This window comes from Corynebacterium aquilae DSM 44791, assembly GCF_001941445.1.
Lineage (GTDB): Bacteria > Actinomycetota > Actinomycetes > Mycobacteriales > Mycobacteriaceae > Corynebacterium > Corynebacterium aquilae.
In genome coordinates, this window is record NZ_CP009245.1 from 749,731 (window position 1) to 807,401 (window position 57,671).

Below are 57,671 nucleotides of genomic sequence, written 5' to 3' on the forward strand. Positions count from 1 at the left end.
ATATAAGGAGAGTCTTTTTCATGGATGTGCATGAGGCCATTGCCCGCCGCCGCGCGATTCGGGAATACACCGATGAACCCATCCGCGAGGATGTTGTCGACCGGGTGGTTCGCGCCGCATTAGAGGCCCCGAGCGCGTTCAACCTGCAGCTGCGCGACGTGGTGGTCATTCGCGACCCTGAGACCAAGCGCATGTTGAGCGAAAGCTCCCGCCAGGCACAATTTGAGGCTGCCGATACCGTCCTCGTATTCGTCGCCCGCGCCGAGGCGCTGCCCGAAGATGCCGCAGACATCCTGCCCGCCGACTACCTGGCGCGCGTAAAGAAGGTCAAGGAATCAATGCCACCGGCAGCGCTGCGAGAAGCGGCGATGAAAGACACGATGCTGGCCGCAGGTTTCGCCCTGGTAGCGGCCTCCGCCGAAGGCCTGGCCACGAGCCCCACCACCGGCTGGAACGAGGAGGCAGTGAAGGAACTCATCGGCCTGGGTGGCCGCGAAGATCGCGGAATCGGCCTCGTTGTTGCCATGGGACATCCGGCAGTCGAGGCGCCGCACCCCGGCCGTCAGGACTCTCGCCGCGTCGATGAGCGCTACGCATAGAACCCTTTTAGCCCCAGCCGGCTGTGGGGTGGGGTGAGTTGATACCTCCTTTCTATCTCCGTCTACCTCTGTCTACCTCCTTCGTGTCCTCTCAGGGGGCGCGAAGGAGGTTGTTGTTTGCGTCGGGGAAGTGGGGCCGGTGGGGGCTGCAGTGGCGCTACCTTGCGCGTGCGGGGGTGATTTGTGGGGGAGGGGTAAAAAATGTGCACGCAAAGGTGAAGAAATTTGCATGATTTGCACTGGGGAGATGGACAGTGGGTATCCCTTAATGAAAATCAGCACCCTGCAAATCTGCAGTTGAAAAGGCAAAACTTTTTGAAAAAGTGGTGGCGAACACATCACTGTTCGTGGTTGCGTTGATGGCACACGCAGCAGTGCCACCCGGCTAGACAACCACGGTGCCTGAAGCCACCACGGTTGCCGCCGGGGCACTGCCTAAGCGCCGATGAAGACGATCCGTCTTTGTCGTAGGCACACTTTTCAAGGAGTGATTCCCATGTCCGAGAAGTTCACCGCAGCGGTGGCCGAGGAATTCGGCCCCACCCTCAACGTCACCGACATCGACCTGCCGCAGCCCGGCCGCAATCAAGCGCTGGTCAAACTGCACACCTCCGGGGTCTGCCACACCGACCTGCACGCCGTGGAAGGCGACTGGCCGGTCAAGCCCGGACTGCCCTTCGTGCCCGGCCACGAGGGCGTGGGCGAGGTGGTAGCCCTCGGCGAGGGGGACCACGCCGACATTGAAGTCGGCTCAATGGTCGGCAATGTGTGGCTGTGGTCTGCCTGCGGCACCTGCGAATACTGCCGCACCGGTCGCGAAACCTATTGCCCCAATGCGGAATATGGCGGCTACACCGTCGATGGCTCCTTCGGCCAGTACATGCTGGTCGACACCCGCTACTGCGCCCGCATCCCGGACGGTGCTGACCTGCTTGAAGTCGCCCCCATCCTGTGCGCCGGCGTCACCGTCTACAAGGGGCTGAAGGAAACAGAGACTCGCCCCGGCCAGTTCGTGGTGATCTCCGGTGTCGGCGGACTAGGTCACATTGCCGTCCAGTACGCCGTCGCCATGGGCATGCGCGTCATCGCGGTCGATATCGCCGAGGACAAGCTGGCGCTGGCCAAGAAACACGGTGCCGAATACACGGTCAACGCCCGCGAGGTCGACCCCGGTCAGGCCGTGGTGGAATACACCGGCGGCGGCTCCCACGGCGTGCTGGTCACCGCCGTACACGAGGCAGCCTTCGGCCAGGCCATCCACATGGCCCGCAAGGGCGGAACCATCGTGTTTAACGGCCTGCCCCCGGGAGACTTCCCCGCACCGATCTTCGACATCGTCTTCAAGGGTCTGACCATCCGCGGCTCCCTGGTCGGAACCCGGCAGGATCTGGCGGAAGCCCTCGACTTCTACGCCCGCGGCCACATTCACCCCACGGTGACCGAATGCGCCCTCGAAGACGTCAACGAGGTCTTCGAGAAACTTCGCCAAGGCACCGTCGACGGACGCATGGCCATCCGCTACTAATAGCGAGCACGCTAAAGATACCGGCAGCGGCCCCACACAAAGACAACAGTGTCTTGTGTGGGGCCGCGCGCCTGCGGGCTGAGTAACCGCTTTCTTTGATCAGTGTTGCGGATTGTGGTGAAAGTTCTTGCGCTGTTGCCCGCATGCTGTGTGAAGGCTTTTGCCACACCGCCAACCGGGCTTTCACATAGGGTGAAATCCATGAAGAAGCATTCCTCCATTGCCCCACGCACCATCGTCTTAACCGGCGCCTCCAGCGGGATCGGCGCCGAGGCGGCGCGCCTGCTCAGCCAGCGAGGTCACCGCATCCTGGTGGTGGGGCGCGACCCGGAAAAGACCGCCGATGTGGCCGGCCGCCTCGGCGTGGAGGGGCTGACCGCGGACTACAACGATTTGAGCAGCGTCGTGGAACTCGCGGCCAACATTAAACAGCGCGTCGGCCACATTGATGTGCTGGCCAACAACGCCGGCGGCATCTTCGAAAAAGGATCCCTCAGCGCCCAAGGGCTGCCCAAGGCCTATCAGGTCAACTACCTGGCCGGGTGGCTGCTGACCGAACACCTCGTGCCCGAGCTGGCAGCAGGAGTGGGGCTCGTCGTCAACACCGCATCCATGGCCGCGCGGCTGTTTTCCGATGTGGACCCCGCAGACATCACCGGCCGTGACCTCGGCTCGCAAACCGCCTATGGCAACGCCAAGCTGCTCAACATCCTGCACGCCGCAGAACTCACCCGCCGACACAGCGACCGGGGCATTTTCGGAGTCAGTTTCCATCCGGGCGTGATCGCCAGCCACTTCGCGCACAACGAACCCAACCCTTTCCGCGCGCTGTACTCCAACCCGGTGACCAAGCTGGCGATGACCAAACCGCGGGTGGGGGCGCAACGGCTGGCCTTCCACGCGGAAGCCACCATCGGCGTGGATGTCACGCCCGGCCAATACAGCTTCCATACCCGCCGCATCACCCCGCCCGATCAGGCGCTTGATCGGAAGCTGTGGGATCTCGTGCGGCGCCAATCCGCGCAAGACGCCGCGGATTTCCTCCCCTCGGGGCAGTAGCGCCAATGGCGGTGCAGTCGTGTTAGGCATCGAATAATGACCGCAAAAAGCGAACTAGAACGCTGTATAGGACTCAATGAGACAAATGCCACACAGGCTTTTCTGGGATATTAGTCACTTAAAGCCTGGTGAACTTAGGTTTTGCTAAAACCCCGTCCGGAAGATAGCCGGCGCAATATCGTGGGAAAATGCCCGATCGGACATATTTTGGCACCGTAAATGTGTCCGAAATGGGGTATTGGGGAGTGGTTTTTAGCCCGAATCGCGTCTGCAAACGGGAACAGATCGGCCTAAGTTTAAAACCATGAGCCCACGAAAAATTGGCGTCACTGAAGTCGCCCTCCGCGACGCACACCAGTCCCTCATGGCCACCCGTATGGCCATGGAAGATATGGTCGCTGCCTGTGAAGACATCGACCAGGCCGGCTACTGGAGTGTTGAGTGTTGGGGCGGTGCCACCTTCGACGCGTGCATCCGATTCCTGAACGAAGACCCCTGGGAGCGCCTGCGCACCTTCCGCAAACTGCTGCCCAACTCCAAACTGCAGATGCTGCTGCGCGGCCAGAACCTCCTCGGCTACCGCCACTACGAGGACATGGTCGTCGACAAATTCGTCGAAAAGTCCGCCGAAAACGGCATGGATGTTTTCCGCGTCTTCGACGCGCTGAACGACCCCCGCAACCTTGAGCACGCCATGGCCGCCGTCAAAAACGTCGGCAAGCACGCACAGGGCACCATCTGCTACACCGTGTCCCCGCTGCACACCGTCGAAGGCTACATCGAGCAGGCTGGACGCCTGCTCGACATGGGTGCCGACTCCATCGCCCTGAAGGACATGGCGGCACTGCTGAAGCCGCAGCCCGCCTACGACATCATTCGCGGCATCAAGGAGACCTACGGCGAGGACACCCAAATCAACGTCCACTGCCACTCCACCACCGGTGTGACCCTGGTGACCCTGATGAAGGCCATCGAGGCCGGCGCCGACGTCGTCGACTCCGCCATTTCCTCCATGTCGCTCGGCCCGGGCCACAACCCCACCGAGTCCCTGGTCGAAATGCTCGAGGGCACCGGCTACACCACCGACCTCGACATGGATCGCCTGATCAACATCCGCGACCACTTCAAGCAGGTCCGCCCCAAGTACGCCGAGTTCGAGTCCGCCACCCTGGTCGACACCAACATCTTCCTGTCCCAGATCCCCGGCGGCATGCTCTCCAACATGGAGTCCCAGCTCAAGGCCCAGGGCGCAGGCGACCGCATCGACGAAGTGATGCAGGAAGTCCCGCGGGTGCGCAAGGACGCCGGCTACCCGCCGCTGGTCACCCCGTCCTCCCAGATCGTCGGCACCCAGGCCGTGTTCAACGTCCTCATGGGCCGCTACAAGGTCATGACCGCCGAATTCGCCGACCTCATGCTCGGCTACTACGGCGAATGCATCGGCGAGCGCGACCCGGAGCTGATCAAGCAGGCCGAGGAACAGACCAAGAAGACCCCCATCACCTGCCGCCCCGCCGACCTGCTCGAGCCCGAGTGGGATCACCTGCGCGAGGAAGCCTCCAAGCTGGAAGGCTTCGACGGCACCGACGAGGACGTGCTCACCAACGCCCTGTTCCCGGGTGTTGCCCCCAACTTCTTCACCACCCGCCCCGAAGGCCCGAAGAACGTCGGCAAGACCCCCGAGCAGCTCAAGCGCGAACAGGATGCCGCCTCCGGCGCAGCGAACGCTGTCCGCGAGCCCATCCAGTACAAGGTCACCGTCGGCGGACGCTCCCAGACCGTCAAGGTCGAACCGGCCTAAACCGCCGCCACCCACCACCCACACACCCCGCCCACTGTTGACGGCGGGGAAGTGGGGTGAGTGCGCGAACACCAGTCACAACGCACCCACAAACACTTTTCACGTTTAAGGAAAAACCATGTCCGAACCCACCATGGAAGAACGCTTGGAGCAGCTTCACAAGCGCATCCACGAGGTCGAACTCGGCGGCGGCCAGGCAAAGCTCGACAAGCAGCACGACAAGGGCAAGATGACCGCCCGCGAGCGCATCGACGCCCTCATCGACGAGGGCACCTTCCAGGAAACTGGAATGTTTGCCACCCACCGCACCACCCACTTCGGGATGGATAAGGCTGTTGCCCCCGCCGACGGTGTCGTCACCGGCACCGGCGCCGTCTTCGGTCGCCCTGTCCACGTTGCCTCCCAAGACTTCACCGTCATGGGCGGCTCCGCCGGTGAAACCCAGTCCAACAAGGTCGCCGCCATGATGCAGGCGTCCGCCACCACCGGCACCCCCTTCATCTTCATCAACGACTCCGGCGGAGCCCGCGTCCAGGAAGGCATCGACTCCCTGTCCGGCTACGGCAAGGTGTTCTACAACAACGTCCTGCTGTCCGGCCTGGTGCCCCAGATCTCCATCATCTCCGGCCCCTGCGCCGGTGGCGCCGCATACTCCCCGGCACTGACCGACTTCATCATCCAAACCCGCAAGGCCCAGATGTTCATCACCGGCCCGGGCGTGATCAAGTCCGTCACCGGTGAAGACGTCACCGCCGAGCAGCTCGGCGGCGCCGACGCCCACATGAGCAAGGCCGGCAACATCCACTTCGTCGCCGACGATGACGACCAGGCCATCCTCATCGCGCAAAAGCTTTTGAGCTTCCTGCCGCAGAACAACACCGAAGAGCCCCCGATCGTCAACAACGACGACATCGTGGAAGCCGACGAGGAACTGCGCAACATCGTCCCCGTCGACGGCAAGAAGGGCTACGACGTTCGCGAAATCATCGCCCGCCTCGTCGACTCCGGCGACTTCCTCGAAGTCAAGGCAGGGTTCGCCCCCAACCTGGTCACCGGCTTCGCCCGCATCGTCGGCCGTACCGTTGGCGTCATCGCCAACCAGCCCAACGTCATGAGCGGTGTCCTCGACATCAACGCCTCCGACAAGGGCTCCGAGTTCATCCGCTTCTGCAACGCCTTCAACATTCCGCTGCTCACCCTGGTGGATGTCCCCGGCTTCATGCCCGGCGTGGCCCAAGAGCACGGCGGCATCATCCGCCACGGCGCGAAGATGCTTTATGCCTACTCGGCAGCCTCCGTCCCGAAGATCACCGTGGTGCTGCGTAAGTCCTACGGCGGCGCCTACCTGGCCATGTGCTCCAAGGACCTCGGCGCCGACACGGTGTTCGCATGGCCGACCGCCGAAATCGCCGTCATGGGTGCCGAAGGCGCCGTCAACGTCGTGTTCCGCAAGGAAATCGAAGCCGCCGAGGACAAGGAAGCTAAGCGTGCCGAGCTGATCCAGCTCTACAAGGACACCTTCTCCACCCCGTTCATGGCAGCTTCCCGTGGCCTGGTCGATGCCATCATCGACCCGGCTGATACCCGCCGCGAAATCGCCCTGGCCCTCGAGGTCCTGGCCAACAAGCGAGTATCCCGTCCCGCCAAGAAGCACGGCCTCGGCCCGGTCTAAGCAACCGCTTCTTTTCACCCGCTGAAAAAATTTTCACCACCTAAGTGAGGAGACGCGAAAGTTGTCTATCACCAACGAGCAGCTGCTCGCCGAACTCAAATCCCTGCACTCAAGGCTTGATCAGGTCGAAGCCGAACTGGCCGACCTGAAAGCCCGCTCCGAGCAGGAAATCCCCGAGGACGTGCTGCTGGCCATCTCCGCCGCAGTATCCGCCTACCTGGGCAACAAGGGTAAGGTGCGCGCTGTTCACTTCAGCCGCCACCGCACCTGGGCCGCCCAGGGTCGCCAGGCCGTCCAAACCTCCAGCCGCAGGCTCTAGGTCGATCCGAGACCTTCTAACGTACAAGCAAGGAAACACGTCTGATGAAACTCAAGGTGACCGTCAACGGCATCGCATATAGCGTCGATGTCGAGGTCGAAGAGGAGACCCGTCAGCTCGGGTCGATCGTCTTCGGCAGCGCCACGTCCAACACCCCGGCCGCACCGACCACCGCAAGCGTGGCTGGTGTCTCCGCCAACGCCATCGCCGCCCCGCTGGCCGGCTCCGTCTCCAAGGTGCTCGTCGCCGAAGGCGAAGAAATCGAAGCCGGCCAAGTGCTGCTCGTGCTCGAGGCCATGAAGATGGAAACCGAAATCACCGCGCCGTCCGCCGGTGTGGTCGGAACCATCCACGTCTCCGAGGGCGACGCCGTGCAAGGCGGCCAAGGCCTCATCGAAATCAACTAAGCACCGCCCAACACAAAGGGGCGCGAAGAAAAAATCTCCGCGCCCCGGGCTGGATGCGCCCCACGACACCTAATGTGTCGCAGCCTCACCACCTGGTGGGCTGCCGGCCTTGGGTGGCGTGGGGCTTTGTGCTGGGTGGGGTCTAGCGGCGACGCAGGTACCACAGCAGCGCACACATTAGGGCTAACAGCCCCAGCCAGGTAATGGCGGGCCCGAAGTGCTGGCGCGCGACGGGTGCGGCCAAAGCCACGAAAGCACAGCCGACGAGCACGGGCACCACCATCACATCGCTTAGTCGGTGCTTGGTGGGGCGGTGGCTGGGCTTGGAGGGCTCCGGCACGGGTCACTCCTTTGCGTGTGCTTGATGCCCGAAGATGCCGTGGCTAAGTAGGCGGTGGGGCGGGGGCAGTGTGGCCATGCTAGCTGCAAAATGGTGTCGAAAGCGGTTCTTGGGCATGTTGGAAGCGAATTCACAGTCGCCCGCCAGCAAGCGGGCGGGCCGGCGCGGTAGCCCATCTGATAGTACCCCCGTCAGCTACCCCCGTTTGGCTTTGTCGGGATGGAAAACCCCAGTTCGCTAGTGATTACTGTTACTCATGGGGCGTTTCTGGCAGTGGTTCACAGCTAAAGCTGGCAACATGACTTCCACGAGTCGCCACGGCTTTCACCCCCGGGTGAACCATCTCGCGCGCATCCCCATTTTTTGCCCCGCTAGCACGTGTTTTGTGCGTGTGGGGTGCCTGTTGGGCAAGCGGGGGATACGTCGGGTGGAATAACCAGCACGTGGCGGCCGGTTTTTGCCCATCGAAGCCTTGGAATAAGGCTTAAAGCTCAGGTTTAGCGAAGCTTAAGAAAAGTATGCGTCTTCGAACACTTATCCCCGCCGTTATTGGCGCAGGCGTGGCACTGGCGTGCGGCCCCAGTGCAAACGCCGATGAACTACCCCCGCCACCTTCTGTCGAGCAGGTGCTGTCCCAGGCTCAGGCGGCAGCCGATGGCGTGCGCGCGCAGATTGATGCCGCGCTGAGCGCAGCTGGTGTGGCGCTGCCTACGCCCCCTGCCGCCCCGCCGGCGGCACCTGCTGCCGAGCAGCCGGCCGCGCCGGCACCCGCCGAGCCGACTCAGCCGGAGCCTGCCGCCGCTGAGGTCAGCCCGGAGCAGGTGGCGACTACCACTGATGGCCAGCCGGCGATCTTTGTGGAATCCCCCATTTTTGTCGATGAGCAGGGGCGCCCCATGCTGGATGTGTGGCGTAAACCTAATGGCCCGAACTACACCTGGACGACCGCGATCAAGGATCAGATCCTGGCCGGCCGCCCGGGTGAGGTGTTGCACCGGGTGGAGGGCAGTTTCTTCGATGCGCCGGCTACCCCGCGCGAGTCGATCGAGGCCCAGATTCACGGCAAGTCTTTGTATGGTCCGGGCACCCCGATTTATGTGGGTAAGCAGAATTTCTGCACCCTGGCTGTGGCCGGCTATGACGCGGCCGGCAACAAGGTGGGGTTGACTGCCGGTCACTGTGGCAACGTTGGTGACGAGGTGTATTCCGCCGATTCTTGGGAAAACGGGGTGACCGGCACGGTGGCCGCTAAGGATCCAGGTGGCGATGTCGCGGTCATCAAGTTGGATGAGGATGCTACCGCTGTGACTCGCTCCTATAACGGTGTGACCGTTAATGGGGTGGGTGCGACACCGGCGCAGCCGTTGGCGAACCTGTGCAAGATGGGTGTGGCTACGGGTTTGACCTGTGGCCCGTCGCTGGTGACCACGGATCAGGTCAACATTAGCCAGGTGTGTGCCATGCAGGGTGATTCCGGTGGCCCGTTGGTGGTTGGTGACCGGTTGGTGGGCATGGTCTCTGGTGGTTTGTCGGCGCTGGCTCCGTGCCGCACCCCGCTGCAGGGCCCGCTGTTTGTGCCGGCTATCAGCACCAATGCTGAGCATGTTTTCGCCCAGCTGGATGCGCGCGGTGGCGTGGGCGCGGGTTTCCGTTTGCCTGAGCCGGGCGAGCCGGTGTTTCACCGCGGTGTGACTGGCAAGGTCTAGCGTTCGAAAAAACATTCGCACCCATCCCCGGTGCCCCTCCCTTCGTGGTGGGGGGCGCCGGGGATGGGTGCTTTTTTTACAAGGGGTTTAGGGTTGGAGTGCTTCGCGGACGGCGTCGTGGAGGGTGCCGTTGGTGGCGAGGGCGTCGCCGCCGTGGGGGCCGCGTTCGCCGGCGAGGCTGGTGAAGGTGCCGCCGGCTTCTTCGACGAGAAGGGCTAGTGGGGCGAGGTCCCACAGGGAGACTTCGGGTTCGGCGGCGATGTCGACGGCGCCTTCGGCAACGAGGCAGTAGGAGAAGAAGTCGCCGAAGCCACGTAAGCGCCAGGCGGATTCGGTCAGCGCGATGAAGCGGTCTTGGAGGAGCCGGTCGGCCCAGCCTTCGAGGGAGGAAAAGGAGATGGAGGCGTTGGCGATGTCGGCGACTTGGGAGACGTGCAGTTGTTTGGGCTGGCCGCCGAAGAGGATGCGGTAGGCGCCTTCGTTTTTGGAGGCGTACCAGCGGCGGCCGAGAGCGGGGGCGTCGATGACGCCGACGATGGGTTCGCCGTTGTCGAGCAGCGCGATGAGGGTGGCCCAGACGGGGACGTTGCGGACGAAGTTTTTGGTGCCGTCGATGGGGTCGATGATCCATTGGCGGCCGGCGAAGCTGGCGGTGCCGCCGAATTCTTCGCCGAGGATTTCGTCGTGGGGGGCTTTTTCTGCCAGGATGGCGCGGATTTTTTCTTCGACGGCGAGGTCGGCGTCGCTGACGGGGGTGAGGTCGGGTTTGGAGTCGACGCGGAGGTTGCTGGCCTCGAAGCGGTCCATGGTGATGGCGGAGGCGGCGTCGGCGAGGCTGAGTGCGAGCGCGAGGTCTTCGTTGGTGGGGGTCATGGCTAGTCCTGGTTGGGGTTTAGGGCAGGGCGGGGAGGTGGGGCAGGTCGGGGGCGCTGAGTCGGCGTTCCATGTCGTCGACGGCGCTTTGGGAGCCGGCCAGGCACCAGCTGATGCCGCCGGCGGTGATGGTGCGGGTGGTGCCGCCGGCACCTTCGACGAGTGCGCGGCCGGGGATCCAGTCCCAGGATTTCACGGAGTGCTGGGCCCAGGCGCCGATGACACCGTCGGCGAGGCTGGCCAGGTCGACGCTGGCGCTGCCGAGCAGGCGGACGGTGGCGGCACCTGCGACCAGGTTGAGCCAGCCGGCGACGAAGGGCTTGCCGTTGGCAATCAGTGCCGGGTGCATGTAGGTGCCCAGGCAGACTTTCGATAGCGGTTGGTCGACGATGGGGGAGACTGGTTCGTCGTCGCGGGTGGTGGGTAGGTTGGGCCCGCCGATCCAGGTGTATCCCATGGCGGGGCGGTGTACCGCGCCCAGGATGATGGCGCTGGGGTTATCCGGGTGTCCTTCGACTAGGCCGAGGGCGCAGCAGAAGTAGTCGGATCCGGAGGCGAAGTTGTAGGTGCCGTCGACGGGGTCGATGATCCAGGTGCGCCCGGAGGTGCTTTCCTGGTGGGCGCCTTCTTCACCCATCACGCCGTCGTCGGGCCGCAGGGCGGCGAGGGCGCCGGAGATGAATTTTTCGGCGGCGATATCGGCGGTGGTGACCAGGTCGGTGGGGTTGGATTTCGTATCGATGTCGACGCCGTTGATGCGCAGTCGCCAGGCCAGGCGGGCGGCGTTGAAGACGAGGGCTTTCGCCAGGCGCACGTCGTCGTCGGCGTCGTGGGAGATGACGAAGGTTTTAATCAGTGCCGGCAGGAGTTGTTCGAGTTGGGCGATGGAGGAGGCCTGCTCGTTTGCGGATTCGTCCTGCGTTTTTGCTTCTGTTGTGGGGGTCTGTGAGCCGTGTGTCGAAGACATGACTCTTATTGTGCCTTAAAAGGGCGGTAGGCTAGTTGCTTGTGCAACCCGAAGTGACAGCTGATCTGGAATCCCTCAACACCACTCTAACGACGATTGAGAAGGTGTTGAACCTCGACGAGCTCGACGAACGTGTTCGTGAGCTGGAGGCGAAAGCCTCCGACCCCGCGCTGTGGGACGATCCCGATTATGCCCAGCAGGTGACCTCCAAGCTGTCGCATACCCAGGCGGAGTTGAAAAAGCTGCGCGGTTTGCGGCAGCGGCTGGAGGATCTGCCGGTGATGTATGAGCTGGCGGAGGAGGATCCCGACACGGCGGCGGAGACGATTGCGCTGGCCGATGAGGATCGGGCGAGCCTGCGCGAGGACATCGAGTCGCTGGAGGTCAAGACGATGCTGTCGGGCGAGTATGACGCCCGCGAGGCGGTGTTGACGATTCGTTCCGGTGCCGGCGGCGTGGAGGCGGCCGACTGGGCGGAGATGCTGATGCGCATGTATGTGCGCTGGGCGGAGAAAAACAACTACAGCGTCGATATTTATGACATTTCCTATGCGGAGGAAGCCGGCATTAAGTCGGCGACGTTCGTGGTGCATGGGGAGTTCATGTACGGCACCCTGTCGGTGGAGCAGGGCGCGCACCGCCTGGTGCGCATCAGCCCCTTCGATAATCAGGCCCGCCGCCAGACCTCTTTCGCGGAGGTGGAGGTGTTGCCCGTGGTGGAGCAAACTGACCACATCGATATCCCCGATTCCGAGGTCCGTGTCGATGTGTACCGTTCCTCGGGCCCGGGCGGCCAGTCGGTCAACACCACCGACTCCGCGGTGCGCCTGACCCACATTCCCACCGGCATCGTGGTGACCTGTCAGAACGAAAAGTCGCAGATTCAGAACAAGGCTTCGGCGATGCGGGTGCTGCAGGCCAAGCTGCTGGAGCGCAAACGCCAGGAGGAGCGCGCGGAGCTCGACGCGTTGGGTGCCGGCGGTAATGCGTCCTGGGGTAATCAGATGCGCAACTATGTGCTGCACCCGTATCAGATGGTCAAGGACCTGCGCACCGGCTATGAGGTCAATGATCCGGATCGGGTGCTGGGTGGCGATATCGACGCCTTTTTGGAGGCGGGTATTCGTTGGCGGATGTCTGAGGCCAACGGGGCCTCATAGGCCTGAACGCTGCGGCGGCCAAGCCTCTCAAGCGCACGCCGCAGGATTGCAGGGTTGCAAGTGTCGCAGTGTTGCAGGGTTACAGCGCCGCAGTGCTGCAGTGCTGCAGGGTCGCCGTGCCGCGGTGGGTTGGGTGCCCGCCGCGGTTTTTTATTCTCTGTGTGCCGGTCGGCCGGGGGAGGGGACAGGCTGCGGGGGTGGCGCAAAATGGTGAAGAAGTGGTCTATAGGTGCAAATGTGAACTAAAGTGGCGCGTGTGATCACCTTCGACCAGGTAACCAAGCTGTACAAGACCTCGACGCGGCCCGCGCTCGACAACATCAGCGTCACCATCGACAAAGGAGAATTCGTCTTCCTCATCGGGCCCTCCGGCTCCGGAAAATCGACGTTTCTCGAACTGATGCTGCGCGAACAAAACGTCACCAGCGGCGACATCCACGTCGGTGACTTCCACGTCAACAAACTCCGCGGCCGCAACATCAACAAACTGCGCCAACACGTCGGCTACGTCTTCCAAGACTTCCGCCTACTGCACAACAAAAACGTCTACGACAACGTGGCCTTCGCCCTCGAAGTCATCGGGAAAAACAAAAACACCATCAAAAAACTGGTGCCCGACACCCTAGAGATGGTCGGACTGGCCGCCAAAGCCGACCGCATGCCCGCCGAACTATCCGGCGGTGAACAGCAACGCGTCGCCATTGCACGCGCCACCGTCAACAAGCCGCTGGTGCTGCTCGCCGACGAACCCACCGGCAACCTCGACCCGGACACCTCCACCGAAATCATGGTGCTGCTCAACCGCATCAACCGGCTCGGCACCACCGTCGTCATGAGCACCCACAACGCCACCGCCGTCGACGCCATGCGCCGCCGAGTCATCGAACTCGACCTCGGCCGCATGGTCCGCGACGAAGCCCACGGCGTCTACGGCATCGGGCGCTAAACCCCACCCACAACAGCACACCGATACCTCCCACAGACGACGCACCCGCGACGTGCACACGAAAGGGGTTTGACACCCACCATGCGACTCGGATTCGTTTTTCGCGAGGCCTTCGCCGGCCTCTACCGCAACCTCACCATGACCATCGCCCTGGTCATCACCACCGCCATCTCCCTGGCGCTATTGGCCACCGGATTCCTGGTCACCGGCATGACCGAACGCACCAAAGAGATCTACCTCGACCGCGTCGAAGTCATGGTCCAATTCGACGACGCCACCAGCGCCAAAGACAAAGACTGCTCCACCCCCCAATGCCGCGAAGTCCGCGACATCCTCGAAGAATCCGACGGCGTCGAATCCGTCACCTTCCGCTCCCGCGAACAGTCCTACCAGCGCTTCAAAGAAGTCTTCGAAAACACCGACCCCGTCCTCGTCGCCCAAACCAGCCCCGACGCGCTGCCCGCAGCACTCCACGTCCGCCTCGTCGACCCCCTCGACCCCAAACCCCTAGACAAAGTCCGCGACCTGCCCCAAGTCAGCGACGTCATCGACCAAGTCGATGACCTGCGCGCCGCCACCGACAACCTCGACGCCGTCCGCAACGCCACCTTCCTCGTCGCCGCCATCCAATCCATCGCCGCCGTCTTCCTGATCGCCAACATGGTCCAAATCGCCGCCTTCAGCAGACGAGAAGAAATGCAAGTCATGCGCATGGTCGGCGCCTCCCGCTGGTTCACCCAAGCCCCCTTCATCCTCGAAGCCGTCGCCGCCACCATCATCGGCGCCACCATCGCCGTCGCAGGACTCCTCCTGGGCAAACAATTCGTCCTCGACCAAGCGCTCCGCGGACTCTACGACGCCCGACTCATCGCCCCCATCACCACCAACGACATCTGGGTCGTCGCCCCCATCATCGCCGGCGTCGGCATCATCTTCGCCGCACTCACAGCCCAAATCACCCTCCGGCTCTACGTCCGCAAATAACCCTAAACACCCACCAAAAAACAACGCACTCCGCGCAGCCCCCAAAAGCCGCGCGGAGTGCGTTGTTTATACCCCCCAAACCCTTTTTTAAACCCCCAAGATCTCCCGCAACTGCCGCGCCAACTTCCGGCCCTGCGAAGAACCCTTCTGCGCCGCAAACTCCCACACCACCCCCAACTCAGCCACACTCGCATCCACCGCAGCACGCGCCCCCGCATCCTGACGCGCCGCCACCACCGACGGCGCCAACTCCACCAACGCCCGCAACAACGGCGTCGCCTGCGACACCCGCAGAGCATCCGACACATAAAACCCCGTCAACCGCACCAACACCGGCCACGAAAACGCCAACATCTCCGCATCAAAACACACATCCACCAACAACGACGTCAACTTATTGATCCCACACACCCGATCACCAGCCTGATACGGATCCCGCGCCAACATCATCGGATCAAACACCACCGGATCCACCAGGCCCCGCCGCCACGCCTCAACCAACACCCGCACCGGATGCTCCGGATTCGCCTGCACCGTCTTCGACAACAACCACCCCACCATCCACGGCGTCCACACCAAACCGCCACCCAAACCCCACAACACATCCCGAAACGGCACAGTCTGCAACCCCATCGCCCCCGGCAGATGATGATCCTTCGCCACCAACCGCGCCAAAGACAACTCCGCCCGCCCCGCAAAACGGCCCCGCACCGGCGGCCGCTTAGCCACCAACTCAAGCTTTAGCGCCCGCAACTCCTCCACAGCAGCCCACACCCGATCCGCACACCACGCCAAAGGACCCCGACACAACTGCTCCAACCGCGCCAACTGAGCATCAGACACATCCGGGCCATCCACCAACCACACATCCCAACACTCAATCGCCTCCAGCACATCCCACCACACCATAGGGCCCTGCCAACGCTCCACCCGCGCCAAAAACTCATCCACCCCCATCACATAATCCGCACACTCAACCACCCCCAACAAACAACCCACCCCCGCCTCCAACAACTCCACCGCACCCTGCTGATCCTCACCATCCCACCAGCCCCCCAAACAGGTGGTATCAGCCCAAAACAACACACACCCCACCACCGCAGCCACCTGCTCCGCCGGCTGCACCGCCTTTTCCATCGCATACTCCAACATTGAACCCGGCCGCGCCACCCCAGCAGCCTGCAACTCCTCAAAAACCACCGCCACACCGGCCGGCCCATGAAACAGCATCAGCGACAACAACCGCACCGGATCCACCCGCTGATCCACATCCCACCACGCCTGCCCCGACAAATCCTTCGCCGCCCGCGCAAACAACCGGGCACACCGCCGCAACTCATCCAACGGCGCCTCCAAATCCACCGGCAACAACCTCACCGGCTCCCCACACAACTCAGGCACCCGCCACACCGCCAACGGCGCAACCTCATCAGCCTCCACCGGCTCAACAACCCCCCACAACGACGCCAACTCCGCCCGCTGCTGCACAAACGCCCGCTGCGCATCCAACTGGCCCAAAAACTCCACCACCGACCGCGCCAACTCCACATCCCCCGGCACCGGCCGCTGACAAAGCAGCCGATACACCAACAACGACTGCTTCTTCGTCGCCACCGTCGAACACGCCACCACCGACTCCAACAAACGCGCATCCGCCACCGACGCATCCTCCCCCTCATGCACCCCCAGCAAACCAGCAGCAATAATCTCCTGCACCACACCCCGATCACCACGCTGCGCCACCTGCGCAAACACCGGGAAATCCTCCGCAATACGCTGCGGCGTCAAACCAGCGGCCACCCACGTCACCAACCAGTCCTTGCGCTCAAGCCCCGTGCGCACATTCAACAACCCCTGGAACAACACCTCCCGCAACCACGCACGCTGCTCGGCAGAGGAAAACAACTGCTCCAAACTCGGCAACACCTCCACCAACACCGCCGAGCGCTCCGGCAACGACGCCACATACTCCACAAACCGCGGCAACCACCGCACATGCAAAGGCGGCATCCACGCCCGCCCCTCCACACGTGCCCGCTCCAACACCTCCACCGGCGCCACCGCCCACTGCTCAAAAAACTCCGCCCCCACAGCGCTCAACCCACCATCTTCACGCATCCACCACAAACCACCCTCACCATCCGAATCCCCCGCACGCGTCCGATCAACCCACACCACCTCACCCGAATCAACATCCACCCGCGGCCCCACCAACACATCAAAAAACCTCCCCAAAAACCACTCCGGAAACACCGGATCCAACCCACTAGCCTCCGCAAACAACAACGGCGCCGGATCCGCCCCATCCATCATCAAAAATGCATCAACATACTCGCGCCCCGCCGCCACAATATGCCGATGAAAACGCACCACCACATCCGGCGGAAGCGCCGCAGAAACCCGCACCACCGCCGCGGCACCACAATCCGCCACCATCATCAACGCCCACGCATTACACGCAGTCTCCAACGGCAACTCCACCGACTCAAACCCCCGCTCCCCCCACAACGGACGCAGCTCTTCCGGAGTCGACCGCCCAAACCCAAAAAACGCCTCATACAACTCATCCCGCACCCCATCAGGCAACTCCATCGGAACCTCCCCCACAGCAAAACCATGCCCCACCACAGCATCCACAAACGCAGGACGAAACGACACACAAACACTCTTCTGCGAATCCATACCAGGAAAATAGCAAGAAAAACCCCAGCGAAAAGCATTTTCACGACTAAAATTCCAAACCCATGGACAACCGCGCATTCACCCAAACCACCACCCTCACCAACACCAACCTCCACCTCGCCCTCGCACCCGCACTCACCCCACACGGCACCGAAAACACCCCCACCTTCTTCGACGGAACCCTCCACCAACCCCGCCCCTTCATCGAATCCCTCCGCCTCCTCGGCGAACTACCCAAACGCACCTACACCCCACACCAACGCACCCAACTCGCCGACCCCATCCTCTCCGCCCACGGCGACTGCCTCGCCATGGAAGCATTCTCCGCCTGCAACAGCGTCTACGCCCGCATCGTCTACACCGCCGACGCCTTCGACAACGGCACCATCACCCACGGCACCACCAACGTCGACATCACCCCACTACTCGACAGCACCCTGCGCACCATCACCCCCAACGACACCGTCGGAATCCGCATCGGCACCACAGGCCTAGACCTCACCACCAAAACCACCCACCACACAGAACGCCCCGTCAAACTCCCCGAACGCTGGATCCGCGGACTCGCCAACGCCTCCGCACTCAGCCGCACCCTCACCCACCGCTGCACCCTCGACGCCGGCGCCACCCGCCGCCTCCTCACCACCGCCCTCAACGGCAACGGCTACCTCCACTACTCCCGCAAACAACCCCGCCTCTCACCACACCCACTACCCGGCTCCACCCACATCCACACCCTCGCCCGCATCGAACTACTACGCAAACTCGCCCCCTACGCCACCGGACTCAACATCTACGGCCCCACCGACCCCAACCCCCACAGCCCCACCGCCGTCACCCTCACCATGAACAACGCCACCGCCACCTTCGTCCTCACCCCACACCCCGCCCGCGGATTCTCCGGCGAAGGCGCCCTACTCACCGAAATCAACCAACAACACCTCCTCGACACCGCCCCCACCACCTACCACTTCTCCTCCCACATCACCCCCAACCCACCCGCCACCACCACCGAACTCGAAACCCTCGGCATCATCGGCTGGGACCTCAACACCCACCACTTCTTCCACCGCCAACTACCCCCCAACCACTACCGCAACCACCGCCTCGAACAATCCCACACCCTCACCGTCGACTGGATAGACACCCCACCCACAGGACCCCACGTCGCACGCATCAAAAACTACCGCGTCGAAATCAACCCCGACTACTGCACCTGCGAATGGTTCCGCCGCTACGAAACCACCCGCGGCCCCTGCAAACACCTCCTCGCCGCCCACCGCGACCACGCCCAACGCCACACCCCCTAAACACCAAAACCCCGGCGCACCAGCAGGTGGCGCGCCGGGGTTAGGCGGGGGAGAAGACCTCGTTAACGCTTACGGTAGAGACCGCTGCGCTGGTACACCGGGTCGGAGGTCACCAAAACACCCAGGTTGCGGAAGATGCCCTCGTCGACCGAACCCAAAATGGTGGTGGTGTGCACGTTGCAGCCGCGCAGATTCTTCAGCTGATCCATCGCCTTGCGGGCGTTGGCGTCGCCGGCTGCCGACATCGACAAAGCAATCAGCACCTCATCGGTGTGCAGGCGCGGATTTTTCGACCCCAGGTGCTCCAGCTTGAGTTCCGTAATCGGCTGAATCGACTCCTTGCTCAACAAATCCACCGACTTGTCGATGCCCGCAAGGTGCTTCAATGCGTTCAGCAACATCGCGGCCGAGCAGCCCAATAGGGGAGAAGTCTTACCGGTGACAATGGTGCCGTCAGCCAGCTCGATCGCAGAACCCGGATGCTCCGTTGCGGCAGCCACATCGCGTGCGGGCTGCACCACCGTGCGATCGGAGGCGCTGATCCCGGCCTTTGCCATTACCATCGCAACCCGCTCACTCAACGTCGAGTCGAGCTCCAAGGTGCGCTCCTCAACCAAGGCTTTGAAGTAGCGGCGAATGATCTCCTGCTTAGCGGCCTCACGGCACACCGCATCATCCTCGATGCAGTGGCCAGCCATATTCACGCCCATGTCAGTGGGGGACTGGTAGGGGGAAGACCCGGAGATTTCCTCCAACAGCACCTTCAGCAGCGGGAAGGTCTCAACGTCACGGTTGTAGCTGGTGACCTTCTCGTCGTAGGCGGCCAGGTGGAAAGGATCGATCAGGTTGATGTCATCCAGATCCACCGTCGCAGCCTCGTAGGCCAGGTTCACCGGGTGCTCGAGCGGCAGATTCCAAATCGGGAAGGTCTCAAACTTGGCGTAACCGACCGGGATGCCCCGCTTGTGATCGTGGTACACCTGCGATAAGCAGGTAGCCATCTTGCCGGAACCCGGGCCGGGCGCAGTCACCACAATCAAATCCCGAGACGTCTCAACATAGTCGTTGATACCGAAGCCCTCATCGCTGACAATCCGGCGAGTATCCGAAGGATAACCATCGATAATGCGGTGCTTGGCGACCTTCAACCCCAGACGCTCTAGGCGCTCTTTGAAAGCGATCGCAATGGTGTTGGAATCCTCCAACTGGGTCATCACGATGTGCTCCACCAAGAAGCCCCGCTCACGGAAAACATCCACCAGGCGCAGAACATCCTCCTCGTAGGGGATGCCCAAATCGGCGCGCACCTTGTGGCGCTCCAAATCCTTGGCGTTGATGCAGATGATGATTTCCAGCTGATCCTTCAGCTTGTCCAGCATCGCGATCTTGTTGTCCGGGGTGAATCCCGGCAGCACCCGGGAGGCGTGCATATCGTCGAAGAGCTTGCCGCCCATCTCCAAGTAGAGCTTGCCACCAAGCTCCTCGCGGCGCGCCAGAATATGACGCGACTGCATGTCGATGTACTTTTCGCGGTTAAAACCGATGTTGCGTGAAGCCATGGTGCACCATTCTAGTGCAGCGCACTCCCACAAACCGACCGCGCGAACTTTAGCCGCACACCCTGCGGGCGAAACTTAGCCCCCAAGCCAAAAGGTGCGGTAACATCACCCACGCTATGGCAACGAAGAAAAAGGGCGGCAAAAAAGGCGCCCAAAACCCCACGATCGCGACGAATCGCAAAGCGCGACACGACTACAACATCTTGGACACCTACGAGTGCGGCATCGTCCTGGTAGGTACCGAGATCAAGTCGCTGCGCGAAGGCAAAGCCTCGCTCGTGGACTCTTACGCCACCATTGATGACGGCGAAGTCTGGCTTCGAAACCTGCACATCCCCGAATACTCCTACGGTTCGTGGACCAACCACAGCCCCAAACGCACCCGGAAGCTTCTTCTTCACCGCCGGGAAATTGATTCCCTGCAGGGCAAGGTGCGCGATGGAAACAAAACCCTGGTTCCGCTCAAGCTGTACCTCAAGGACGGCCGGCTGAAAGTGGAACTCGGTCTTGCTGCCGGTAAGCAGGATTACGACAAGCGTCAAGATTTGAAGCGCCGCGCTGAAGAACGCGACATCACTCGCGAACTCGGCCGCCGTATCAAAGGCATCAAGGGCTAGAGCAGACACCGCGATTCGTCTCCACCTCTTTCAAGGCCTGTCACTGCTGGTACCAGGACGGGAGATTCATACCTCCGCAACGAAGCACGTTGCGGAGGTATTGCGCTTTTTATGCCAGGTCACTAACATGAGTCGAACACTGCAAGACACTCCCGCACGGGTGCCCGACTTGCAGCATGCTATGGGGCTGATTTTGGTTTCGACTCCGTACATGAAGCCAGGGGAAGCGTGCCGGTGCAGGCTAGAGACCACCGTTAAGCGTCGTAGCAACCAATTAAGCGCCGAGAACTCTCAGCGCGACTACGCCCTCGCTGCCTAATACAGCGACCGCGTGTCTGTCGAACCCATACCCGTCCCTGGTGTGGAGTTCGGCATCGACTTCAAGGGACTTGCTGCCAGCTCGCGTTAGCGGGGGCTGGCGGGACTTCTTACCGCTAACTGGGCTCATCATCCGAACGTGTTCGTCCGAGTCGGAGGGCCGAGTAGAGATCGTTGCGCGAACTGCGCACGGAGAAGCCCTGGCAACGTGACGTAGGACCCGGGTTCAATTCCCGGCAGCTCCACGAACTAGATGCTGGCTTGGATTCAATCCAAGCCAGCATCTTTTTTAATTTTCTAGGCGCCTTTTAGCTGATAGCTGGGTTCATGGGGGAGTGGAAGCGGGAATACGCTGTGTGTCTCGGGGTGCGGTGGAGCGTTTTGCGGGGGATTTTCTGTCAAAATCTGCCGGATCTGGCAGCGGTGGGAGTACGATCGCAGCTGTTGTGGCTGCTTAGGTGGCGCAATCGTCCGTACTGGTTTTTGTTTTCGCATTTCTTTTGGGTTTTTCATGTCTAAAAAGTCTGTTCGTCAGCCGAGTGATCGCAGGATCGCTCCGCTGAATCGTCAGTTGCCGAAGCCGGAGATGCTCAAGGAGTTCCTCCAGCTGGATACGCCTTCCTTGGATTTCCGTGGCCGTCGTTTGGAAAAGGCGCAGGATATTTGGGATCTGCGCAAGATCGCCAAGCGTCGTACTCCTGTCGGCCCGTTTAACTATGTTGATGGTGCTGCGGAGCGGGAGTTGTCCTATGCGCGTTCCCGCGAGGTGTACGACAACATTGCGTTTCACCCGTCGGTGTTGCGGGATGTGAAAAATGTTGATTTGAGCTGCACTTTGTCCGGTGGCCCGTCGGCGATGCCTTTGGCGATTGCCCCGACGGGTTTTACCCGCATGATGCATTCGGAAGGTGAGATTGCGGGTGCTCGTGCGGCTGCTGCTGCCGGCATTCCTTTCACGTTGTCCACCATGGGTACCGAGACCATTGAGGATGTTGCGTCTGAGGCGCCGGGTGGTCGTCACTGGTTCCAGCTGTATTTGGCTGGGGACAATCGTCAGGTTGCTTATGATTTGGTGGCGCGGGCGAAGGATGCTGGCTATGACACCTTGTTCGTCACCGTGGATACTCCGGTTACTGGTGCCCGCCACCGGGATGCCCGCAATGGCATGACGTTCCCGCCGAAGTTGAATCTGAAGACCTTTGCTGATGCCTCGTGGCGGGTGGAGTGGTGGACGAACTTCTTGACCACCAAGGAGTTGGGCTTTACGAACTTTGGTTCGGGTTCGAAGTCCATTCAGGAAATTGGTGGCTTGTTCGATCCGACTCTGAATTTCGCTGACCTGGAGTGGTTGCGTGAGCAGTGGGATGGTCAGTTGCTGATTAAGGGTATTCAGACTGCTGATGATGCTGAGCGGTGTATGGAGCACGGTATGGATGGTGTGGTGCTGTCCAACCATGGTGGCCGTCAGCTGGATCGCGCGCCGGTGCCGCTTTTGACTCTGCCGGAGATCCGTCGCCGCATTGGTGATGAGCCGACGGTGCTGATTGACACCGGCATCATGAGCGGCGCTGATGTGGCTGCTGCCGTGGCCTTTGGTGCCGATGGCTGCCTGATTGGTCGCGCGTACTTGTACGGCTTGATGGCTGGTGGTGCGGAAGGTGTGGCGCGTGCGCTGGAGATCTTCCGCTCGGAGATGCAGCGCACCCTGCAGCTGATGGGCGTCAATAGTGTTGCGGATTTGGATGAGTCCAAGGTCAGTATGAATTGGCGCGAGTTTTAAGAAGTTTTTTCACCTCGGGTGTACCCGCCTCGTGTGTCACGGGGCGGGTTTTTTATGCCTGTGGGTGGGGTGATTGGGCACTGGTGGTGGTGCCTGCGGCGATATGAATATATGCCACTAACTGCAATTATTGGTCTTTCCCTAGCTTTTCTTCGCTGGAGTTAGTTTTTTGGAGTGAATATTGCCTGCTTGTTTGGGGTGTTGTGGCGGGGTTTGGGTAGTTAGGCGATCTAGGTCACAACTGGCTATGCTGTGTGAGTTCTTTCAGACGAAGCTGTTCGTTTTTCGCGGACAGGGAGGTAGATATGAAGCCAGCGAACTCTCGCCGCATGGTCCCTTTGAGCCGGCAGTTGCCTAGCCCGGAGATGCTCAAGGATTTCCTCAAGGTGGATGTCCCGTCTGTGCATTTCCGTGAGCGACGCCTGGAAAAGGCGCAAGACATGTGGGATCTGAAAAAGATCGCCAAGCGTCGCACGCCGACCGGCCCGTTTAACTATGTCGATGGTGGTGCGGAGCGTGAGCTGTCGATGGCGCGTGCCCGCGAGGTGTGGGACAACATTGCGTTTCACCCGTCGGTGTTGCGGGATGTGAAAAATGTTGATTTGAGCTGCACCATGGCCGGCGGCCCGTCGGCGATGCCTTTGGCGATTGCCCCGACGGGTTTTACCCGCATGATGCATGCAGAAGGGGAGATTGCCGGTGCCCGTGCGGCCGCGGCAGCAGGCATTCCTTTCAGCTTGTCGACGATGGGCACCGAAACCATCGAGGACGTGGCCAAGGAAGCCCCCGGCGGACGCCACTGGTTCCAGCTGTATTTGGCCGGCGATAACCGGCCCATGGCTTTCGAGCTGGTCTCACGCGCAAAAGATGCGGGTTACGACACTCTGATCGTCACTGTCGATACCCCGGTGACTGGCGCCCGCCACCGGGATGCCCGCAACGGCATGACCTTCCCGCCGAAGCTGAATCTGAAGACCTTTGCTGATGCCTCCTGGCGGGTGGAGTGGTGGACGAACTTCCTTACCACCAAGGAGCTGGGCTTTACCAATTTCGGCGCCGGCTCGAAGTCTTTTGCCGAAATTGGGCGCATGTTCGATCCCACCTTGAATTTCAAGGATTTGGAGTGGCTGCGTGAGCAGTGGGATGGGCAGCTGTTGATTAAGGGCATTCAGACCGCTGATGACGCTGAGCGCTGCATCAAGCACGGCATGGATGGCGTGATTTTGTCCAACCACGGCGGCCGCCAGCTGGATCGCGCGCCGGTGCCACTTATGACCCTGCCGGAGGTGCGCAGGCGCATTGGTGATGAGCCGACCGTGTTGGTCGATACCGGCATCATGAGCGGCGCTGATGTGGCAGCCGCGGTCGCTTTGGGCGCTGATGGCTGCCTGATCGGCCGCGCGTACCTGTACGGCTTGATGGCCGGTGGTGCGGAAGGGGTGGCGCGTGCGCTGGAGATTTTCCGCTCGGAGATGCAGCGCACCCTGCAATTGATGGGTGTGAATAAGGTCGCCGACCTTACTCCCGACAAAGTGAGCCTGAATTGGAGGAACCCGTGACTGATAACACTGCTGCCGCCACTGTGGCGGCCAAAAACGACTCCGCCGGGCTGGGGCGCAATGCCATTTCCCCGGGAGCGTTCCGCGCGCTGATCGCCGCGATGGTCGGCACCCTCGTCGAATGGTACGACTACGCGCTGTACGGCGCGGCGGCGTCGCTGGTGATTGGCCCGCTGTTTTTTGCGGGCGCCGAGTCCGGCCAAACGGTGGCCGCCTATGCAACCTTTGCGGTTGGTTTCGTCGCCCGTCCCTTCGGCGGGCTAATCATCGCCCACCTGGGCGATAAGCATGGCCGCAAGCCGGCCATGATGCTCACCATCCTGGTGATGGGTTTCGCCACCATCGGCATTGGACTGCTGCCCACCTATGAAACTGCTGGCGCGCTGGCCATTGTGCTGCTGATCCTGCTGCGTTTCATCCAGGGGTTGGGTGCCGGCGCGGAACTGACCGGCGCGCTGGTGCTGGTGGCGGAGTACACCCCCACCAAACGTCGCGGCTACTGGACCTCCTTCGTGCTGGCCATGCCGCCCGCGGGTGCCGCGATCGCGATCTTGAGCTTTTTGGCAGTGTCGAAAATGCCGCAGGACAGCTTCATGGCTGGCGGCTGGCGCATCCCATTTTTGGTTTCCGCTGTCCTGTTCATCGTCGCGGTCTACATCCGAAACAAGCTGGAGGAATCCCCGGAGTACAACGCGGCGATGGAACGCCGGGCTGCCGCGGAAGAACAGTTGAAGGTGCCGCTGGCGCAGGTCATTAAGAAAGACTGGAAGGCAGTTCTGCTCGGCTTCATGTCCGTCACCGGACACAACGGCAACAACTACATCATCTCCATCGCCTCCCTGTCGATCATGACGGCCTACGGTGACCTATCCCGCAGCCAGGCACTCACCGCGGTGCTGTGCGCCAGCTTGCTGGCAATCCTGCTGGCCCCCGTCGGAGGCTTGCTGGCGGACCGCTTCGGTGCCGGCACCATCATGGGCTTCGGTTCCGTCGTCGGCTTGGTCTTCGCCTACCCCCTATTCAAGGCACTGACCTCCGGCAGCTTCATCACCGCCTTCGCCGCCCTGTGCGTCAGCTTCGGCATCGTCATGACCTGCACCTCCTCCCCGCAGGGTGCATTCATGGCCAACCTCTTCGACGCCGAAACCCGCTTCACCGGCATGGCGCTGTCCCGCGAACTCAACGGTGTCGTCATCGCAGGCTTCACCCCCATGATCGTCGAAGCCCTATTGAAATCCTCCGGCGGCAACATCAACGGGGCGGCCGGATACATGGCCGCCTGCTTCGCCGTCACAGTGTTCTGCATGATCATCGCCAAAGGCCGCGGAAACAACCAGGCCCGCATCATCGCAGACGAAGCCGCCGTAGCGGCCCGCCCCGCTACCTAGACAACACGCGAGCCCCGCTGCGCACACACTTCAAGGCCGCGACCCACACAGCACCACCCGGTGCGGGGTCGCGGCCTTGACGTATGCACAAAACCCCGCCACCCGCACGAATAATCAGCGCGGATGGCGGGGCACAAACAGGGCAGAAAACCGCTGCTACTGGGCGGAAGGATCCACACCCGTTTTGTAAATATTGGCGTCCGTGCTCGGAGCATCCTCCGCAGTGCCACCGTTTTCAGGCACCCGCTTGGTGCCGAAGAACAGCAAATTCAACGTGATCGCAGTAAACGCCGCAGTGGTGATGCCCGAATTAAACACGGTGCCAAACCAGGTGGGGAACTGCGCAAACAACGTGTTGTCCATGACCGGCAACAACCCCATCGTCAACGACACCGCGATAATCAACACCGACTTCTCATTCATATGCACCTTCGTCAACGTGCGAATACCAGAAGCCGCAATCATGCCGAACAACGCGCCCGTCGCCCCGCCCAACACCGGAGTCGGAATCGCAGCAATCACCGCACCCAACTTCGGCAACAGGCCCAAGAAAATCAAGATGCCACCAGCAGCAGCCACCACATAACGCGACCGCACCCGGCTCATCGCCAACAACCCAATGTTCTGCGCAAACGCCGTGTACGGGAAGGTGTTAAACACGCCGCCGAGCATCGTGGACAAACCATCGGCACGCAAACCATCCGCAATCTGGCGGGGAGTAGCCTTCTTGCCAACAATTTCACCAGCCGCCAAGAAATCGCCAGTGGCCTCCACCAGGGTGACCAAACCGACCAACACCAAAGCAATCACCGCGGACGGCGGAAACTCCGGAAAACCAAAGTGGAACGGAGTCGCAACTCCCACCCAACGCTCATCACCAACACCACTGAGATCAACCTTGCCGAAAAACGCGGCAACAATCGTGCCGACAGCCAAGCCCACCAGCACCGACGCACGGGCGATGGCCACCGGGGCAAAACGCTCCACCAGCAACACCACAGCCAACGTAAACAGGCCCAAACTCACATTCGCGACACTGCCCGCATCATCCGCATGCCCACCAGCAATATTGCTGGCCGCCACCGGAATCAACGACAACCCCACGCACGTAATAAAAGAGCCCGTCACCAGCGGAGGAAACATCCACAGGATTCGGGCAAATACCGGCGCCATCAAAAACATGAACGCGCCACAGGCAAGAACGGAACCGTAAATCGCGGCCGGGCCGTAATTGCCGCCAATGATGATCATCGGCGGAACAGCAGTAAAAGTACAACCTTGCACAATGGGCAGGCGGGCGCCGAAACGCCACAAACCAACGCACTGCAACACCGTTGCAATACCCGCCACCAACAGGTCGGCGGTAATCAAATAGGGCAGATCACCAGGCTGCATCTTGCCGGCCTGAATCATGGCTCCGCCAAGAACAAGCGGCACGGCAACCGCGCCGGCATACATCGCCAGCACATGCTGGAACGCCAAAGGAATCATCTGCCTCGCGGGCGGAATCTGATCAACAGGATGCACCTGTGGTGAGGTGGCTGGAGCAGTCACGGCTAAAGGTGGGCCTTTCACAAAACGACAAAAACACTCGTGCACACGCCAGAACCCAACACCGTGGGGCGGGCACAACAAGACAGCCCGCAGCGGCACACGCCGGCCTATACTCCACCCACCGGCGCTACCCAAGCAGCACACAGGGGGCGAAAGAAAACCACAATAACCCTAATCAACACCCCGCCCCCGTGAGTAACCGAAAACCCAACCGGCCCCCACCCCCGCACCTCACAAACCCCCAAAATATGGCCCCAAAGCTGCAGCAACACAGCCCAGTGCCCCAACAAATACCTAGGCACGCCCCCACCAGACGGTAGGAACGTGCCTAAAAACCCAACAGGAAAAAGGAAACTAATCCTCATCCTCGTCATCGGTAAGCAGCGACAGCAAGGCGCGCACCGAAGGAATGACATACCAGCTGCCCGAGGTGGCGGTGGTGAAACGCGTCAACATGTCGCGGGGGCCACCATCGGCGCCCGCCATGCGGCGCAGCATCTCCTCCAGACGCCACTGATCGAAGGAGAACCCCACGAACACAGTGCCATGATCCTTGACCCCGCCATAGGACACATTGCGACGGAACACATCCAGTTCCTCACCGTCGACCTCCACCACGGATCGCGAAACGTGAGAAGAATCCGGCATCGCATCCTCATCCAACTCCACCGAATCCGGCTTCGTGCGACCGATGATGCGCTCCTGCTCCTCAACGCTCAAAGAGTTCCACTCCGTCGCCTGGTGCAACCAGTGCTGGAACAACAACACCGAAGCACCCGCACCCGGCTGGCCCTCCGGAATAGCCACCACAGAGGGGGCCTCGAACACGCCCGGGTTTTCGGTACCGTCCTCAAAACCGGTCAAATCCCGATTCTTCTCATACACCCAACCAACAGTCTCCTGGGCAAGGGAGAAGTGATCCGTGACCTTGCCGAGGATGTGCTCGGCGACATCAAACACCTGCGAACGCGAAGAAGATGCAATCCACAGCCACGCATCACGCTGGGTAGCAGGCATCGAATAGCCACCCTCCCCGCGGATCGGCTCGGAAAAATCATGCACCCCTTCAGGCACGTCCTGTGGAGCTGCAACCTCAGCCCACAAGGTGGGGCGGAAGCCAAGAACAACACTGGCACCGGCGGTGCTGGGCAGATTGCAGGCGTCAATCAACGCTGAAACGGACTCGGCAGGCGCACCCGTCAAGGTCAACTCGTAATAACCATGATCGGTGGTGCCAAGACCCGTGATTCCACTTTGGTAACTCATAAAACCAAGTATGCCTGCACAGCCAGCGCCATGCAGCTAAGCGCAACCTACATCACCGCACACACCCACCCCGGCCAGTCGGATTAACGGTTCACAATGTTGGCAGGATCAAAATCAGCAGGAGTAATCAGCTGTACATGCCCCGACAGACACTCAAAACGCACCGGAGTGTCACAAAACTGCTCCCCATCCGCATACGAACGAATCCCCGGCATGTGCAACTCCACCACCCGAGCAGAAAAAGCATCCACCATGTCATCTGTCGTGACATCTCCGGTAAACACTTTATGGAAGCGGCGCACTGCCTGAATACGCCCCATGTCGTGCAACACGGTGATGTCAAAAAGACCATCCGTCGGGTCTGCATGCGGGCACATCGCCATCCCACCGCCATAAAACGGAGTATTGCCCACGGCCACCAGCGACACCGGCAGGGAATAATGCACCCCGTCCAAGATCATTTCGCAAGGATGCGCCCGGAAAGCCATCAACTCGCGGGCTGCTGCCATCGAATAGCGATATTGGCCCTTAGGCCACCGCATCTTTTCCGCCCGCTGAGTCACCAAGGAATCAAAACCAAGACAGCCAATGGTGCCAAAAAGACGGCTAAAACCCTGCTCGTTTGACGCCCGACCAACATCCACAGCAGTCGTATGGCCAGCCAAAATGACTTCAGCCGCGCGCGTCGGAAACGTCGGGATCCCAAAAGCGCGCGCATGGTCATTTCCCGTACCCGCAGGTAAAAGACCCAAAGACACATTCGTGCCAGCCACAGCATTGATGCCGACATTGATCAGGCCATCGCCCCCGCACACCACTAAAGCGTCGATATCAGCCGAGTCGATCGTATCCTGCGCCAATTTCAACGCGGCCTGCTCATTAGCCCCCTGCAGATTCAGCACAGAAACCCCACTACGTGCAAAAACGCGGCTAGCTTCGGCGGCGGCGATACCCGCCAGGCCACGTCCCGAATTGGGGTTGCTAAGTAGCGCCACGCGGTTAAAAGTCATGAAACGCTCCTCGGCGTCTTGCACGAAACGGTGCAAAAGTAGTGGGTGAACTGTGTCCGCCAAAACCTTAGCTAACGACCACCATTGACGCATCCGAGAAAAGATCGGAAACGCCGCCAAGAAAAATCTCACATCGCGAGACATGACGTGGGCAAGTGGCCTACCCTCTCACTATGAGCATGGCGAACGTGACGGGTGAAGACCCCATTACCCTGACCATTCTCAACGCTGCCAAGAAACACATTTGCCGTAAGGGACTCGAAGAATTCACCATGGCAGCCATCGCTCAAGACGCTGGCGTATCAAAACCGGCGCTCTATGCGCGATTTGCCGATACAGATGCCATCGCACTTGCGGTCCAGGCGGCCGAACTCCGAGGATTGCTGGACCGTTTGGCGCAAACCCAGATGGCCTCAATGCCCAATACCCTCAACGAGATTGTTCGGCTCATTGTTATCTACACCGATGAACTGCGACGTTCAGAAGTGTTTTCAGCGCTGTCGGCGCGCAATCCAGAAATTCTCACCAGTTATCTGTTCACCCGGCTAGGCCCTACCCAACTAGGGCTCGTCGAATATGTCGCGACGTTCGTTCGTCGCGTTCAAGACCACGATCCGGACAATGTGAAACAGGACGAGGCACACCAGCTTGCGGCGATGGTTGTCAGTCTGGCGCAAAGTGCAGCATTGCAGTCGCCGGCATTCATTCCATTGCTTGGGGGAGAAGACCTCTGGCGTAAACACACCGCCTACATCATGGAGGGATACCTCGGCGTACCGCGCTCACAACGCTAGAACCAAGGAAAAACGCCAAACTTATTCTCCGCGACCCAATCGGCCTGCTGGGGAGGAGGGGCAATAAAGCCCTACAGGCAGCCGACTAACGGGGTTGTTGCGCATTGTTCACTTAGCAAGGTTCATAAAAACCTGTGCTGTGCTGGGGTTTTGTGTTCTGGTGTGGGGGTGTGTAACTTTATCCGGGTCAGCGCGACAGGTTCTGTTGCTTCTGGGGTCACGATTGGTGGCTTTGGGGGTTGGGATTGTGGTTGTGTTGGTGGCCGGATTTGCAAGCTGTTTGTGGTTTGTGTAGTCTCGGTGGAACCGCCATGGTGCGGCAACGAGTTGGTAAACGGTTGTTTACTTGTTTGGCTTGTTGCTTGTGTGTGGTGGGCACGATGTTTGAGAACTCAATAGTGTACCAATGTACTTGTTTTTTACAGTTGGTCTTTTCATGTGTGTGCTGTCGGGGGCTGCTTTGTCCCTTTAACACCACTTTTTGTGGTGACAGTTTTTTCATGTGAACGGATTGACAGGTTTTGTAGAAAACTTTGTTGCCGGGCCCCGCTTATCCCCGTCGGGATGGGGTCTGGTTTTTGTTCATGTAATTTTTGGATTCAACAACATTAGAACATGATGCACAGTTTTTGTGTGTTGTGTGCTGGTTGTTTGTTTTGTTCAGGTTTTGGACTCTTGCACTTTGATTAGTGGATTTTATGTCTGATTTTTTGTGGAGAGTTTGATCCTGGCTCAGGACGAACGCTGGCGGCGTGCTTAACACATGCAAGTCGAACGGAAAGGCCCAAGCTTGCTTGGGTACTCGAGTGGCGAACGGGTGAGTAACACGTGGGTGATCTACCCTGAACTCTGGGATAAGCCTGGGAAACTGGGTCTAATACCGGATAGGACCGCACTTTAGTGTGTGTGGTGGAAAGTTTTTTCGGTTCAGGATGAGCCCGCGGCCTATCAGCTTGTTGGTGGGGTAATGGCCTACCAAGGCGTCGACGGGTAGCCGGCCTGAGAGGGTGTACGGCCACATTGGGACTGAGACACGGCCCAGACTCCTACGGGAGGCAGCAGTGGGGAATATTGCACAATGGGCGCAAGCCTGATGCAGCGACGCCGCGTGAGGGATGACGGCCTTCGGGTTGTAAACCTCTTTCGCGAGGGACGAAGCTAGCTTGCTAGTGACTGTACCTTGATAAGAAGCACCGGCTAACTACGTGCCAGCAGCCGCGGTAATACGTAGGGTGCGAGCGTTGTCCGGAATTACTGGGCGTAAAGAGCTCGTAGGTGGTTTGTCGCGTCGTCTGTGAAATTCCGGGGCTTAACTCCGGGCGTGCAGGCGATACGGGCATAACTTGAGTGCTGTAGGGGAGACTGGAACTCCTGGTGTAGCGGTGAAATGCGCAGATATCAGGAAGAACACCGATGGCGAAGGCAGGTCTCTGGGCAGTAACTGACGCTGAGGAGCGAAAGCATGGGTAGCGAACAGGATTAGATACCCTGGTAGTCCATGCCGTAAACGGTGGGCGCTAGGTGTAGGGACCTTCCACGGTTTCTGTGCCGTAGCTAACGCATTAAGCGCCCCGCCTGGGGAGTACGGCCGCAAGGCTAAAACTCAAAGGAATTGACGGGGGCCCGCACAAGCGGCGGAGCATGTGGATTAATTCGATGCAACGCGAAGAACCTTACCTGGGCTTGACATATACAGGATCGCTGCAGAGATGTAGTTTCCCTTGTGGCTTGTATACAGGTGGTGCATGGTTGTCGTCAGCTCGTGTCGTGAGATGTTGGGTTAAGTCCCGCAACGAGCGCAACCCTTGTCTTATGTTGCCAGCACGTTATGGTGGGGACTCATGAGAGACTGCCGGGGTCAACTCGGAGGAAGGTGGGGATGACGTCAAATCATCATGCCCCTTATGTCCAGGGCTTCACACATGCTACAATGGTCGGTACAACGCGTCGCGAGCCTGTGAGGGTGAGCTAATCGCTGAAAGCCGGCCTCAGTTCGGATTGGGGTCTGCAACTCGACCCCATGAAGTCGGAGTCGCTAGTAATCGCAGATCAGCAACGCTGCGGTGAATACGTTCCCGGGCCTTGTACACACCGCCCGTCACGTCATGAAAGTTGGTAACACCCGAAGCCAGTGGCCCAACCCTTGTGGGGGGAGCTGTCGAAGGTGGGATCGGCGATTGGGACGAAGTCGTAACAAGGTAGCCGTACCGGAAGGTGCGGCTGGATCACCTCCTTTCTAAGGAGCATTATTATTTTGCTGGTTGCACACCGGCCGGCACTGTTTTGTTGGTGTTTGGTTTGTTTGTTGTGTGTGACTGTTTGATTTTTTTGACGTGGAAGCACACGTTTATTGCATGGTGAAGACGCTGTAAAAAACCTTTGATTTGTATGTTGGTGCACTGTTGGGTGTCTCGGGCATTTGTGCTCGTGTGTGACGCCTTGCTGGTGGCTGTTGTGGCGCAACTGTGTTGTGCTGTGGTGGTTGGTGGTGGGGTGTGTGTTGTTTGTGAACTGTATAGTGGACGCGAGCATCAAACGGTTGATGCGCATGGCCTTGTAATGGTTGTGTGTGTTGATTGTTTTGTATGTAATTTCTTATATTCTTTTTGTTTGCTGCCAGCACGCACTACTTGTTGGTGTGTGTTGGTGATTGTCAAGTATCTAGTGACCATTTTTTGTGTTGTGTGTTGTAAGGGCACACGGTGGATGCCTTGGCACACTAAGCCGATGAAGGACGTGGAAGGCTGCGTTAAGCCTCGGGGAGTTGTCAATCAAGCGTTGATCCGAGGATGTCCGAATGGGGAAACCCGGCCGTCGTTATGGGCGGTCACCTGCATCTGAATACATAGGGTGTGTGGAGGTTACGCGGGGAAGTGAAACATCTCAGTACCCGTAGGAAGAGAAAACAATAGTGATTCCGTTAGTAGTGGCGAGCGAACGCGGATGTTGGCTAAACCATGTGCGTGTGATACCCGGCAGGGGTTGCGTGCGTGGGGTTGTGGGAGCAATGTTTCTAAGGTCTGCCGGTCTTAGCTTCTGTGTGCGCGTGTTAGTGGAAGTGGTGTGGAGTCGCCTACCGGAGAGGGTGAGAGTCCCGTACATGAAAGCATGTCGCGATAGTTGTTGTTGTTTCCCGAGTAGCAGCGGGCCCGTGAAATCTGCTGTGAATCTGCCGGGACCACCCGGTAAGCCTGAATACTTAGTGTGACCGATAGCGGAATAGTACCGTGAGGGAATGGTGAAAAGTACCCCGGGAGGGGAGTGAAATAGTACCTGAAACCGTGTGCTTACAATCCGTCAGAGCCTCTTTTTGGGGGTGATGGCGTGCCTTTTGAAGAATGAGCCTGCGAGTCAGCGGCATGTGGCGAGGTTAACACGTTGTGTGGTAGCCGTAGCGAAAGCGAATCCTAACGAGGGTGATGTTTTAGTTGCATGTCCTGGACCCGAAGCGGGGTGATCTACCCATGGCCAGTGTGAAGCAGAGGTAAGACTCTGTGGAGGCGCGAACCCACTTAGGTTGAAAACTGAGGGGATGAGTTGTGGGTAGGGGTGAAAGGCCAATCAAACTCCGTGATAGCTGGTTCTCCCCGAAATGCATTTAGGTGCAGCGTCGTGTGTTTCTTGCCGGAGGTAGAGCTACTGGATGGTTTAGCGGGACCAACATCTTAGCGACATCAGCCAAACTCCGAATGCCGGTAAGTGAGAGCACGGCAGTGAGACTGCGGGGGATAAGCTTCGTAGTCGAGAGGGAAACAGCCCAGATCGCCGGCTAAGGCCCCTAAGCGTGTACTAAGTGGAAAAGGATGTGGGATCGCGAAGACAACCAGGAGGTTGGCTTAGAAGCAGCCACCCTTGAAAGAGTGCGTAATAGCTCACTGGTCGAGTGGTTCTGCGCCGACAATGTAGTGGGGCTCAAGTACACCGCCGAAGCCGCGGCACTCCAACACTTGTTGGGGTGGGTAGGGGAGCGTCGTGCAGCGTGTGAAGTCGCCGGGTGACCGAGTGGTGGACGCTGTGCGAGTGAGAATGCAGGCATGAGTAGCGAATGATGAGTGAAAAACTCATCCGCCGGATGACCAAGGGTTCCTGGGTTAAGCTAATCTTCCCAGGGTGAGTCGGGACCTAAGGCGAGGCCGACAGGCGTAGTCGATGGACAACGGGTTGATATTCCCGTACCCGTGCACATGCGCCCATGGTGAATCATTGATACTAACCGCCCATAATCATGATGATGCTTTCTTTGATTGTGTTGTTGTGTGCGTGCGTGGGACCTGATGTGGTAGTAGCCAAGCGATGGTGTGACGCAGAAAGGTAGTTGAGCCACTTATTGGATTGTGGTGTAAGCGTGTAGCCCGCAGACTAGGTAAATCCGGTCCTGCATTGTGGGTGAGGCGTGATGCGTAGCCCTTTTGGGTGAAGTTGATGATCCTCTGCTGCCGAGAAAAGCATCTAGCGATGTGTGTGTATGGCCCGTACCCCAAACCGACACAGGTGGTCAGGTAGAGAATACTAAGGCGATCGGGTGAACTGTGGTTAAGGAACTCGGCAAAATGCCCCCGTAACTTCGGGAGAAGGGGGGCCACGGCGGGTGCCGTCCTTTTGCGGGATGGTTGCGTGTTGTGGCCGCAGAGAATAGAGGGAAGCGACTGTTTACTAAAAACACAGGTCCGTGCGAAGACGATAAGTCGATGTATACGGACTGACGCCTGCCCGGTGCTGGAAGGTTAAGAGGACCTGTTAGACCCCTTTTGTGGGTCGAAGCGGAGAATTTAAGCCCCAGTAAACGGCGGTGGTAACTATAACCATCCTAAGGTAGCGAAATTCCTTGTCGGGTAAGTTCCGACCTGCACGAATGGCGTAACGACTTCCCTGCTGTCTCAACCACAGGCCCGGCGAAATTGCAGTACGAGTAAAGATGCTCGTTACGCGCGGCAGGACGAAAAGACCCCGGGACCTTCACTATAGCTTGGTATTGGTGTCTGCTACGGTTTGTGTAGGATAGGTGGGAGACTGTGATCGCATCACGCCAGTGGTGTGGGAGTCGTTGTTGAAATACCACTCTGATCGTAGTGGGCATCTAACCTCGGCCCATGATCTGGGTTAGGGACAGTGCCTGGTGGGTAGTTTAACTGGGGCGGTTGCCTCCCAAAGAGTAACGGAGGCGCCCAAAGGTTTCCTCAGCCTGGTTGGCAATCAGGTGTTGAGTGTAAGTGCACAAGGGAGCTTGACTGTGAGACTGACAGGTCGAGCAGGTACGAAAGTAGGGACTAGTGATCCGGCACCGGCTTGTGGAAGCGGTGTCGCTCAACGGATAAAAGGTACCCCGGGGATAACAGGCTGATCTTCCCCAAGAGTCCATATCGACGGGATGGTTTGGCACCTCGATGTCGGCTCGTCGCATCCTGGGGCTGGAGTAGGTCCCAAGGGTTGGGCTGTTCGCCCATTAAAGCGGCACGCGAGCTGGGTTTAGAACGTCGTGAGACAGTTCGGTCTCTATCCGCCGTGCGCGTTGAAACTTGAGAAAGGCTGTCCCTAGTACGAGAGGACCGGGACGGACGTACCTCTAGTGTGCCAGTTGTCACGCCAGTGGCATGGCTGGTTGGCTACGTACGGAAGGGATAACCGCTGAAAGCATCTAAGCGGGAAGCCCGTTTCAAGATAAGGTTTCGTTATTAGGTGCCCTAGAGACTATGGGGTTGATAGGCCAGATCTGGAAGCACAGTAATGTGTGGAGGTGACTGGTACTAATTCACCGAACACACCACACAAAACACCCTGCTGGGGTGTGTGGTGGTTGTCTAGAATGCTTTGATAATCAAATGAGCGTAACAACAACAAAGAGAACATATACGTTCGCGTCCACTATGCAGTGTTAGAAACAGCACACGTGTCACACAGTGTTGATTGTGTCGGTGGTTTTAGCGGTGGGGGAACGCCCGGTCCCATTCCGAACCCGGAAGCTAAGCTCACCTGCGCCGATGGTACTGCACACGGGAGTGTGTGGGAGAGTAGGACACTGCCGACCTAAACTTGAATAATGATGATGGAGCCCCCCAGGCTGTGACCACCGATTGGTGGTGATAGCGTGGGGGGCTTCACCCATACCCAGGGGATCGGGGGAAGGTTCCAGGGATCATTGCATCACTGGAATTGCAGCGAGCTGCAAGGCGGTGGGGAAACCTCAGGGGATGAGGTGTCTAATTCTGAGTTATTTGGTTGGCTCTGTTCGGTCGAGTCGCTTTGGCAGTGATTGATTCGGTATAGACAATCGCCATAACCGGCTTAGGGGGCGTTTTCGAGTTGTCTTTCCACCGTGCTGTTTTCCGGCATTTTTACATCTCCCAGTAGCTCTTGACGGCACTACCGTTGCGATGAGGCGCCTTCGGGTTCTCAGCGTATTAACAATCGTGATGTTTGGGGTACTTCTCCGCTCCTCACATCGATTGGCTTTAATGCTTGTTTGCGGTTTCCACTGTTTTACGTGTCGACAATAGCGCCGTGGATTCCGCACTAATCCGACTGGCAGTCTTCGCTCCGCTTTGTACGCGTAGTAGTTGTTCCTCTCGGCGGTGAGACCGATCTGTGCCCCGGTGGTGCGTATTGATTGTTTTGGTTTCTCCGGAAGAATAGAAAGAGGGCCTCACCGTTATGGTGAGGCCCTCATTGGTGTGTGTGGAGGTGTTTTTACAGGCTTTGGCCTTTTCGTTCGGGCAGGGCGAATGCGGACGCGGCTGCGATGGCGAAGGCGGCTGCGAAAACACTAAAGACTGCCTTGTCCCCACCGAGGTCCATCACTGCGGGCACAAGCATCGGCGCAATGACGGCTGCAACGCGTCCGATAGCGGCTGCGGTGCCGGCACCGGTGGCGCGGATGTGGGTGGGGTAGATCTCTGGGCCAATGGCGTATAGGGCACCCCAGGCGCCCAGGTTGAAGAAACTAAGCAGGCTGCCGGCGATGAGGATCATGGTGGTGTTTGCTGCGGTGGCGAAAAGCCCTGCCGCGCAGGCGGAACCGATCAGGAAGCTTGCTAGGGTTGCGCGTCGTCCCCACTTTTCCACCAGGAAGGCCGCACATGCGTAGCCGGGCAGCTGCGCCAGGGTGATGATGAGGGTGTAGCCAAAGGACTTCACCAGGCTGTGCCCCTGCAGCACGAGTAGGGTCGGCAGCCACATAAAGGCCCCGTAGTAGGCGAGGTTGACGAAGAACCAAACCGACCACAGGCCTGCGGTGCGGGTTCGCAGGCCGGGGGCGAAGATGGAGGTGGCGTTGCGGTGGGGGTCGGTGTTGGTGTCCTGTTGGGTGTTTGGGTAGCGCTTATTGTCCGAGCCGGCCTCGAAGAAACGCACCGCGCGTTCGGCTTCCTCGCAGCGTCCCACGCTTTGGAGGTAGTGGACTGATTCGGGCATTTGGCGGCGTACGTAGAGCGCGTAGAACGCCGGGAGCACGCCGATGAGGAGGGCTACGCGCCATCCGGCGAAATTGTCGCCGTAGGTGTTGGGGATGATGGTGTATCCGATGATGGCGGCGAGGATCCAGCCTAAAGCCCAGAAGCTTTCCAGGGCGACGACCATGCGCCCGCGGATGTGGGTGGGGGAGTATTCCGCCACCAGGGTGGAGGCGACGGGTAGTTCGGCCCCGAGCCCGAGTCCGACGATGAAGCGCAGCACGATCAGGGTGGTCAGGGTGGTGGCGAAGGCTGAGGCACCGGTGGCGAGCCCATAGATGAGCAGGGTGGCGGCGAAGACGGTGCGGCGTCCGGTTTTGTCGGCTAGGCGGCCACCGAAGCTGGCGCCGATCATCATGCCGGCGAATCCTGCTGATCCGAGCCAGCCGAGGTGTTGTTTGTCGAGCTGCCAGTCGGCGGCGAGGGCGGCCATGATGAAGCTGAGTAGTCCGACGTCCATGGCGTCGAGTGCCCAGCCGATGCCGGATCCGGCGAGTAGTTTTTTGTGCGCACGTCCGAATCGGAGGGTGTGCAGGCGCTCCAGTTGGTTCATGCCAGCACACGGTATTGTTTTTTGCTTATCGAAGCAAAATGTCTTTTCGCCCCCAGCTACCCCCATGCGTGTGAGGTGCGGGCGGGTTGCTGGGTGTGATGGGGGCACTCTTTGGTGTGGGTGGCTGGGGGATGGTTGCCGTTTAGGTGGGGCGTGGGCTGGTTGGGGCGCTGGTGTGCGGGGTGTGGCGGTAGTGGATGTGTGGGTGGGTGTTGGGCTCGTCGGAGACGATGGTGCCGAATTTGTCGCGTCCTTGGGGGTAGATGCGGGCGGTGATGGTGGTGCCGTTGGGCGCGTGGTTGAGGGTGTCGATGAGGGTGGTGATGAATTGTTGGAGGTGGTCGTTGGTGGTGTCGTCGAGGAGGGTGTTGCGGCGCCGGGTGGTGCCCATGGTGAGGTCGAGGTCGTCGAGGAGGGTGACGTTGACTCCGCGGGCGCGGGCGAGCCAGATGCTTTGGGTCAGTGGTGCGGTGTCGAGGTGGGGGCAGCGGATGGAGTCGCGGAGGCGTAGTTCGAGCAGCCGGGCGTTGGCGATTTTTTGTTCGGGGGTGAAGGCGTCGTTGAAGGCGACGTCGAGGAGTCGGATCAGCCAGTCGTTGGAGTGGGCGAGGTATTCACTGTGGGCGAGGTGCCGTTCGAAAAGGACGGTTTGTCGTTGGGCGAGCTCGTAGGCGACGGGGAGGGCGCGGGTGAGTTTGTTGATGAGGTAGGGCACGAACATGCCGGCGAGGATGACGGGCAGGGTTTTGAGGAAGTAGATGGGGCCGACGATGTCGAGGCTGGTGGTGGCGCGGAGGAAGATGATTTCTGCCAGCAGGATGCCGACGGTGGCCAGGCCGGTGAAGGGGCGGTGGCGGAAGGCGATGAGGTTGACGAGGATGGGGAAGATGCTGACGTACCAGTATTCGGGCCAGGTGTGGCCGATGGGGGTGTTGGAGAGCAGGCCGGCGGTGAAGAAGGTGAGGGTGCCGATGGCGGCGACTGCGGTGGCGACGGGCGGCAGTTTGGTGTGGGGGCTGCGGCGTAGTGCTTGCAGGATGACGATGATGGAGGCCATGGCGATGGCTTCGTGGGCGCCGAATTTGTCTTGGCTGCAGGCGATGGTGCCAAGGAAGGTGGCGCTCATCAGCAGCATCATGGGGGTGCTGTAGACGACGGGTAGGCCGAGTAGTTCGTAGATGCCGGGGGTTTTTACGGCGATGGTGGCGGGGTGGGCGGTGCCGTCGTTGTCGGAGGTGTAGCGCATGGTGACGGTGGTTCCGGCACCGGGGCGGGTGGACAGTTCCGCGGTGCATCCGGGGATGGATTGCACGCGTTTGATGATGGAGACCCGCACCCCGGCCCGGTCGGCGGGAACCGCGGCCAGGTCGAATCCGGGGCCGTTGTCGCTGAAGACGAGGCTGAGTCCGGTGTGCCCGTCGCCCGGCTGGAGGCGGTGGATGTTGAGGGTGCGCCTTGCGGTGGGGGCGTGGACGGCGGAGTTGCGGGCTGCTTGGTCGAGGGCGTCGAGTAGGGCTGCGGCGGTGAGTGCGTCGACGATGGGGCTGTGGGTGATGTCGGTGTCGGTGTGGAGGATTGTGTCCGGGGCGGTGTTGGCGAGCACCAAGCGGGCTTTATCGATGAAGTCGGCCAGGGATAGTGCGACGGTGGCGTTGGCGGCGACGGCGTGGACGTCGGTGTGGGTGCGGGTGGTGGGGATGGATTGCCGGTCCGGGGGGCTGGTGGTGCGCTGGATGCTGTTGAGGGCGCTGAGGACTTGGTCGTGCAGGTGTCCGAGGAATTGGCTTTCGGATTCCTTGAGGGCTTCGGAGTGCACGATGGCGGCGGATTGCCGCTGCGCTTCGGCGACGGTGTCGTCGAGGGTTTTGAGGGTGGCGCGCGCGTAGGAGTAGAAGATGATGAATGGGGCGGTGTATGTGGCGGAGAAGCAGCAGCGCACCAGCAGGGGCAGCGCATCCGCTTCGAAGGGGTTGAGGAGGGTGCCGACCAGGGCGATGAAGATTCCTACGAAGGGCCCGATGCGGGGCGGCAGTGCGGCGGAGATCATCATGGCGGGCACCCCGCAGTAGTCGCCCATGTTCAGCGCCGCCAGGGGGGATTGTCCGCTGGTGAGCAGGTAGCCGGCGTGGAGGATTCCGATCGCGATAAACACGCTGGAGGTTGCCACCATGATTGCCCGAATGGTGGTGGGTTTGGTCAGCAGGGCTGTGGTGGTCAGCAGCACCGCGCACCCCATCAGCGTCCACAGTGTGATGGTGGTGACGGGGTGGCCTTGGGGGTGCGTGAGCACGCTGCTTAGGCTGCGCCCGGCCGGGTCGTCGTAGCCGATGAGTACCAGCACGAACCAGATGCAGCCCGCCACCCCGCCGGTGATGCGCAGCAGGCGGGATTCCGCATGGAAGCTTTCCCCGATCACCCAGTCCAGGCGGCGGGGAACATCCACGAAGCGGGTGGGGGCTGGGGTGAAAAACTCAGCGGGATAGGGGGAAACCGGCACGACGAAACCTGCCCAACAGCAACCACAAACGACCAGGAACACACGATGGCGACACCCCACCCGCGGCACAGAGCACCGCGCCGCGGGCGAAAAATGAACGTCACCATCCCCACCCCAAAAACGCGTAGCCTTGCCGGCGTATCCACAGCGACAGGGCACAGCGAAAGGGCACATCACAAGGCCACAGTCACAAGCTCAGCGTGACAAAGCACGGCCGCACAGCCTAAAACACACCTTCTGGCCAAGACACTGCAGGCCACAAGGCGCGGCGCACGACGACCACGCCCAGCTGCAGCAAGCGCCAAGGTTTTTTTAAAAGTGGCCGTGCTGTGTGGCGGGCGCGGCGAAGCCGCCCTAAACGGGCAGAACGTTTTGGCACCACCACAGCAGGAGCTTCAGGCAACACGCACCTGCGCCCAGCTAGGCGGGGTGGGGGAGGAGGAAACTAGCGGGCGCCGGCGGTAATGATGCCGTCCTCAATGGCGCGGATCAAAAGCTCCGCCTTGGAGCGGGCCGGCCGACCCAGCGCCGCATACTTGTGGCGAATATGGGAAATATGGCTGCGGACCGTGTCCTCAGCGACGCCCAACAAATCGGCGGTCGCCGCCTTGGAAGGATTATCCAACCACGTCAACAAAACCTCCCGCTCGCGGGGAGTCAGCTGCGGGCGTTGATCATCCTTGGGCTTTTGGAAAGTGAGCGACATCTTCAATTCTCCTACAAGCAACCGCGACACCGCGCGGAGGTGAGATCGCAGCCGGATGAATGGACCTAGAATTCATCCGGAAATAGCGCAGAAGGGCTACGGATTATTGCGCATCCCTGCGAAGAGTTTTTAGTGTGAAACCTTCACCCGTAAGGGTAGTGGAAAACGCGCACGCCAGAAAGCCCCCATTTTCGGTGGCTTACCCCCGTAAAACCCCTGCGCATAGCCGTGCAGCGGGCCAGTCGGGTGGGGCGAAACCACCGCGAAAAAATACCCCCGCCCGTACCCAAAAAACCGCCCCCACATCACCGGCACACCATGCTTTTCACGCTGCAAAAAGGCAGTCCAAAACCCCGCCCGAAACCCCAGGGGCGAAAAACAGCAATTACCCCCAACGCCCGCCAACTGAAAAGCCACCCGCACCCTTTTTTCCGTGGCGCCTGCCTGGGGGTAACAGTGAGGAAAAGATCACCACAAATACCCCCAACCGAGGGTTATCTCTAGGTATCCAACGGGCCCGGCAAATACCCATCCTCCTGGCCCCGCCGCAACAAATCCACCTTCGTCGACGCCCGCCGCCCCTCCTGCTGATAACGAGTGCGAATCCGGTTGATGTAATCCTGCACCGTCTCCGGAGAAATATCCATCAAACTCGCCACCCGCTTCGCCGGCTCCCCCATCGCATACAACTCCAACACCTTGCGCTGCTGCTCCGACAAGGTGATCGCATCCGTCAACGGATCCGAATCAATCAACGCCGCCCAATCCGCCGTCGCATAAGTATCCCCACGCGCCACATCCTCCATCGCCGCCGCAATCGTCTCCGCCGGCTGCGACTTCTGAATCACCCCACCGACCCCAGCCAACATCGCCCGCCGCAACAAATACGGGCTCTCCAGGGAAGAAAACACCAACACCGCAAAACCCGCATCCTGCAGCGCCACCACGTTGTCAAAAGGATCCGACCCATCCCCAAGGCGCAAATCCAACAACACCACATCCACCCGAACCGCTCCCTCAGCCCGCGAAGACAAAAACTCACTCACGCTATGAAACGTGCCCACCAACACCGCATTCGGGCACGTCTCAATCACCGCCGACACCCCCATCAACGCAACATCGTGGTCATCGATCGCGACAACATGCAAAGTCATTCCACCAACTTTAAAGCCCCAGCCCACCACCCCGCCCCAGCTCACCTGAAAGGGTTACCCCACGTGGGGCAGAAGAAAACCCCGGCAACAACCGGGGCCACACAGAGAGAAAAAACCTACAACTCCAACAAATTATTCTTCGTCGCCAACACATCATCCACCCGATCCCGCAAGGACTCCAACCGCGTCCACTCAGAATGCGGAATAGCCTTCTGCGCCGCCTTGACCACAGACTTATCCGGAGTCGCCCAATCAACAGGCATCGGAGACACCTGCCGATAATGCAGCTCATTCTTGCGGGAACTACCACCCACCGCCACCGACGGCACCCGCGCCCCCTTCTTCGGCTGCACCCCATTAATCCGCGTCACCGTCCGCGCCGCCAACGCCCACCGCGGCTGACCCTCCGGATCAATCGTGGTATTGACCAGCGCCAACACCACCCCATCACGCGCAGACGTCTTCGCCACAATCGCCGGAACCAAAGGATAACGATTGTAATTGTCCGCCGGCGAACCAATCGTGCGCGGCAACACCGGAATCAACACCAAACACCCCACCCCGCACGCCGCAAACAACCCACCAGAAATCAGCCCCGTCGTCGAAGACTTCTGCCAAAAACTCAACCCCGCACCCACCAACAACAGCAACCCCAACACCAACGACGACCACTGCAAACGCCGCGCATCACGATACAACTCGTTATGGGCAGCATTGTAGGACTCATCAACCTCAATATGCATAGCGCTCATCTTGAAAACACCCGGCCCTTCCAGCCAAAACACTCAACTTCAGCGCAGCCATCACGCGGCGAAAACCACGCAACAACCACACCCACTGCACTCTATCCAACCACCGGTTCCCCCAACCCGCTCAATCCACCCCTACACATCATCCGCATCCACAATCCGATACGCATAGCCCTGCTCCGCGAGGAAACGCTGCCGATGCGCCGCAAACTCCGCATCCACACTGTCGCGAGTCACAATGCTATAAAAATGCGCCCCACTACCATCCGCCTTCGGACGCAACAGCCGGCCCAAACGCTGCGCCTCCTCCTGGCGCGAACCAAAAGTGCCCGAAATCTGAATCGCCACACTCGCCTCCGGCAAATCAATCGAAAAATTCGCCACCTTACTGACCACCAACGTCCGCAACTGGCCACTACGGAACTGCTCAAACAACTTCTCCCGCCGCGCCGTCGACGTCTTCCCCTCCACCACCGGCACCCCCAACTTCGCCGCAATCTCCTCCAACTGATCAATATAAGCCCCAATAATCAACGCCGGCTTACCCTCATGGGCCTGCAAAATCCGCGCAGCCACCCCATACTTCGCCTCCGCACACGCCGCCAACCGGTACTTATCCCGCGGCTCAGCCACCGCATACGCCATCCGCTCATCCTCAGCCATCGCCGTACGAACCTCCACACAATCCGCCGACGCAATAAAACCCTGCGCCTCAATATCCTTCCACGGCGCATCAAAACGCTTCGGACCAATCAAAGAAAACACATCCGACTCGCGCCCATCCTCACGCACCAACGTCGCCGTCAACCCCAACCGCCGCCGCGACTGCAAATCACTCGTCATCCGAAACACCGGCGCCGGCAACAAATGCACCTCGTCATAAATAATCAACCCCCAATCACGAGAATCAAACAACTCCAACGAGCGATACTCACCCTTCGTCTTCCGCGTCACCACCTGATACGTCGCAATCGTCACCGGACGCACCTCCTTACGCTCCCCCGAAAACTCCCCAATCTCCTCCGGCGTCAAACTCGTCCGCCGCAACAACTCATCCCGCCACTGACGACCCGCCACCGTATTAGTCACCAAAATCAACGTCGTCGTCTTCGCGGCAGCCATCGCCGCCGCCCCCACCATCGTCTTACCCGCCCCACACGGCAACACCACAACCCCCGAACCACCAGCAGTAAAAGCATCAGCAGCCTGCCGCTGATACTCCCGCAACTGCCACCCCTGCTCCACCAACTCAATCGGATGCGCCTCCCCATCGACATACCCCGCCCGATCATCCGCAGGCCACCCCACCTTCACCAACTCCTGCTTCAACCGCCCCCGCTCCGACGGATGCACCACCACCGTCAACGGATCCACCACCTGCCCCAACATCGGCGCCACCTTCCGATGCCGCAACAACTCAGCCACAATCGCCGGCTCCTCACTCACCAGCACCAGCCCATGCACCGGGCTGCTCACCAAACTCACCCGCCCATAACGACTCATCGTCTCCACAATGTCCACCAACAACGCCTGCGGCACCGGGAAACGCGAAAAACGATCCAACACATCCACCAACTGCTCAGCATCAAACCCCGCCGCCCGCGCATTCCACAACGCAAGCGGCGTAATCCGATACGTATGCACATGCTCCGGCGCACGCTCCAACTCCGCAAAAGGCGCCAACGCCAACCGCGCAGCCTGCGCATCAGCATGATCCACCTCAAGCAACACAGTCTTATCCGACTGCACAATCAACGGGCCACCAGACATAAAAACCACACACTCCTCAACACACAACAACACACGCGCACGCACACCACGCACACGCGCAACAACCCACCCAGTCTAAGCGCCACACCCCCACACCCACGCCCCCACCACACCAGCCACTCACTCCACCACCACACTCGTAATCCGATGCACCCCAAACCGCGTCATCTGACGCGTCTGCGGATTCAACGCATCCAACGTCCCCGCACTCAACCGCACCGGCTGCACCGTCACAAACTGCGCCACCCCCTCCTTACCCACAAACCCCAACGTCACCAACTTCCGGGCCCGCACCGCATGACCCAACGCATCCACCACCTGCGACACCGACGCACTCTGCGCCACCCCACCCGGATGCGCATCCGCATGCCGAATCGCCTCCACCGCCGCACCCACCGTCAGCGGATTCGGACGAGACGCAGCCGGCGCCTTCACCCGCGCCTGTGGTACCCGGAAAGAATCCACCCGCACATCAACCACATTGCCATCCCGATCCTCAGCCACCGGCTGAAAACCCTCCGCCTGCACATTCGACAACACCTGAATCAACGGCACATCCGCCACCGCCACCGTCGGCGCCAACAACCGCAAACCCACCGCACGGCCCCCAGCACTACTCACCACCTCTGCCAACAACGCCGGATCATCACACCGCAAAAAACTCACCGCAGTACCACCACGCAACACCCCCTGATTCCGCGCCACATCACCAATCAAATACCGCATCGCCTGCGGAATCTCACCCACCACACATGACTCCAACAACGACACAATCTCCGACTCACCCAACCCAGACGCAAACCCCCGCCGCAACGACGCCTCATCCACCCGCCACGTCGACGCCAAACCAGACGACTCCAACACCGCAAAACGCGACAACTCCACCACCACCTGCGGCACCAACGGACCCGGAGCCAACAACGTCATATCGCCCTGCGCCAGCAACACCGACGACGGCTCCGGAAACAACGACACCGCAGCCTCCGCCACCGCCTCAACCGCCTCCTGCGAACACCCCAACTCCGCCAACACACGCACCGCCCCCACCACCGCATCCCCCACCACAAGACCCAAAAACTCCGCATCCCCCACCAAAGAATCCACCACCACCGCATGACCCGAATGAAACTGCACCGGCCGCGCAAACGCCAACAACCCACGCACACCCCCAACACCCGCCACAGCATCCCCCACCGCACACCCCTGCGGCACCCCAGCAACCACCTCCACAAACGTCCGCACCGACTGCGAATAACCAGCCAGCACACTGTCCGAAGACAACACCTTCACCCCATCAACACCCACCTTGCCCGCCACCACCGACGACGACAACCACCCCTGAATCAACAACGCCCACGCATCCGGCAAAGACAACGCCAAAAAATCCTCCCCAGCACTACCCGCCGCAGCAACATAATCCCCACCCGTATCATCCGCAGGCAAAGGATCCGGCTCCCCCTTAGCTAACACCCCAGCAGCCAACAACCACCCCAACAACCGCGCCAGCGTCTGCACATCCGTCCCCAAAGACTCCGCCACCTTCGCAGCAACACGCACCCCCACATCACCAGCCTTGAGCAACGCAATAGGCTCCTTAATCACAAGACGCACCACAGCCGACGCCAACCGCACCGCCTCCGCAGCAGCCGCAGCACCCCGCGCATCCACATCCACCCCCGCAAGCTCAACAAACTCCGGCGCCACCGGAGCAATATCAGCCACCCGCGGCACTTGAAAAAACCGCACCGCAGCCGGAACCAACTCCACAAACATGCCCTCCCGAGCCACCAACACACCCCGCGAAATCAACTGCGGAATTGGGCGAGACGGATCCGCATCCGGTGCCGCATCCTTACTCGACCCCACCCCAGAAGCCTGCGCCAAACGCTCACAAATTCTCCGGCAGGCCTCGGGGAGCTCATCCACAACAGCCTTAACCTCAGCGGCGGAAGCAAGCGCGCCGGGAGGGGGAAGCAGGCGCAAAGCATCGCTGACGAGGTTGGTGGCGCTGACCGCCCGCCATCCCTCAGGGGTGACAAAAGCCAGTCCCGCCGTGGCCAGCTCCTTGAGGGCCTGGTCTCGTTGAGCTGCTTTCAACACCCACTGTTTGTGTGAGCGAAAACGCTGCTTGATGAGCGTGGAAATCTCCGCGGGGGCGACAGGGGTCATACTTGCGTCTAGTTCCTCCAACGCAAGAAACACCACCAATGCTGGGGCGCTCAACTCACGCACGGCGCGCACGGAGGAAGACTTCGCCACCATGCGGGAGGCCAAGACGGGAAAACCTGCAGGTATCGGGCTCAAAACATCGGGCCGGTTGCTTAAGATCCGGGTGAGCTCCTTGTCGGAGAGTCCGCGGAGGTGGTCGGCGAGGGCAGTTTCAAGCGAAGCAGAAGTCATGATGACAACATTTTAGTGCCCATAACGAGGTGACTAATTGCAGCAAGTCTGAAAGAATAGGTGCCATGTCTAACGTTGAGAAGAAGAGCTATGTTGATCCGGGCTGGCCTGCACACACCCCCGGTGACGGTCACCCCGTGACTGAGTTGGTTTCCAAGGTTGCTGGCGCATCCAGCCCCTACGGCGACGAGGTCGTGTTCCCTGTTCCTTCCGAGCAGCTCGGCTACGTTCACCCGTACACCCGCATCAACAAGTAAGGCACCGGCTGCCACCCGGGGGTGGCAGCCCATGCTGACACGTGTAGTGGCGTCCACCCCACGGTGAGACGCCTGCTCGTGTTTCTTCCACGCTGAAGGCCCGCGAACAACGCGGGCCTTCAGCGTTTTTGGGGGAAATAAAAAAGCTTGTTGCCCAGCAGACGTGGTGCTGCTGGGCAACAAGCTCAAAAGTGGGGCGCTGGGATTCCCGGTGGATTAGTGGCTGACTGCCTTTTCCACGCCCACACCCGTCAGGGAGCGGACTTCCATCTCTGCGGCCTTGAGCGGCAGGTCGTCAGGCTTGCCAATCAGGGTGCCGATGATACCCATGATGAAACCGGTCGGAATCGCAATGATCGACGGGTTGGTCAGCGGGAACCAGGCGAAGTCGATGCCTTCTCCCAGGAAGGACGTCGGGGTGCCGGACACGGCGGGGGAGAAGATGATCAGCACCACGGAGGTCAGCAGGCCACCGTAGATGGAAAACAGCGCACCGGTGGTGTTGAACTTCTTCCAGTACAGGGAGTACAGGATGGTCGGCAGGTTCGCAGCAGCAGCAATACCGAAGGCCAGGGCCACCAGGAAGGCGATATTCTGACCGATGGCACCGATGCCGAGAACGATGGCCAGCACACCGATGACGACCACGGTGATACGAGAGACACGCACCTGCTCTTCTTCGGTGGCTTCGCCGTTGCGGATGATGCTGTTGTAGATGTCGTGTGCCACCGATGCGGAGGCGGTGATTGCCAGGCCGGCGACCACGGCGAGGATGGTGGCGAAGGCGATAGCGGAGATGACGGACATGAAGAAGGATCCACCAACTGCGCTCGACAGCAGCAGCACGGCGGAGTTCACGCCACCGGGTGCGGCCTTAATGGTCTCGGGGCCAACCAGCGCGGCTGCGCCGTAGCCCATGACGACAGTCAACAGGAAGAACAGGGCAACAATTCCGATGGTCCAGGTGACGGAGCGGCGTGCTTCCTTAGCGGTGGGCACGGTGTAGAAGCGCATCAGCACGTGCGGCAGGCCGGAGGTGCCGAACACCAGGGCCAGGCCGAGGGAGACGAAGTCCAGCTTGGTCAGGTCGTTCTTGCCGTACTTCAGGCCGGGGCCGAGAACATCTGCGCCGTCGTAGGCGGTGCGGAATGCCTGCGCGGACTCCAGCACGTGGTTGAAACCACCTTTGAGGGTCCAGAAGGTCAGCAGGGAGATCACGATGGAACCACCGACGAGGAGCACTGCCTTAATCATCTGCACGTAGGTGGTGCCCTTCATGCCGCCGACGAGGACGTAGACGATCATGAGCACGCCGACGACTGCGACGACGCCGGCCTGGGCTTTAGCGCCCTCGATGCCGAGCAGCAGGGCGACCAGGCCGCCCGCGCCAGCCATCTGGGCAATCAGGTAGAACAGGGAGATGCACAGGGTCGACAGGGCGGCGGCCATGCGCACGGGCTTTTGCTTTAGGCGGAAGGACAAAACATCGGCCATGGTGAACTTGCCGGTGTTGCGCAGCGGCTCAGCGACGAGCACCAGGGCCACCAGCAGGGCGATGAGGAAGCCCACGGAGTATAGGAAGCCGTCATAGCCGTAGACGGCGATAGCGCCGGTCACGCCGAGGAATGCGGCGGCAGAGAGGTAGTCACCAGAAATAGCCAGGCCGTTTTGCCAGCCCGCAAAGGATGCGCCGCCGGTGTAGAAGTCGGAACCCTTCTGGCTGGTCTTGCGGGTTGCGCGGATCACCACGGTCATGGTGGCGACGATGAATAGGACAAAGACCGCGATGTTGATCAGCGGATTGCCGGTGGCAATTTCTTGGGGCTCAGCGAGCAGGGTGTAAGTCATGGTCGTTGTCCTTTAGGTCTTGTCCACAGCGGTTTGGGCGGCGGGGTATTCCATCTGATCGCGGATGGCTGCGGTCTCCGGGTCGAGCTTGTTGTCGGCGAAGTGGACGTAGGCCCAGGTGACCAGGCCGGCGGTGGCGAATTGGGCCAGGCCCAAAACCATGCCGAGGTTGATGGCGCCGTAGACGGGTCGGGAGACGAAGTCGACCGCGAAGGTGGCGGTGACGATGTAGAACACGTACCAGGCCATGAAAGCCACGGTGACGGGGAATGCGAAGCTGCGGAAGGTGCGACGCAAGTGCTGGAATTCTTGGGAGTTTTGCACTTCCAGGAATTCTTCGGGAGTGGGTACGTGCGGTGCACGTGCCTGGTTAGTCATGATGACGTTCCTCTGGTCTTGTTGTAGACGGGGGCTTGTTCGTGGTCAGGCCGGAGCCGTCGGCGCACTCTCGCATTGCGATGCGCCTCACCTTGTAAAGGTTGTGTGCGCTATTACACAAGAAAACTTCGCTAATGTCTCGAAAACTGCCTATCCAGTTGAAAGGTCAATCATGTTAATTTTTGTGAAGCCAGGTTGGCACTCCTGAATTAACAGGCTTGCAAAGATGTGTTTTTGCAGGTGTCACTATTTTTGGGCAGCAAAAAACCGCCCCACCTTTTGCGGTGAAGCGGTTTTTGTTATCTAGCCCCGAATGGGGGTGATTAGCGGTTGAGGAGACCCTCGATGGTGCCGCGGTTAGCGTTGTAGAACGCATTGAACTCGGTGCGGTGAGCGTTGTAGTAGTCAACGACGAACTGCGGCATCGCGATGTTGCGGGCAGCGAACTCGCTCTTGAGATCGTTGAAGAGCTTGTCGACGGCGGTCAGCTCGGGCTCGGAAGAAGCCGGGGCCGGAGCCGGTGCCGGGGCAGCAGCCGGAGCGGCAGCAGCGGCCGGAGCCGGGGAGGAGATGACCGGAGCGGCGTTCAGGTTGCGCGGGGTCGGTGCGGAACGCAGGCCAAGCTTGCGGGAGCAAGCGGGCCATGCGCCCCAGCCCTGGCCGGCCAGAACCTTTTCAGCAACAGCGATCTGCTGCTCGCGGGTGGCCTGGAAGGCGTAGCGGGCGTACTGCTGGCCGCCGTAGGCGTTCCAGGTGGAGGGGCTGAACTGCAGGCCACCGTGGAAGCCGTTGCCGGTGTTGATGGCCCAGTTGCCGCCAGCCTCACACTGTGCGAGGCGATCCCAGTCGGAGTCAGGTGCAGCGGAGGCGGTGGGGGCGAACAGGGTAGCGCTCGCGCCGACGGCCAGGGTGCCGGCGGCGATCTTTGCCAGGGTGCTGCGGTTGCTTGCGGCGTGACGTGCCATAAGGGTAAGAGTTCCTCTCAACGATGTCGGGGTGCCCGTGCGTTTCCTTGCGCCGGCACGGATGGTGCTGGCGAGGATTTTTGGGGACGCTCCGGGATGCAAAGTGATCATCGACGTGGCAAGTTAAAACGAGCCAAGGCAATGTTTTCGCCATGGGGCGGAAGTCATCTTTGCGGGGAGACTTTCGCGTATTGCGGAAGCGGGCGGGCTGGAAGCTAGTCGAGCTCGGGCGCTTGCGTGATGACACGAAAGTCGAAGTGTGGTGGAGACTGACAGGGTTTCGGGCGCGGCAGGCCTGACGGAAAATGTGGGGCCGGTGACAGCTACAGGCTGTCGGCCGCAGGCGAAACATCTGTTGTCTGCTAGGCGCCAAGATTAGCCACTTGCGGGGCAAGTGTCACGTTCATGTGGAGAAAAAATAACGAATTCATAACAACCTTTATAAAGCTGCAGGTCAGCGCCTGTAAAAGTGGAAAAAATCAGCTTTGTGATTTCACTCACCCTCGGAGGGTTTCCTGGGAAAACCCGCCAGATTTCGGCCATGAAAACGACACGTACCGAAAACTGCCCCACCACCAACGGCCAAAAACATCTCAACGCCCAGCCGCTGAACGACTGCCAGCGCCCACAGTGACCCCCGCTATCGCTGGTTGAGCCCGAGCAACAAAAGCATTGTTGTATACTTCATTGTTTCCCGACAAAGTCGGGATACTAATAGATCCGCCCAGAGGCTTTCGCCCCCACTTCGCAGTTTCACTGCGACAAAACCGGTGCGCGCACGCCTCGGGCACAACAAAAACACCTCACCGCCGAAGACCCCAACGGTCTTTAAGGCCCCTGAACAACAGAAAGGACACGGCCGTGCCCATTGGAAAAGTGAAATGGTTTGATGCCGAGCGTGGTTTCGGTTTCGTGACGAACCCCGGTGAAGAAGACTGCTTCGTCGGTGCCGCCGTGCTCCCCGACGGCGTTGAAGAGCTCGTCCCCGGACAGCGCATTGAATTCGACGTCGCCGAAGGTCGCCGCGGCCCCCAGGCGCTGCGCGTCGTCGTCCTCGACGAAGGGCCGCGTCGCCGCGCCTCCAAGTACACCCCCGAACAGCTCGCCGGCATGATCTCCGACATGGTGACCATGCTGGAAACCAAGGTGCAGCCCGACCTGCAGCAAGGCCGCCGCGTGGAGCGCAAGACCGGTCGCCAGGTCGCCGAGATCCTGCGCGCCGTCGCCAAGGAACTCGACGTCTAACCCACGCCAAACCCCCAAGCGCTACCCATAGCGCAGCGAAGTGGCCCCCGACTCCATATGAGGAATCGGGGGCCACATGCATAAGTCTGGCCGACCGGCAGAAACTACTTCTCTGGCGCCGGGGTCGCCGAGGCGTGCGCGAAAGCATCGTCGGTGCTCAACGACCACACCACCTCAAAGGGGGCCTCCTGCCCCTCATCGTTTTGCCCCACCAGCAAAGACTTCACCTCAACCACCACTAGGCGGGGGCGGTGTCCATCCGAACCGTCAACCGCGTCAACCTCCACCGGGATGGTTGCTTCCTTAGCCTCATAGGCCTTGAAGTACTCCTCACCGCTGGCAGCCGGCTCGTCATAGACCTTCGTCAACGCCCAATCGTGGTCGTACACATCCTTCGGCAACACAAGCTTCACATCACCGGTTTTGCCAATCTTGAGCGACGGCACCGGATTCTCGGGGCACTTCTCACCCAGCTCACACGCCGTAAAAGGCGTCACCTCCACGGTATTGTCCCCGCTAGAAGCCTCAATGGCTAAAGACGCAGGGTTCGGTGCCGGACGATTATTCCACCAGTGCTGAAACACCACCGAAACGGTGACCACCACTGCAACCGCAGCGACGAGAATGGCGAATTGGGTGAGATTTTTGCGGGCTGCCATAGGCACACAGTTTAGACACAAGTCGTGCACGCGCACAGGAAACCCCGCACACCCTGAAGCTATCCGGCCGAGGTGAAACGCACCTCATACATTTGGGGCCAGCGTTTTCCAGCCAACAAAAAACGATCCGAACCCGGAATGTGCGCAATGCCATTGAGCACGTTGTTCCTGTCCGGCGCGGCATTCGACTTCAGGTTCGACGCGTCGATAACCGCCGTCACAGTCCCGGTGTCCAGGTCAATGCGATAAATATCAGTGGTGAGGTAGCGGTTGGCATACACCACCCGGCGCCCCTTTTCGACGGTGCAATCAAGCTCGTTGAGTTTGTCGATCTCCTGGCCCTGCGACTGCACCATCACCCGTGAATCCTCCACGAAAGATTCCGGATCAATCAGGCGCAGCTGGTTGGTGCCATCCGACATGACCATCACAGAGTCGTCTTTGTCGAAACTGCACAGACCCCAGCCCTCCCCGGAGTAGCTGGCGGTCTGCACAACATCCAGCGTTGCGGCGTCGCGCTTAAAGGCGGTGCCCTGCCGCCACGTCAGCTGCCACAAAGTATCGCCAACCTGGGTGATTCCCTCCCCGAAGTACTTGTCCTCCAGGCGGGCTTGGGGCTGCCCGTGGTGCGCCGGGTCTTCCAGGGAAGTGGCGTATACCCCGGACTGGCCATGCCACCCGGTCGAGACCCACAACCTGTCCCCATCAAGCTCCAGGCCCTGTGTGAAGCTCGTCGGATCGAAAGGATGGGTTTTCACCACCGTGGTGGTCAGCCGCTCGGGCACCAGGTTCGGGTCGGGACCTTCTGCCGTTTGTGTGCAGCCACTGGCGACCAGCCCCACCACGGCACAGCACGCCACCACCGCGCGGGAAATACCGAGCGGTGATGCGGGATCTGCGGGTGGCGTGGTCAAGTTTGCGGTGGGGGACAGGCCCAGAATTGAACGCACTGTAGGGGGCATGCGTTCTATCCTGCACCACGGAAGGCATAATGTCAGGGTGGCTAAGCGAAACGGACCCCTTTTTACACCTGATGCAATCGAGGTGGCGCGCGCCGCCCTGGAGGAAATCGGACAGGTCGGCCGTCACCTTGGCATCCAAGCGCACAACAACGAGTGCGCCACCTTGCGCTTCGAGGCATACGAGCCCGGCTATTCCGGATGGGAATGGCACGCCGTGCTGGCATGTGCCCCCGGCAGCGATCACCTCACTGTCAACGAGTTGGCGCTCATGCCGGGCAACACCGCGCTGAAGGCCCCGGAATGGGTCCCCTATGACCAGCGCTTGCGCAAGGGGGACCTGCAGCCCGAAGCGCTGCTTCCGCCGAACCCCGATGATCCTCATTTGAAGGACAAAGACGGCCGGCTGGTGTTGAGCAAAAAAGGCGCAAAAGCTGCCCGGCAGCGTTGGGAACAGGGAAAGTTTGGCCCCCGTTCTGCCTACGCTCAGCACGCCGCGAATCCCTGCAGCAGCTGTGGCTACTTCCTGCCGCTGGGCAAGCCCATCGGTAAAGAATTCGGAATCTGCGCTAACGAATACGCAGCCGACGGCCATGTCGTCCACGAACGCAACGGCTGTGGCGCGCACACCCTCACCCCGATCGCCGAAAAGCACACCACCCTGGAGCCCTTCGACGACGAGCAGTATTAAACGCCCAGCTAGCTCGGCTCCACGCTCTCGGCCTCGGCCCACAGCTGGCGGTTAATGGCCTCCACCTTCAGGGTTGTGGGGCGTGGCTGGGCGGTGGCGTACTCCAACAGTTGGGTGACCTGCTGAACCCCGTGGAAAGAGTTCGTCAGCAGCACTTCGCTGCTGCGCACCAGCTCGGGCGATAGCCCCTCGGGGTGGGATTCGACGTCGATGTCGAAACGATCGGTTAAATAGTTCAGCACCAGCGGGCGCATGGTGGGCGGCAGCGCACGCGGGTGGTCGCTGATGTGGATGGTGTTGTCTTTGAGCGCGAGCACCGAGGCGTGAATCGCCTCAATAACATGACCGCGCTCATCCACCAGCAGCGCTTCGTGGGCGCCGTGGGTTTGGGCCTTGTTTTTCAACTGCGCCAACCAATACAGGTCGGGGCCTTTGACCGTGGGGTTGATTCTTTCGTCTTTTTGCAGATGCCCCCACAGCGCAATTTTGTCTTTCACAGGGCGATCGGGACGGTGCTGCACCAGAAAAGTACCGGTGTCGCAGGTGATTTTGACGTTGAAGGTGCCCTTTTTGCGCAGCTCTTTTCGCAATTGAGCCTCTTGCGCTTCACTCATGGGTTGGTAGGAGCGAAGGCGCTGAAGGTGGGCCGAAAAATTGCGCACTCGGCCGTCGATCATGCGAAAAGATGTCACGGACATGGTCTGTGTTGACTCCTGGGTGAATCCGTTGTGCGGCGCGCCGGAACACGGCGCGGCACTCCTAGCATTCCGTTAAAAATGGGGGCTGGTTCGGGATGCTAGGACGTGCCGCGGATCGGGTGACCGCATAAAAGCTCGAATGGTAAAAGCTTAACCCGAACCTCGTCGTATTCCTCGTCGGGTTTGCTCAGCCGGGTGATTGCCCCACCGGCGCCGTATTCGAGGAGGTTTCCGGTGCGCACGGCGGTACGAATCAGCATGCTGAAGTCCATGTGCTCGCCGTGGAGGTAGCCCATGATGCCGGAGTAAAACCCGCGCGGTGCCCCTTCGAGCTCGGCGAGGATTTCCATGGATCGCTGCTTTGGTGCGCCGGTCATGGAACCGCCGGGGAAGGCCCGCATGAGGGCGGTGGCCGGGTCGGTGTGCAGTTGCCCGGTGATGGTGGAGACCAGTTGGTGCACTCGCGGATAGGAGTGCAGGGCCGCGCAGTGTTCCACAACGATGGAGTGGCGTTGGCAGCTGCGGTGGAGATCGTTGCGCAACACATCCACAATCATGAGGTTTTCTGCATGGTCTTTGGCGCTGTTGGCCAACTCCGCCGCCAGCGCTGCGTCTTCTTCCTCGGTGGCGCCCCGCGGGCGGGTGCCTTTGATGGGCTGGGCGCGAATGGTGCCATCGTGGGCGTCGATGAAACGCTCCGGGGAGGCGGAGATGATGCTGACGGTGGGACTAATCAGCAGACCCGCCATGGGGGCAGCTACCCGGGAGCGCAGTGCTTGGTAGAGCGCCAGATCTTCCGCGGGGCCGATGGGGGTTCCATCGGTGTCGATGGTGGCGGTGGCTTTAGTGGTTAAACACAGCTCATAGGACTGGCCGTGGGTGATTGCTTCTTGGGCGCGGGCGACGAGCTGGGTGTATTGCTCGCGGCTGTGTGCGATCTGTGGGGCGCTGATCTTTGGGCATGCGGTGGGCAGGTGGGAGTCGTCGAGCAGGTTGGGCAGCACGATGAACTGCTCGGCGTGGAAGAACACCTGTTGGTCCGCGTCGAGGTCGGTGGAGCCGTCGCGGAGGCCATTGGCTTCATAGGTCAGGGCTCCCACGATGGGTGCGGCGGTGGGGGAGGCGTCGCCGAGGGGAAGCGTGGTGGGGGTGCGTCCGGCGGCGATGGTGGTGCGGCCTTCGAATTCGAGCCACGCGAAGTAGGGGTAGTGCTGCGCCCATTGGAAGGGGTTGAGTGCTTTCCACAGCATGTCGCCCAGGATGGTGGCGCCACCTTGGGTGCCGTGGGATTCGGGGTGGAATTGCACCCCGTAGTGCGGCTTGGTGGCGTGCGCGAGCGCCATGACGGTGCTGTCTTCGGCGCGTGCCAGGATGTTCAGGCCGAGCTGTTCGAAGGTGCTTCCCGCGGGTTCGGTGACATCGAGGGAGTGGTAGCGGGTGACCTCGTAGTGCTGGCCTTGGTAGGTGATAGTGCTGGTGAGGCCGTGCATGGGGTTGGCTGCCACGTCGACGACGGCTCCGGCCTCATGGGCGATCATTTGGTGCCCGAGGCAGACGCCGACGACGGGGCGGCCGGAGTGGAGTGCAGCGCGGGCTGCCGGCAGGTCGTCGGCGGGGTGGCCGGGGCCGGGGGAGATGATGTAGCAGTCGGCGTCGGGGAGTTCGGCGTCGCGGTCGATGATTGTCGGGTAGACCCCGATGGCGGTATCGACGAGGTCTGCCAACAGGTGGGTGAAGGAGTCGTGGTTATCAATCAGGACGATGCGGGTCACATGGGGGAGTCTATAAGTTGGCGAACTGGGGCGTGAGGTGGGATTGTTGTCAAGGCACTGTCACGCATCTTTTCTCTTTAAAGGAGACGCCCATGAGCGCGCCCCCCGCGCCGAACGCTGTTGACCGCTTTTTTAGCATCACTGAACGAGGCTCAACGATCGGCACGGAAATCCGTGCCGGTGTTGTCACGTTCTTCGCAATGGCGTACATCATCATTTTGAATCCCCTGATCATCGGCACGACCACCGACCGTGATGGGGTCTCCCTCGGTATTCCTAAGGTTGCTGCGGCGACGGCTTTGACCGCCGGCGTGATGACCATCCTGTTTGGTCTTCTTGCCCGCTATCCCTTCGGTATTGCCACGGGTTTGGGTATCAACACTCTTGTCGCTGTCACTCTTGTCGCCACGGAGGGCCTGACCTGGCCTGAGGCGATGGGTTTGGTGGTCATTGACGGCATCATCATTGTGATTTTGGCGGTCAGTGGTTTCCGTGTCGCGGTGTTTAGGGCGATCCCTGCCGAGCTGAAGTCCGCGATGGGCGTCGGCATTGGCCTGTTTATCGCCTTTATTGGTTTGGTGGACTCTGGTTTCGTGCGCCGTATTCCGGACGCTGCGGGTACTACTGTCCCGGTGAGTTTGGGCATTAACGGTTCGATTGCATCCTGGCCGACGTTTGTGTTCGTGTGTGGCTTGGTGATTTGTGGTGTGCTGGTTGCGCGCGGTACTCG

The 57,671-nt window shown here is 60.4% G+C and carries 43 protein-coding genes, 3 rRNA genes and 1 other RNA gene (1 of these 47 running past the window's edge); 25 read left to right on the plus strand and 22 right to left on the minus strand.

All coding sequences use genetic code 11. From position 1 onward, the window contains the following. Positions 1–20 precede the first annotated feature (20 nt). The 7 genes from CAQU_RS03225 to CAQU_RS03255 all read left to right on the plus strand — a co-directional run bounded on the left by CAQU_RS03225 (position 21) and on the right by CAQU_RS03255 (position 7,382). Positions 21–599 (plus strand): nitroreductase family protein, encoded by a 579-nt coding sequence (locus CAQU_RS03225; RefSeq protein WP_075725181.1) that lies wholly within the window; start codon positions 21–23, stop codon positions 597–599. Between the two features lie 496 nt (positions 600–1,095). Next, the gene (locus tag CAQU_RS03230) at positions 1,096–2,124 is read left to right on the plus strand and encodes a zinc-dependent alcohol dehydrogenase (RefSeq protein WP_075725183.1); all 1,029 of its coding nucleotides are present in this window, start codon (positions 1,096–1,098) and stop codon (positions 2,122–2,124) included. A 201-nt stretch (positions 2,125–2,325) separates the two neighbouring features. Continuing rightward, the gene (locus CAQU_RS03235; protein ID WP_075725185.1) at positions 2,326–3,183 is read left to right on the plus strand and encodes an SDR family NAD(P)-dependent oxidoreductase; all 858 of its coding nucleotides are present in this window, start codon (positions 2,326–2,328) and stop codon (positions 3,181–3,183) included. Between the two features lie 304 nt (positions 3,184–3,487). Beyond that, positions 3,488–4,984: a methylmalonyl-CoA carboxytransferase subunit 5S gene (locus tag CAQU_RS03240; RefSeq protein WP_075725187.1), complete on the plus strand. Its 1,497-nt coding sequence runs from the start codon at positions 3,488–3,490 to the stop codon at positions 4,982–4,984. Positions 4,985–5,102: 118 nt separating this feature from the next. Beyond that, entirely contained in the window at positions 5,103–6,656 is a 1,554-nt protein-coding gene (locus CAQU_RS03245) for an acyl-CoA carboxylase subunit beta (protein ID WP_075725189.1), read from the plus strand. 61 nt (positions 6,657–6,717) lie between these two features. Continuing rightward, positions 6,718–6,975 carry a hypothetical protein gene (locus CAQU_RS03250; protein ID WP_075725191.1) on the plus strand — a complete coding sequence of 86 codons (258 nt, stop codon included), beginning with the start codon at positions 6,718–6,720 and terminating at the stop codon, positions 6,973–6,975. 44 nt (positions 6,976–7,019) lie between these two features. Next, positions 7,020–7,382 carry a biotin/lipoyl-containing protein gene (locus CAQU_RS03255; protein WP_075725193.1) on the plus strand — a complete coding sequence of 121 codons (363 nt, stop codon included), beginning with the start codon at positions 7,020–7,022 and terminating at the stop codon, positions 7,380–7,382. A 142-nt stretch (positions 7,383–7,524) separates the two neighbouring features. Here the strand turns inward: CAQU_RS03255 and CAQU_RS03260 are convergent, their stop codons facing one another. After that, positions 7,525–7,722: a hypothetical protein gene (locus CAQU_RS03260; RefSeq protein ID WP_075725195.1), complete on the minus strand. Its 198-nt coding sequence runs from the start codon at positions 7,720–7,722 to the stop codon at positions 7,525–7,527. A 518-nt stretch (positions 7,723–8,240) separates the two neighbouring features. Here CAQU_RS03260 and CAQU_RS03265 point away from each other — a divergent pair. Then, positions 8,241–9,428 (plus strand): S1 family peptidase, encoded by a 1,188-nt coding sequence (locus CAQU_RS03265; protein WP_075725197.1) that lies wholly within the window; start codon positions 8,241–8,243, stop codon positions 9,426–9,428. Positions 9,429–9,515: 87 nt separating this feature from the next. On the opposite strand, the gene hisN is transcribed toward CAQU_RS03265, so the two are convergent. Together hisN and CAQU_RS03275 are read right to left on the minus strand one after the other, a co-directional pair. Then, positions 9,516–10,301, minus strand: a complete 786-nt coding sequence (hisN, locus tag CAQU_RS03270) for a histidinol-phosphatase (RefSeq protein WP_075725199.1) — start codon at positions 10,299–10,301, stop codon at positions 9,516–9,518. 19 nt (positions 10,302–10,320) lie between these two features. Then, positions 10,321–11,268, minus strand: a complete 948-nt coding sequence (locus tag CAQU_RS03275) for an inositol monophosphatase family protein (RefSeq protein ID WP_075725201.1) — start codon at positions 11,266–11,268, stop codon at positions 10,321–10,323. 41 nt (positions 11,269–11,309) lie between these two features. Between CAQU_RS03275 and prfB the strand changes: the two genes are divergently transcribed. The 3 genes from prfB (at position 11,310) to ftsX (ending at position 14,358) form a co-directional block, all read left to right on the plus strand. Continuing rightward, on the plus strand, positions 11,310–12,428 hold the full coding sequence (gene prfB, locus CAQU_RS03280; RefSeq protein ID WP_075725203.1) for a peptide chain release factor 2: 1,119 nt from the start codon (positions 11,310–11,312) through the stop codon (positions 12,426–12,428). A gap of 256 nt (positions 12,429–12,684) precedes the next feature. Then, positions 12,685–13,374, plus strand: coding sequence for a cell division ATP-binding protein FtsE (gene ftsE / locus CAQU_RS03285; RefSeq protein WP_075725205.1), 690 nt, complete (start codon positions 12,685–12,687; stop codon positions 13,372–13,374). Positions 13,375–13,455: 81 nt separating this feature from the next. Further along, positions 13,456–14,358, plus strand: a complete 903-nt coding sequence (gene ftsX / locus CAQU_RS03290) for a permease-like cell division protein FtsX (protein ID WP_075725207.1) — start codon at positions 13,456–13,458, stop codon at positions 14,356–14,358. Positions 14,359–14,445: 87 nt separating this feature from the next. Here the strand turns inward: ftsX and CAQU_RS12825 are convergent, their stop codons facing one another. Further along, on the minus strand, positions 14,446–17,016 hold the full coding sequence (locus tag CAQU_RS12825) for a hypothetical protein (protein WP_075725209.1): 2,571 nt from the start codon (positions 17,014–17,016) through the stop codon (positions 14,446–14,448). 86 nt (positions 17,017–17,102) lie between these two features. Between CAQU_RS12825 and CAQU_RS03300 the strand changes: the two genes are divergently transcribed. Beyond that, positions 17,103–18,350 carry an SWIM zinc finger family protein gene (locus CAQU_RS03300; protein WP_075725211.1) on the plus strand — a complete coding sequence of 416 codons (1,248 nt, stop codon included), beginning with the start codon at positions 17,103–17,105 and terminating at the stop codon, positions 18,348–18,350. A 62-nt stretch (positions 18,351–18,412) separates the two neighbouring features. Here CAQU_RS03300 and CAQU_RS03305 read toward each other — a convergent pair whose 3' ends face one another. Then, positions 18,413–19,909: a DUF1846 domain-containing protein gene (locus tag CAQU_RS03305; RefSeq protein ID WP_075725213.1), complete on the minus strand. Its 1,497-nt coding sequence runs from the start codon at positions 19,907–19,909 to the stop codon at positions 18,413–18,415. Between the two features lie 116 nt (positions 19,910–20,025). Between CAQU_RS03305 and smpB the strand changes: the two genes are divergently transcribed. The 5 genes from smpB (at position 20,026) to CAQU_RS03330 (ending at position 25,571) form a co-directional block, all read left to right on the plus strand. Beyond that, positions 20,026–20,526 (plus strand): SsrA-binding protein SmpB, encoded by a 501-nt coding sequence (gene smpB, locus CAQU_RS03310; RefSeq protein ID WP_075725215.1) that lies wholly within the window; start codon positions 20,026–20,028, stop codon positions 20,524–20,526. Between the two features lie 183 nt (positions 20,527–20,709). Further along, positions 20,710–21,092, plus strand: a transfer-messenger RNA (tmRNA) gene (ssrA, locus tag CAQU_RS03315). Between the two features lie 263 nt (positions 21,093–21,355). Beyond that, positions 21,356–22,624 (plus strand): alpha-hydroxy acid oxidase, encoded by a 1,269-nt coding sequence (locus CAQU_RS03320; RefSeq protein ID WP_075725217.1) that lies wholly within the window; start codon positions 21,356–21,358, stop codon positions 22,622–22,624. Positions 22,625–22,929: 305 nt separating this feature from the next. Continuing rightward, on the plus strand, positions 22,930–24,183 hold the full coding sequence (locus CAQU_RS03325; protein WP_084562750.1) for an alpha-hydroxy acid oxidase: 1,254 nt from the start codon (positions 22,930–22,932) through the stop codon (positions 24,181–24,183). Continuing rightward, positions 24,180–25,571, plus strand: coding sequence for an MFS transporter (locus CAQU_RS03330; RefSeq protein WP_245797283.1), 1,392 nt, complete (start codon positions 24,180–24,182; stop codon positions 25,569–25,571). Before CAQU_RS03325 ends, CAQU_RS03330 begins: the two co-directional genes overlap by 4 nt. A gap of 156 nt (positions 25,572–25,727) precedes the next feature. Here CAQU_RS03330 and CAQU_RS03335 read toward each other — a convergent pair whose 3' ends face one another. The 3 genes from CAQU_RS03335 to CAQU_RS03345 all read right to left on the minus strand — a co-directional run bounded on the left by CAQU_RS03335 (position 25,728) and on the right by CAQU_RS03345 (position 29,401). Next, entirely contained in the window at positions 25,728–27,125 is a 1,398-nt protein-coding gene (locus CAQU_RS03335) for a nucleobase:cation symporter-2 family protein (RefSeq protein WP_211276129.1), read from the minus strand. A 354-nt stretch (positions 27,126–27,479) separates the two neighbouring features. Next, a complete protein-coding gene (locus CAQU_RS03340; protein ID WP_075725223.1) occupies positions 27,480–28,391 on the minus strand; it encodes a Dyp-type peroxidase in 912 nt (303 codons plus the stop codon). Positions 28,392–28,474: 83 nt separating this feature from the next. Then, a complete protein-coding gene (locus tag CAQU_RS03345; RefSeq protein ID WP_075728338.1) occupies positions 28,475–29,401 on the minus strand; it encodes a YegS/Rv2252/BmrU family lipid kinase in 927 nt (308 codons plus the stop codon). Positions 29,402–29,574: 173 nt separating this feature from the next. On the opposite strand from CAQU_RS03345, the gene CAQU_RS03350 reads away from it, so the two are divergent. The 4 genes from CAQU_RS03350 (at position 29,575) to rrf (ending at position 36,220) form a co-directional block, all read left to right on the plus strand. After that, positions 29,575–30,195 (plus strand): TetR/AcrR family transcriptional regulator, encoded by a 621-nt coding sequence (locus tag CAQU_RS03350; protein WP_075725226.1) that lies wholly within the window; start codon positions 29,575–29,577, stop codon positions 30,193–30,195. Between the two features lie 709 nt (positions 30,196–30,904). After that, positions 30,905–32,431: ribosomal RNA gene (locus CAQU_RS03355) — 16S ribosomal RNA — on the plus strand. Between the two features lie 442 nt (positions 32,432–32,873). Next, positions 32,874–35,963, plus strand: a 23S ribosomal RNA gene (locus CAQU_RS03360). Positions 35,964–36,103: 140 nt separating this feature from the next. Next, positions 36,104–36,220: ribosomal RNA gene (gene rrf / locus CAQU_RS03365) — 5S ribosomal RNA — on the plus strand. The 16S, 23S and 5S rRNA genes sit together here, the layout of an rRNA operon. Before the next feature lie 659 nt (positions 36,221–36,879). On the opposite strand, the gene CAQU_RS03370 is transcribed toward rrf, so the two are convergent. The 7 genes from CAQU_RS03370 to CAQU_RS13185 all read right to left on the minus strand — a co-directional run bounded on the left by CAQU_RS03370 (position 36,880) and on the right by CAQU_RS13185 (position 47,469). After that, on the minus strand, positions 36,880–38,193 hold the full coding sequence (locus CAQU_RS03370; RefSeq protein ID WP_075725228.1) for an MFS transporter: 1,314 nt from the start codon (positions 38,191–38,193) through the stop codon (positions 36,880–36,882). A 142-nt stretch (positions 38,194–38,335) separates the two neighbouring features. Then, on the minus strand, positions 38,336–40,690 hold the full coding sequence (locus tag CAQU_RS03375) for a sensor histidine kinase (protein WP_075725230.1): 2,355 nt from the start codon (positions 40,688–40,690) through the stop codon (positions 38,336–38,338). A 445-nt stretch (positions 40,691–41,135) separates the two neighbouring features. Next, on the minus strand, positions 41,136–41,396 hold the full coding sequence (locus CAQU_RS03380) for a response regulator transcription factor (protein ID WP_075725232.1): 261 nt from the start codon (positions 41,394–41,396) through the stop codon (positions 41,136–41,138). A gap of 500 nt (positions 41,397–41,896) precedes the next feature. Then, a complete protein-coding gene (locus tag CAQU_RS03385; RefSeq protein ID WP_075725234.1) occupies positions 41,897–42,550 on the minus strand; it encodes a response regulator transcription factor in 654 nt (217 codons plus the stop codon). Between the two features lie 116 nt (positions 42,551–42,666). Continuing rightward, positions 42,667–43,302: a DUF3239 domain-containing protein gene (locus CAQU_RS03390; protein WP_075728340.1), complete on the minus strand. Its 636-nt coding sequence runs from the start codon at positions 43,300–43,302 to the stop codon at positions 42,667–42,669. A 132-nt stretch (positions 43,303–43,434) separates the two neighbouring features. Then, complete coding sequence (locus CAQU_RS03395) at positions 43,435–45,069, minus strand: DNA repair helicase XPB (protein ID WP_075725236.1); 1,635 nt, start codon at positions 45,067–45,069, stop codon at positions 43,435–43,437. 120 nt (positions 45,070–45,189) lie between these two features. Further along, a complete protein-coding gene (locus tag CAQU_RS13185; protein WP_075725238.1) occupies positions 45,190–47,469 on the minus strand; it encodes a helicase-associated domain-containing protein in 2,280 nt (759 codons plus the stop codon). A gap of 65 nt (positions 47,470–47,534) precedes the next feature. Between CAQU_RS13185 and CAQU_RS03405 the strand changes: the two genes are divergently transcribed. Then, positions 47,535–47,726 carry a hypothetical protein gene (locus tag CAQU_RS03405; RefSeq protein ID WP_075725240.1) on the plus strand — a complete coding sequence of 64 codons (192 nt, stop codon included), beginning with the start codon at positions 47,535–47,537 and terminating at the stop codon, positions 47,724–47,726. Between the two features lie 216 nt (positions 47,727–47,942). Here CAQU_RS03405 and CAQU_RS03410 read toward each other — a convergent pair whose 3' ends face one another. The 3 genes from CAQU_RS03410 to CAQU_RS03420 form a co-directional block, all read right to left on the minus strand. Beyond that, a complete protein-coding gene (locus CAQU_RS03410) occupies positions 47,943–49,574 on the minus strand; it encodes a solute symporter family protein (protein ID WP_075725242.1) in 1,632 nt (543 codons plus the stop codon). A 12-nt stretch (positions 49,575–49,586) separates the two neighbouring features. Next, on the minus strand, positions 49,587–49,952 hold the full coding sequence (locus CAQU_RS03415; protein WP_075725244.1) for a DUF485 domain-containing protein: 366 nt from the start codon (positions 49,950–49,952) through the stop codon (positions 49,587–49,589). 323 nt (positions 49,953–50,275) lie between these two features. Further along, positions 50,276–50,917 (minus strand): resuscitation-promoting factor Rpf1 domain-containing protein, encoded by a 642-nt coding sequence (locus CAQU_RS03420; protein ID WP_075725246.1) that lies wholly within the window; start codon positions 50,915–50,917, stop codon positions 50,276–50,278. 861 nt (positions 50,918–51,778) lie between these two features. On the opposite strand from CAQU_RS03420, the gene CAQU_RS13190 reads away from it, so the two are divergent. Next, entirely contained in the window at positions 51,779–52,162 is a 384-nt protein-coding gene (locus tag CAQU_RS13190; RefSeq protein WP_075725248.1) for a cold-shock protein, read from the plus strand. Positions 52,163–52,266: 104 nt separating this feature from the next. On the opposite strand, the gene CAQU_RS03430 is transcribed toward CAQU_RS13190, so the two are convergent. Continuing rightward, the gene (locus CAQU_RS03430; protein ID WP_075725250.1) at positions 52,267–52,821 is read right to left on the minus strand and encodes a DUF2771 domain-containing protein; all 555 of its coding nucleotides are present in this window, start codon (positions 52,819–52,821) and stop codon (positions 52,267–52,269) included. A gap of 59 nt (positions 52,822–52,880) precedes the next feature. Further along, positions 52,881–53,783 (minus strand): glutaminyl-peptide cyclotransferase, encoded by a 903-nt coding sequence (locus CAQU_RS03435; protein WP_084562756.1) that lies wholly within the window; start codon positions 53,781–53,783, stop codon positions 52,881–52,883. A 37-nt stretch (positions 53,784–53,820) separates the two neighbouring features. On the opposite strand from CAQU_RS03435, the gene CAQU_RS03440 reads away from it, so the two are divergent. Beyond that, a complete protein-coding gene (locus CAQU_RS03440) occupies positions 53,821–54,471 on the plus strand; it encodes a DUF3027 domain-containing protein (protein ID WP_425429700.1) in 651 nt (216 codons plus the stop codon). 8 nt (positions 54,472–54,479) lie between these two features. Here the strand turns inward: CAQU_RS03440 and CAQU_RS03445 are convergent, their stop codons facing one another. Together CAQU_RS03445 and CAQU_RS03450 are read right to left on the minus strand one after the other, a co-directional pair. Further along, complete coding sequence (locus CAQU_RS03445) at positions 54,480–55,169, minus strand: aminotransferase class IV (protein ID WP_075725253.1); 690 nt, start codon at positions 55,167–55,169, stop codon at positions 54,480–54,482. Positions 55,170–55,267: 98 nt separating this feature from the next. Beyond that, positions 55,268–56,941: a chorismate-binding protein gene (locus CAQU_RS03450; protein WP_075725255.1), complete on the minus strand. Its 1,674-nt coding sequence runs from the start codon at positions 56,939–56,941 to the stop codon at positions 55,268–55,270. Positions 56,942–57,033: 92 nt separating this feature from the next. Between CAQU_RS03450 and CAQU_RS03455 the strand changes: the two genes are divergently transcribed. Continuing rightward, positions 57,034–57,671: the beginning of an NCS2 family permease gene (locus tag CAQU_RS03455; protein ID WP_075725257.1), read on the plus strand. 811 nt of this gene lie beyond the right edge of the window; 638 of the gene's 1,449 nt are visible here — the first part of the coding sequence; it begins with the start codon at positions 57,034–57,036; its stop codon lies off the right edge, out of view.

Coding starts and splice junctions, on each gene's coding strand:
- CAQU_RS03225 (WP_075725181.1), top strand. CDS start 21: ATGGATGTGCATGAGGCCATTGCCCGCCGCCGCGCGATTCGGGAATAC.
- CAQU_RS03230 (WP_075725183.1), top strand. CDS start 1,096: ATGTCCGAGAAGTTCACCGCAGCGGTGGCCGAGGAATTCGGCCCCACC.
- CAQU_RS03235 (WP_075725185.1), top strand. CDS start 2,326: ATGAAGAAGCATTCCTCCATTGCCCCACGCACCATCGTCTTAACCGGC.
- CAQU_RS03240 (WP_075725187.1), top strand. CDS start 3,488: ATGAGCCCACGAAAAATTGGCGTCACTGAAGTCGCCCTCCGCGACGCA.
- CAQU_RS03245 (WP_075725189.1), top strand. CDS start 5,103: ATGTCCGAACCCACCATGGAAGAACGCTTGGAGCAGCTTCACAAGCGC.
- CAQU_RS03255 (WP_075725193.1), top strand. CDS start 7,020: ATGAAACTCAAGGTGACCGTCAACGGCATCGCATATAGCGTCGATGTC.
- CAQU_RS03265 (WP_075725197.1), top strand. CDS start 8,241: ATGCGTCTTCGAACACTTATCCCCGCCGTTATTGGCGCAGGCGTGGCA.
- hisN (WP_075725199.1), bottom strand. CDS start 10,301: ATGACCCCCACCAACGAAGACCTCGCGCTCGCACTCAGCCTCGCCGAC.
- CAQU_RS03275 (WP_075725201.1), bottom strand. CDS start 11,268: ATGTCTTCGACACACGGCTCACAGACCCCCACAACAGAAGCAAAAACG.
- ftsX (WP_075725207.1), top strand. CDS start 13,456: ATGCGACTCGGATTCGTTTTTCGCGAGGCCTTCGCCGGCCTCTACCGC.
- CAQU_RS03300 (WP_075725211.1), top strand. CDS start 17,103: ATGGACAACCGCGCATTCACCCAAACCACCACCCTCACCAACACCAAC.
- CAQU_RS03305 (WP_075725213.1), bottom strand. CDS start 19,909: ATGGCTTCACGCAACATCGGTTTTAACCGCGAAAAGTACATCGACATG.
- smpB (WP_075725215.1), top strand. CDS start 20,026: ATGGCAACGAAGAAAAAGGGCGGCAAAAAAGGCGCCCAAAACCCCACG.
- CAQU_RS03320 (WP_075725217.1), top strand. CDS start 21,356: ATGTCTAAAAAGTCTGTTCGTCAGCCGAGTGATCGCAGGATCGCTCCG.
- CAQU_RS03325 (WP_084562750.1), top strand. CDS start 22,930: ATGAAGCCAGCGAACTCTCGCCGCATGGTCCCTTTGAGCCGGCAGTTG.
- CAQU_RS03340 (WP_075725223.1), bottom strand. CDS start 28,391: ATGAGTTACCAAAGTGGAATCACGGGTCTTGGCACCACCGATCATGGT.
- CAQU_RS03345 (WP_075728338.1), bottom strand. CDS start 29,401: ATGACTTTTAACCGCGTGGCGCTACTTAGCAACCCCAATTCGGGACGT.
- CAQU_RS03350 (WP_075725226.1), top strand. CDS start 29,575: ATGAGCATGGCGAACGTGACGGGTGAAGACCCCATTACCCTGACCATT.
- CAQU_RS03370 (WP_075725228.1), bottom strand. CDS start 38,193: ATGAACCAACTGGAGCGCCTGCACACCCTCCGATTCGGACGTGCGCAC.
- CAQU_RS03380 (WP_075725232.1), bottom strand. CDS start 41,396: ATGTCGCTCACTTTCCAAAAGCCCAAGGATGATCAACGCCCGCAGCTG.
- CAQU_RS03385 (WP_075725234.1), bottom strand. CDS start 42,550: ATGACTTTGCATGTTGTCGCGATCGATGACCACGATGTTGCGTTGATG.
- CAQU_RS03390 (WP_075728340.1), bottom strand. CDS start 43,302: ATGAGCGCTATGCATATTGAGGTTGATGAGTCCTACAATGCTGCCCAT.
- CAQU_RS03395 (WP_075725236.1), bottom strand. CDS start 45,069: ATGTCTGGTGGCCCGTTGATTGTGCAGTCGGATAAGACTGTGTTGCTT.
- CAQU_RS13185 (WP_075725238.1), bottom strand. CDS start 47,469: ATGACTTCTGCTTCGCTTGAAACTGCCCTCGCCGACCACCTCCGCGGA.
- CAQU_RS03405 (WP_075725240.1), top strand. CDS start 47,535: ATGTCTAACGTTGAGAAGAAGAGCTATGTTGATCCGGGCTGGCCTGCA.
- CAQU_RS03410 (WP_075725242.1), bottom strand. CDS start 49,574: ATGACTTACACCCTGCTCGCTGAGCCCCAAGAAATTGCCACCGGCAAT.
- CAQU_RS03415 (WP_075725244.1), bottom strand. CDS start 49,952: ATGACTAACCAGGCACGTGCACCGCACGTACCCACTCCCGAAGAATTC.
- CAQU_RS03420 (WP_075725246.1), bottom strand. CDS start 50,917: ATGGCACGTCACGCCGCAAGCAACCGCAGCACCCTGGCAAAGATCGCC.
- CAQU_RS03430 (WP_075725250.1), bottom strand. CDS start 52,821: ATGGCAGCCCGCAAAAATCTCACCCAATTCGCCATTCTCGTCGCTGCG.
- CAQU_RS03435 (WP_084562756.1), bottom strand. CDS start 53,783: ATGCCCCCTACAGTGCGTTCAATTCTGGGCCTGTCCCCCACCGCAAAC.
- CAQU_RS03445 (WP_075725253.1), bottom strand. CDS start 55,169: ATGTCCGTGACATCTTTTCGCATGATCGACGGCCGAGTGCGCAATTTT.